Source organism: Psychroserpens sp., from assembly GCF_034670085.1.
Taxonomy (GTDB): domain Bacteria; phylum Bacteroidota; class Bacteroidia; order Flavobacteriales; family Flavobacteriaceae; genus Psychroserpens.
In genome coordinates this window covers 1-57,671 of the sequence record NZ_JAXMOD010000010.1, presented here as the reverse complement: position 1 = coordinate 57,671, position 57,671 = coordinate 1, and the positions used below count along the sequence as shown (strand labels likewise).

The 57,671-nt window shown below is 32.4% G+C and carries 41 protein-coding genes (1 of these 41 running past the window's edge); 7 read left to right on the top strand and 34 right to left on the bottom strand.

The window, feature by feature from the left end; all coding sequences use genetic code 11:
* From VOI25_RS15000 to mnmE, 31 genes are all read right to left on the bottom strand, one after another.
* Positions 1 to 111, bottom strand: partial view of a hypothetical protein gene (locus VOI25_RS15000; protein WP_323789906.1) — the start only. 3,357 nt of this gene lie to the left of the window's left edge; only the first 111 of its 3,468 coding nucleotides appear in the window; its start codon is at positions 109 to 111; its stop codon lies off the left edge, out of view.
* Between the two features lie 169 nt (positions 112 to 280).
* Positions 281 to 1,966 (bottom strand): glycoside hydrolase family 16 protein, encoded by a 1,686-nt coding sequence (locus VOI25_RS14995; RefSeq protein WP_323789905.1) that lies wholly within the window; start codon positions 1,964 to 1,966, stop codon positions 281 to 283.
* Positions 1,967 to 1,979: 13 nt separating this feature from the next.
* Entirely contained in the window at positions 1,980 to 4,067 is a 2,088-nt protein-coding gene (locus VOI25_RS14990; protein WP_323789904.1) for a hypothetical protein, read from the bottom strand.
* Between the two features lie 18 nt (positions 4,068 to 4,085).
* Positions 4,086 to 5,543: a RagB/SusD family nutrient uptake outer membrane protein gene (locus VOI25_RS14985; protein WP_323789903.1), complete on the bottom strand. Its 1,458-nt coding sequence runs from the start codon at positions 5,541 to 5,543 to the stop codon at positions 4,086 to 4,088.
* 10 nt (positions 5,544 to 5,553) lie between these two features.
* Positions 5,554 to 8,754 (bottom strand): TonB-dependent receptor, encoded by a 3,201-nt coding sequence (locus VOI25_RS14980; protein WP_323789902.1) that lies wholly within the window; start codon positions 8,752 to 8,754, stop codon positions 5,554 to 5,556.
* Between the two features lie 235 nt (positions 8,755 to 8,989).
* A complete protein-coding gene (locus tag VOI25_RS14975; protein WP_323789901.1) occupies positions 8,990 to 11,797 on the bottom strand; it encodes a triple tyrosine motif-containing protein in 2,808 nt (935 codons plus the stop codon).
* Positions 11,798 to 11,990: 193 nt separating this feature from the next.
* Positions 11,991 to 13,025 carry an endonuclease gene (locus VOI25_RS14970; protein WP_323789900.1) on the bottom strand — a complete coding sequence of 345 codons (1,035 nt, stop codon included), beginning with the start codon at positions 13,023 to 13,025 and terminating at the stop codon, positions 11,991 to 11,993.
* Positions 13,022 to 14,083 (bottom strand): hypothetical protein, encoded by a 1,062-nt coding sequence (locus tag VOI25_RS14965; RefSeq protein ID WP_323789899.1) that lies wholly within the window; start codon positions 14,081 to 14,083, stop codon positions 13,022 to 13,024. The genes VOI25_RS14970 and VOI25_RS14965 overlap by 4 nt, the downstream gene beginning before the upstream one ends.
* 164 nt (positions 14,084 to 14,247) lie before the next feature.
* Positions 14,248 to 15,594, bottom strand: coding sequence for a hypothetical protein (locus VOI25_RS14960; RefSeq protein ID WP_323789898.1), 1,347 nt, complete (start codon positions 15,592 to 15,594; stop codon positions 14,248 to 14,250).
* Between the two features lie 66 nt (positions 15,595 to 15,660).
* Entirely contained in the window at positions 15,661 to 17,460 is a 1,800-nt protein-coding gene (locus tag VOI25_RS14955; RefSeq protein ID WP_323789897.1) for a DUF4157 domain-containing protein, read from the bottom strand.
* On the bottom strand, positions 17,457 to 18,275 hold the full coding sequence (locus tag VOI25_RS14950) for a glycoside hydrolase family 25 protein (protein WP_323789896.1): 819 nt from the start codon (positions 18,273 to 18,275) through the stop codon (positions 17,457 to 17,459). The genes VOI25_RS14955 and VOI25_RS14950 overlap by 4 nt, the downstream gene beginning before the upstream one ends.
* Before the next feature lie 29 nt (positions 18,276 to 18,304).
* Entirely contained in the window at positions 18,305 to 19,105 is an 801-nt protein-coding gene (locus VOI25_RS14945; RefSeq protein ID WP_323789895.1) for a hypothetical protein, read from the bottom strand.
* 12 nt (positions 19,106 to 19,117) lie between these two features.
* On the bottom strand, positions 19,118 to 20,473 hold the full coding sequence (locus VOI25_RS14940; RefSeq protein WP_323789894.1) for an ATP-binding protein: 1,356 nt from the start codon (positions 20,471 to 20,473) through the stop codon (positions 19,118 to 19,120).
* 3 nt (positions 20,474 to 20,476) lie between these two features.
* A complete protein-coding gene (locus VOI25_RS14935; RefSeq protein ID WP_323789893.1) occupies positions 20,477 to 21,382 on the bottom strand; it encodes a hypothetical protein in 906 nt (301 codons plus the stop codon).
* 61 nt (positions 21,383 to 21,443) lie between these two features.
* Complete coding sequence (locus VOI25_RS14930; RefSeq protein ID WP_323789892.1) at positions 21,444 to 22,256, bottom strand: hypothetical protein; 813 nt, start codon at positions 22,254 to 22,256, stop codon at positions 21,444 to 21,446.
* Positions 22,257 to 22,274: 18 nt separating this feature from the next.
* Positions 22,275 to 24,755: a hypothetical protein gene (locus tag VOI25_RS14925; protein ID WP_323789891.1), complete on the bottom strand. Its 2,481-nt coding sequence runs from the start codon at positions 24,753 to 24,755 to the stop codon at positions 22,275 to 22,277.
* Between the two features lie 107 nt (positions 24,756 to 24,862).
* Positions 24,863 to 29,380 carry a contractile injection system tape measure protein gene (locus tag VOI25_RS14920; protein ID WP_323789890.1) on the bottom strand — a complete coding sequence of 1,506 codons (4,518 nt, stop codon included), beginning with the start codon at positions 29,378 to 29,380 and terminating at the stop codon, positions 24,863 to 24,865.
* Positions 29,377 to 32,127 (bottom strand): hypothetical protein, encoded by a 2,751-nt coding sequence (locus VOI25_RS14915; RefSeq protein WP_323789889.1) that lies wholly within the window; start codon positions 32,125 to 32,127, stop codon positions 29,377 to 29,379. The genes VOI25_RS14920 and VOI25_RS14915 overlap by 4 nt, the downstream gene beginning before the upstream one ends.
* Positions 32,124 to 36,026, bottom strand: a complete 3,903-nt coding sequence (locus VOI25_RS14910; protein WP_323789888.1) for a hypothetical protein — start codon at positions 36,024 to 36,026, stop codon at positions 32,124 to 32,126. Before VOI25_RS14910 ends, VOI25_RS14915 begins: the two co-directional genes overlap by 4 nt.
* 9 nt (positions 36,027 to 36,035) lie before the next feature.
* The gene (locus VOI25_RS14905; protein ID WP_323789887.1) at positions 36,036 to 36,461 is read right to left on the bottom strand and encodes a GPW/gp25 family protein; all 426 of its coding nucleotides are present in this window, start codon (positions 36,459 to 36,461) and stop codon (positions 36,036 to 36,038) included.
* Positions 36,454 to 36,753: a PAAR domain-containing protein gene (locus VOI25_RS14900; RefSeq protein WP_323789886.1), complete on the bottom strand. Its 300-nt coding sequence runs from the start codon at positions 36,751 to 36,753 to the stop codon at positions 36,454 to 36,456. Before VOI25_RS14900 ends, VOI25_RS14905 begins: the two co-directional genes overlap by 8 nt.
* 5 nt (positions 36,754 to 36,758) lie before the next feature.
* A complete protein-coding gene (gene vgrG / locus VOI25_RS14895) occupies positions 36,759 to 38,558 on the bottom strand; it encodes a type VI secretion system tip protein VgrG (RefSeq protein WP_323789885.1) in 1,800 nt (599 codons plus the stop codon).
* On the bottom strand, positions 38,559 to 39,236 hold the full coding sequence (locus VOI25_RS14890; RefSeq protein WP_323789884.1) for a hypothetical protein: 678 nt from the start codon (positions 39,234 to 39,236) through the stop codon (positions 38,559 to 38,561). It abuts the gene before it with no gap.
* 6 nt (positions 39,237 to 39,242) lie between these two features.
* Complete coding sequence (locus VOI25_RS14885) at positions 39,243 to 39,413, bottom strand: DUF5908 family protein (protein WP_323789883.1); 171 nt, start codon at positions 39,411 to 39,413, stop codon at positions 39,243 to 39,245.
* 4 nt (positions 39,414 to 39,417) lie between these two features.
* Complete coding sequence (locus VOI25_RS14880; protein ID WP_323789882.1) at positions 39,418 to 39,888, bottom strand: phage tail protein; 471 nt, start codon at positions 39,886 to 39,888, stop codon at positions 39,418 to 39,420.
* Positions 39,872 to 40,342 carry a phage tail protein gene (locus tag VOI25_RS14875; protein ID WP_323789881.1) on the bottom strand — a complete coding sequence of 157 codons (471 nt, stop codon included), beginning with the start codon at positions 40,340 to 40,342 and terminating at the stop codon, positions 39,872 to 39,874. The genes VOI25_RS14880 and VOI25_RS14875 overlap by 17 nt, the downstream gene beginning before the upstream one ends.
* Positions 40,343 to 40,383: 41 nt before the next feature.
* The gene (locus tag VOI25_RS14870) at positions 40,384 to 41,964 is read right to left on the bottom strand and encodes a phage tail sheath family protein (protein WP_323789880.1); all 1,581 of its coding nucleotides are present in this window, start codon (positions 41,962 to 41,964) and stop codon (positions 40,384 to 40,386) included.
* A gap of 21 nt (positions 41,965 to 41,985) precedes the next feature.
* Positions 41,986 to 42,717, bottom strand: a complete 732-nt coding sequence (locus VOI25_RS14865; RefSeq protein WP_323789879.1) for a hypothetical protein — start codon at positions 42,715 to 42,717, stop codon at positions 41,986 to 41,988.
* A gap of 110 nt (positions 42,718 to 42,827) precedes the next feature.
* Positions 42,828 to 43,394 (bottom strand): DUF4255 domain-containing protein, encoded by a 567-nt coding sequence (locus VOI25_RS14860; RefSeq protein WP_323789878.1) that lies wholly within the window; start codon positions 43,392 to 43,394, stop codon positions 42,828 to 42,830.
* 245 nt (positions 43,395 to 43,639) lie between these two features.
* On the bottom strand, positions 43,640 to 44,506 hold the full coding sequence (locus VOI25_RS14855) for a hypothetical protein (RefSeq protein ID WP_323789877.1): 867 nt from the start codon (positions 44,504 to 44,506) through the stop codon (positions 43,640 to 43,642).
* 174 nt (positions 44,507 to 44,680) lie between these two features.
* Positions 44,681 to 46,072, bottom strand: a complete 1,392-nt coding sequence (mnmE, locus tag VOI25_RS14850; protein WP_323789876.1) for a tRNA uridine-5-carboxymethylaminomethyl(34) synthesis GTPase MnmE — start codon at positions 46,070 to 46,072, stop codon at positions 44,681 to 44,683.
* A 123-nt stretch (positions 46,073 to 46,195) separates the two neighbouring features.
* Here mnmE and VOI25_RS14845 point away from each other — a divergent pair, with 123 nt between their 5' ends.
* Together VOI25_RS14845 and VOI25_RS14840 are read left to right on the top strand one after the other, a co-directional pair.
* Positions 46,196 to 47,359, top strand: a complete 1,164-nt coding sequence (locus VOI25_RS14845) for a TlpA disulfide reductase family protein (RefSeq protein ID WP_323789875.1) — start codon at positions 46,196 to 46,198, stop codon at positions 47,357 to 47,359.
* A 5-nt stretch (positions 47,360 to 47,364) separates the two neighbouring features.
* Positions 47,365 to 48,531, top strand: coding sequence for a TlpA disulfide reductase family protein (locus VOI25_RS14840; protein ID WP_323789874.1), 1,167 nt, complete (start codon positions 47,365 to 47,367; stop codon positions 48,529 to 48,531).
* 11 nt (positions 48,532 to 48,542) lie between these two features.
* On the opposite strand, the gene VOI25_RS14835 is transcribed toward VOI25_RS14840, so the two are convergent.
* Positions 48,543 to 49,193: a rhomboid family intramembrane serine protease gene (locus VOI25_RS14835; protein ID WP_323789873.1), complete on the bottom strand. Its 651-nt coding sequence runs from the start codon at positions 49,191 to 49,193 to the stop codon at positions 48,543 to 48,545.
* A 56-nt stretch (positions 49,194 to 49,249) separates the two neighbouring features.
* On the opposite strand from VOI25_RS14835, the gene VOI25_RS14830 reads away from it, so the two are divergent.
* The gene (locus VOI25_RS14830; RefSeq protein ID WP_323789872.1) at positions 49,250 to 50,140 is read left to right on the top strand and encodes a lysophospholipid acyltransferase family protein; all 891 of its coding nucleotides are present in this window, start codon (positions 49,250 to 49,252) and stop codon (positions 50,138 to 50,140) included.
* A gap of 102 nt (positions 50,141 to 50,242) precedes the next feature.
* On the opposite strand, the gene VOI25_RS14825 is transcribed toward VOI25_RS14830, so the two are convergent.
* The gene (locus VOI25_RS14825; protein ID WP_323789871.1) at positions 50,243 to 51,748 is read right to left on the bottom strand and encodes an aminotransferase class V-fold PLP-dependent enzyme; all 1,506 of its coding nucleotides are present in this window, start codon (positions 51,746 to 51,748) and stop codon (positions 50,243 to 50,245) included.
* Between the two features lie 24 nt (positions 51,749 to 51,772).
* Positions 51,773 to 53,161: a phosphoglucosamine mutase gene (gene glmM, locus VOI25_RS14820; protein WP_323789870.1), complete on the bottom strand. Its 1,389-nt coding sequence runs from the start codon at positions 53,159 to 53,161 to the stop codon at positions 51,773 to 51,775.
* A gap of 74 nt (positions 53,162 to 53,235) precedes the next feature.
* On the opposite strand from glmM, the gene VOI25_RS14815 reads away from it, so the two are divergent.
* Genes VOI25_RS14815 through VOI25_RS14800 form a run of 4 tightly spaced genes read left to right on the top strand, consistent with a single transcriptional unit; the run spans position 53,236 to position 57,423 of the window.
* A complete protein-coding gene (locus tag VOI25_RS14815; RefSeq protein ID WP_323789869.1) occupies positions 53,236 to 53,838 on the top strand; it encodes an acyl carrier protein phosphodiesterase in 603 nt (200 codons plus the stop codon).
* Positions 53,835 to 55,523 (top strand): gamma-glutamyltransferase, encoded by a 1,689-nt coding sequence (gene ggt, locus VOI25_RS14810; RefSeq protein WP_323789868.1) that lies wholly within the window; start codon positions 53,835 to 53,837, stop codon positions 55,521 to 55,523. The genes VOI25_RS14815 and ggt overlap by 4 nt, the downstream gene beginning before the upstream one ends.
* 31 nt (positions 55,524 to 55,554) lie before the next feature.
* Positions 55,555 to 56,730, top strand: coding sequence for a tyrosine-type recombinase/integrase (locus tag VOI25_RS14805; protein WP_323789867.1), 1,176 nt, complete (start codon positions 55,555 to 55,557; stop codon positions 56,728 to 56,730).
* A gap of 60 nt (positions 56,731 to 56,790) precedes the next feature.
* Positions 56,791 to 57,423, top strand: a complete 633-nt coding sequence (locus tag VOI25_RS14800) for a hypothetical protein (protein ID WP_323789866.1) — start codon at positions 56,791 to 56,793, stop codon at positions 57,421 to 57,423.
* Positions 57,424 to 57,671 lie beyond the last annotated feature (248 nt).

The following is a 57,671-nucleotide window of genomic DNA, read 5'->3' as shown; positions in this document are numbered from 1 at the left end:
GTTAGAAATCTTATAATACACTTCACCATCAATGGTTACTAAATCTCCTTTGACTTCGTTATCATGGAATGAAGCAGGTTTATTTCCTATATATATTGGGTTTATACTCATTCTTTTTATTACTGGTTGGGCTCTTCTATTTTGAGTTTACTATTGTTTTATAAAATTCAATTTAATTTGAAAAGGTCAAGCTGTTAACTCAACCTTATTCAAATAATTACTTAATTTAGACAACTCATTAATTTTGTTAAATCAAATATTTATACTTGTGAATACATAATTATTGATAGACTCTTACGTAATCAATTTCCATTGTGTCTTCAGTAAATGCTGGATCTATATCTCCTCCAAGACTTCCTCCCATCGCAATATTCAATATTAAAAAGAAATCACTTTCAAAAGGTAAATCTGGTGTGTTTGCAACCGTGTGAAATACTGTATCATCAACTAAGAATATAATCGTATCTGGTCTCCATTCTACAGTATAGTTATGAAACTCAGAAGTTGACGTTGTTAAAAACAGACTATCACTATCTCCTTCTCCTGGCGATACTGCAGGATGATGAACAGTAGCTAGTACTCTATTTTTATCTTGTCCTGTTTGTTCCATGATGTCAATTTCTCCACATCCAGGCCAAGTATTTGTTTCATAATCTTCACCTAACATCCAAATTGCAGGCCATGTACCTTGCGACATAGGCAATTTCGCTCTAACTTCAACTCTTCCATAAGTGAATTCATATATATTTTCAGATTTTAATCGAGTAGAAGAATAGTTGTCACCTCCAGTTGAAATCGCAGTAATTTTAAGCAATCCATCTTCAACAATTACATTATCTGAATTATTGGTATAAGTTTGCAATTCTTGATTTCCCCAACCACCTGCACCAAGGTCGTATGTCCATTTAGAAGCATCAGGAGCTCCATTAGTATCAAACTCATCAGACCAAGCTAAATTATCATAAACTGTATTAAATTCTTGACCTGGAAGTGTCGTTGTAAACATTTGATACCAAACTATAACTGGATTAATAGCATCCTGAAACCTTACATAGAGAAAGTCATTTTCAACATGTAAAATCTCATACGATGAAGCACCTGCATAGTAACCCATGAAAGCATCATTAGTAAAATTCATAACAGTTCCTCTTGGTTCTGGAAAAGCTGGATCAGCAATTTGAGACCAATCTGTTGAGGAAGGCGCAAGTGTTACCTCACTAACACCAGAGGTATCAAACTCCCAACATGTATCTGAAAATTCTCCAAACGTTTGTCCAACTACAGCTCCATGAGCCCAATTAAAGAATGTATTTCCATTATTTTGTTGAGAAAAAGTTAAATCACTATCTGCACTTAATTCAAATGTTAAATTGAAATCACAAAAGCAGTCTGAGTCTGCGCTTCCACATTTTCCAAAGGCAGAAGTAGAATCATATTGAGGAAACCAATGTCCATTTAGATTGCCATCATCACCAAGATCTTGTTCTAATGTTGGTCCAACTCCTAAGTGACCATCCTGGTCTAATTTTGGATACCAAGTTTTTGAAGAACCAATACCTCCACTTAAAAATATTTTTGCCTCTAAATCGTCAAATGAGCTAAATACTTGAATTTCGATCGTACCAGTAGTAGAAACTCCACCAGTTCCCGTTGCGCTAACAACAACAGTATACGTATTTATACCACTAATGGAGTAACGATGTGTATGTACTCCAGATGGCACAACTTCATTTTGTCCATCACCAAACATAATATTATAGTTTAATGCATTATCTGCTGACGCTGTGAATTTAACAAACCCACTTCCATCACCAAATGGATTATCGACATCAACTCCTACAACCTCTGCAGTTATTACTAAATTAGTTGGTGTAATTATATCTCCTACTTCTGCTTCTTCCTCCTGGCAATTGACAAAAAATGCCATAGTAAGAATCAAAGTTGTTATTTTAATAAAATTTTTCATATCAATTTTTCTTTTATTGTTTTACAAGTTTATATTGCCAGAACACGCCTGAACCAGATTCAATATATACGTTTATTGTATTTGCATCTGCAAAAGTAACGTTGTATGTAATTGAACTCGGAACGGCTACTGATGGTAACTCTCCTTCATTATTTGCTTTTGCAAGTCCTAAAAATGCTCCCACACCATTAAGCGTTATTGTACCAGCACCTTCGTCATAAACATAAGTTGCAGGATTAGAACCATCATGAGGTGCTACTGGAGTTCCACATGAATCTCCTCCACCTTGCCATCCTTCAGTCCAACTCTGAGCACCTAAATTATTAGTAAAAGAACCATCAGATCCAAATACATATGTGTCGTCGAAGTAGCAATCTCTTAAAGTAACACAATCGGCATCACATGAGAACCAGCTAATATCTCCTACTGAAGGTCCAACACCAAGTGATCCAGCTTCAGGTGCCATAACCCAAGTTCCTTCTATTGGACTAGAACTTACGGCGTCTCTAACCATTTTATATTGCCAAAATACACCTGCTCCTGATTCCACATAAACATCAATAGAATTAGCCCCTGTGAATGTCACATTATATGTTATAGAGCTAGGAACTGCAACAGCTGGAAGTTCTCCTGCATTGTTGGCTTTCGCAAGCCCTAAAAAGGCTCCTTCTCCATTTAAAGTAACAGTGCCACCAGCCTCATCGTAAATATAAGTAGCAGGATTTGAACCATCATGAGGTGCTACAGGAGTTCCACATGAATCTCCTCCACCTTGCCATCCTTCAGTCCAACTTTGAGCACCTAAATCGTTAGTAAAAGAACCATCAGACCCAAATATATATGTATCGTCAAAGTAGCAATCTCTTAAAGTAACACAATCGGCATCACATGAGAACCAGCTAATATCTCCTACTGAAGGTCCAACACCTAAAGCGCCTGCAACTGGAGCCATTCTCCAAGTCCCTTCTAAACCTTCTGCCGCTGTGGTTGCCTCTCTATAGAAATACACATTATCGATAAAGAAATCGAAAGTACCTGTAGGTAAGCCCGAGAAAATTAATTGTTGAATAGAATTAATTGATGCCATTCCTGCATCTGTAAAATCACTCATTGGGATATCTATTGACACCCATTCATTTTGAGGTAGATCTTCAAAAACAAGTTCTGCTTCCGTAGCTGTACCACCTAAGTCTACTAATTTAATTCTGAAAGTTGTAGCATTGACACTCCAAAAATCTAAATGAAATGCATCCATTTGACTAGCGTCAACTGCATCAGCACCATAGAATTCTACACCAACAAAATCAGCATCAGCATAAAATTTTGTATCATTTCCTTCAATTTGAAGATCGGTTAATGTACTTGTACTCCAATCTGATCTCCAAGAACTTACATTTACGTCAAGTGTATACGCATTACTAAACATTGAAATCACATCAGAATCTTGTCTAAATGGTGGTATTGGAGCTGCAACTAAAGGTTGAAGTATTTCAGTAACTTCAAATTCTTCAGTATACGATGTAGTTTCTACTGCAGCACTCATTGCAGTTACAGTAATCGTATAAGTGCCTGCATTTTCATAAATAAAAGATGTAGGATCATCAATATTAGTCATGATTACTGTATTTGCTGGATCTCCAAAATCTACTTCATAAGAAATTGCAAAATCAGCAGACGCAGTAACATTTACTTGCTTTGAAACAGCCGCATCATTTTCTATAGTTACCATTAAGTTTTCAGGAGCTTGAAACGACACTACAATGGTTTGAGCAACAGTAGTTGTTAAGCCGTTTAATCCAACTGCAGTAATTGTAGCTTCATATGTACCTTCTTCATACGTGTGAGTTACACTATTCCCTGGATTAATTCCTTCTTCAGGTTCTGATTGATCACCAAAACCAATACTAAAGTTAGTCACGCCTTCACCTAATGGTGTAATTGTAACTAAACCAGTATTATCTTGTGTCACAACAACATTTGCAGACACATTTGTTGGAGCAGTAATGCTATCAACAAAATCGTTATTATCATCGTCTTGCGAGCAACTATAAATTGTTATTGCTACAAGACAAATACTAAATACATACTTTACTATTTTCATTTTTCCAATTTTTATTTTTTAATATCCTGTATTTTGTTCCCAATTATTTCCTGCTAATTCAATTTCTATTCTAGGAATAGGAAATAAAACATTTTTTGCAGTAAAATTTGGTATAGAGTTGGTTTGACCAGTTCTTACTTGGTCAAAAAAGCGATGTCCTTCGCCTGCCAATTCTAATCGTCTTTCATTAAAAATATCTTGAGTTAAATTACTTCCAGAAGTTTGAATGTCATCTAAACCTGCTCTATTTCTAACTAAATTGACATAATTTTTTGCTTTCGTATCATCAAGTCCGCCTCTATTAAAAGCTTCAGCAGCCATTAATAAAACATCTGAATATCTAATAGCACGATAATTATTACTATGTGTTAGGTTTGGATCATTCTCTTGTGATTCTGCATAAGGAATATATTTTTTATTATAATAACCTGTATAATCAATTGGGTTACCAATACCAAAAGTGACATCTGGTCTTTCCATAACAAATGCTTCCATATTTAATATTGTAGCATCTCGTCTAACATCATCTGCAGTATAGGCATTGTAAATTTCTTCGGTTGGAGGATTGAAACTAAACCCTTTAGTAAATGGAGCAAAATTACCTCCAATAAATCTTGGCCCCATAAATCCGACAGCTATATTTCCTTCAACACATTGAAAACAATCGAAACTTCCTCCTTCACCACTGAAATATTGTACCTCAAAAACAGATTCAATATTGTTTTCATTAGAATTTAAAAATATAGTTGCAAAATTTTCTACCAATTGATATTGACCAGAATTAATAACCTGATCTAAAGCAATCGCTGCTTCTTGGAATTTCTCTTGATATAAATATATTTTTCCTAGTAATGCCAAAGCAGCTCCTTTGGTTGCTCTTCCACTTTGGGCTTGTTGCCAAGGAAGACTATTAATTGCTACTAATAAATCTGCTTCAATTTGAGCATACACTTCAGCTTTAGGCGATCTATCAATTGATTGTGACTCTTCTATTGTAAGTCGACCATCAACATATAATGGTACATCTCCAAAAAACTTAACCAATTCGAAATAATAATACGATCTTAAGAATAGGTTTTCAGCAAGCAATTCATCTTTACCTTCAAAATCTATTTTATCTTGAAATTCAACAATATAATTGGCACGACTAATTCCTGCGTACATCCACTGAAATATACTACGCAACGCTCCATTGTCTGGTGTATGGGTCATATCATCTATTTGTTGCCAGTCTAGTACATCTGTTGGTGATTCTCCACCACACAAACTATTATCTGACGCGATTTCACCTAAGATATTATTAAGAAAGGTTGTAGATAGCAAATCATAAACACCTACTAATGCATCTTCATAATCTGATTTTGAATTGAAGAAATTTTCAGTATTCTCTTGTCCTTCTGGTAATATTTCTAAATAATCTTCACATGCCATACATGTTAAGATTAATACTATAGCTGTTATTTTTTTAATATTCATGTGTCTTGATTTAAAATGAAACATTGATACCTGTTGTAAACGTTCTTGCTTGTGGATATTGTCCTAAATCAACACCAGCACCTAATGGACTAGCATTTGAAACATCTGGATTGTATCCTCTATATTTAGTAAATGTGTACAGATTGTTTACTGATACATAAATTCTAAATTTGTCTAGATTTAATTTCTCTGAGACCGACCTTGGAAGAGAATAGCCTAACTGCACATTTTGTATTCTTAAGTAAGAACCATCTTCTACAAAATAGTCTGAAAACAAATAATTATTAGAAGCAGTATTGGAAGCTCTAGGAACTGTATTTGATGTTCCTTCTCCTGTCCATCTATTTAGATAAAAATTTGGTTTATTGCTATAGGTTAAAAATCGTTCGTAACTACGAGCAATATCATTACCTATTGAAGCATATAATGAGGTTCCAAAATCAAAATCCTTATAGTTTACATTTAAATTGAAACCCATTGTATAATCTGGAATAGGATTTCCAATTACCTTTTGATCATCACTACTACCATATTCTACAACACCATCGCCATCTACATCGACATATCTTATATCACCTGGACTTGCACCAGATTGATAAGGTGCATCTAAGTTATTTATAACTCCATCGTTATTAGTATCTGTATTTAATGCATCAATCTCAGCTTGGTTTTGATAGATTCCGTCCGTTTGTAATCCATAAAAGACACCTATTGGCAATCCTGTTTGGAATCGAGATGTTGTTTGGTTTAATCCAAAAAGACCTCCAGGAATGAAACCTGCTGCATTATTAACTTTTAGCGCTTTGTTCTTAATACTTGTAAGTGTGTAGCCAACACTAACATTTAAGTTGTCATTAAAGTCATACTTATAGTTAATACCTAAATCAATTCCTTTATTTTCGATTGTTCCTGCATTTACAAAAGGTGCTGAACTACCACCTGCAGTTGAACCTAAAAGTCCCGAAACTTCTGGTACTAACAGTAAATCTTCAGTTGTCTTTTTATAATAGTCAACAGTTATGTTCAAGTTATTGTTGAACATGCTTAAATCAACACCGATATTCACCTGTTCATTAGTTTCCCATCTTAAATCTGGATTAGCCAATGCACCAACGGCGTTTCCAAATGTCAATAAATCATCAAATGGATAGGTAGCTTCACCAGTTGTTCCTTGTAAAAGACCTAACCATCTGTAATTACCAATTTTATCATTACCTGTAATTCCCCAACTTCCTCTAATTTTAAGTTTGTTAATGATGTCAACTTTGAAAAAATCTTCGTTAGAAGCAACCCAACCACCAGAAATAGATGGGAAGTTACCTACTCTATTATTAGGTCCGAATTTTGTAGAGGCATCACGTCTTACCATTGCTGATAAAACATACTTACCTTGATAATCATATTGGATTCGACCGAAGAATGAATACCATCTATTTTCATTTCTACCATCAGAAGATGTTACTAAATTTGAGGTTACTTCATCATCAACAACTTGTATAATAGAATTTGAGTTACCTAGATAGGCATTATTCCAAGTGTCTGGTCCACTATTTAAGGGGCCAGAACCAAAAAATCCTTTATAAACTTCACTTCTAATAGATGCTCCTAATAAGACATTAAAATTATGTTTATCATTAAAAGACTTACTATAATCAACAAAATTCTCCCAAGTATAATCGAAGGCATGTTGTGTGTTTTCAGCAACAGTACCATATAAATCTCTTGAGCCATCATCATTTCTATCTGTTAAAAAAGCTTCAGGATTATCAGGATCTAACTGTACGTTATTTACTACTTTTCCAGGACCATAATATTGAAGCGGGAAATAAGATCTGCCTCCAAAGTTTGAATAATTAAAATTAAGCCTAGATGTCGCTTTCATATTTTCTACAACATTATATTCTAATTCTAATTTACCAGTGAAACGATCTGCATAGCCTTCATTAAAAGTATTATTAATAAGCGCTAGTGGATTTATAATTTCTATTCCTTGCTCTTGTCCTATGTATGCATAACCTCCTGAAATATTTGAAGGTGTAGACGCATCAAAAACTGGAGTTAATGGAGACGCATTTAACGCATAGTACAATGCAGAACCTCTTCCACCTTCAGGAATGCCTTTACTTCTAATATTTGTATATAATAAAAATGTATTCAGTTTCAATTTTTCAGAAATATCGAAACCTAAATTATTTTTGATAGTCCATCTTTGATAATTAGATTTATCACTTGCAATGATACCATCTTGAGCAAAATAACTCGCACTAAATCCGTAAGACGTCGTTTCAGATCCACCAGTAATACTTAGGTTATGGTTAAACATTGGTGCTCTACTAAATAGTTCATCCTGCCAATCTGTATTGGTATCTAAGGCCGATAAATTTGGATAAGGTAATGGATTACCATCTGCAGCTTCAGTTTCATTAACATAAGTGGCATACTCATAATTGTTAAGTAAATCTATTTGATTATCTGCTTCTTGAATGGTGTAATATGAATTATACGAGAATTTTGTTTTACGGTTTTTCTTTCCAGTTTTGGTTGTAATAAGTATTACTCCATTGGCACCTTGTACACCATAAATTGCAGAACTGGCATCTTTAATGATATCCATTTTCTCAATATCATTAGGATCAATGATACTTAAATCATTTCCAATATTTACACCATCGACTATTACTAACGGTGAATTATCACCATTTGTAGTAATTCCTCTAATTCGTATATTAAGAGCTGCACCAGGAGATCCCGAATTTGCATTTACTTGGACACCAGCAGCACTACCTTTTAAAGCTTCTTCGATTCTCGTTGGATTAGTTTCAACAATACTCTCAGAATCTAAACTAGAATAAGCTCCTGTGACTAATTCTTTACGTTGTGAACCATAACCAATAACCACGACTTCGTCTAACGACTCAGCGTCTTCTATTAATATTACGGTTAGTGGCTCATCATTTTTAACAATGATCTCTTGATCTTTAAAACCAACATAAGTGAAAACTAAAACCGAATTGATAGGTACATTTTTAATTTCAAAATTACCATCAAAATCTGTTGAAGCTCCTCTAGATGTGTTTTTTACAAGTACATTTACTCCGGGTAAAGGATCCCCAGAAACTTGATCAGTTACTGTTCCTCTTATGTCGACCTCTTGACTTATTGCCAAAGAAGTAAATAATAAAAAGACTAAGGATAAAATTTTTGTCGTCATATTGATTTGTTTGTTATGTAGTAAAATTATCACTTGTGTATGTGAAATCAATAAAAAATGCCTGTACAAAAAACATACATAGCAATAAAAAGCACTAAATTTTAAGAAACCCTCAAAAAACTACTGTTTGCAAGGGGTTTATTGTATTATAAATATACGTAATTGCAATTCGAAATAGTTATTAGACACATATTGTAGTGTTAATGTATAGGCAAAATCGGCATTCGTATAGTTGCTATATTTCAAGAATATAATTTGTTAAGCTAGACTCATGTGGTAAATTCATCTTTTTTCTTAAACGATAGCGTTTTACCTCGACACTTTTAGTGGAGATATTTAGTAATGGAGCAATCTCTTTAGAAGACAAATTAAGCCTTAAATACGCGCAAAGTTTTAGATCATTTGGCGTTAAAGACGAATGTTTAGCCTTGATTTTTTTCAAGAAATCTTTATCAGCATTGTTGAATGCTTCTTCAAAGAATTTCCAATCATCTGTATTGTTTAGGTTTTTATCAATTATTTTAATAACTGGGTTGATACCTTCTGTTTTATTTACACTTTTAAGTTCATCTTTAATGCTGTTTAAAAACTCATTCTTTTTAATCAAACTCATTGTAGATATTGCTAACTCACGGTTTTTATTATCGATATCTAATCTTAATTGGTTATTCTTTAAAGCCATTAACTCTTGAGCATTTTCTAATTCTTTAACTTCAAGCTCTCGCTTTGACTGCTCTATTACTTTTCGTTGTTGGTTTCTGTAATATTTGCGATAATAATAATGTATAATTAACAGCAATATAATTGTTGAAAGCACATATAAAGCAATAGCCAAATTAGATAGCAATACTGGTCGTTTTATAGTAAAAGTATACGAGGCTACATTAGTAGTTAATACATTACCTGCTTTTCCTCGAACATTAAATGTATAGGTTCCGAAAGGAAGGTTTTCAAATTTGTGTGATGAATTCTCTGACCATTCAGACCAATTATTAGATAAGCCTTCTAACTGATACTGGTACTTATTGTCAATAATCTCTCCATAATTCGCAAAACTATAATCGAAACTTATATTGTTTCTTTTGTTAGGAAAAGTAGCTTTAACTGACGGATCTAAGACCTCTTTTGGCTGATCTAGTTCATTAACTTCTAGATTATTTATTACGATCTCAAATTCCTTTTTAGGAGGCTCAATATTATCATTTATAATCAGGTAGCCATTATACTTACCAACCAAATACTCATTACTACTTATTTTAGTAACATTTTCAAAGCCAGCAACAACATTTTTGATAGAACTAGATACTGGGAACAATCTCAAATTTGGTTTATCACTCATTCCTCCATAAGATATAAATGCTATATTATCATCTGCATAGCGCCATAACATATCTTTCTCGCTATTTATTTTCATCATTGTCGTTACATTTTTAAATGGTTTAAACAATGATGTAAATGACGAGTCTAATTCAAATTTCTGATTTTTATTTTGCTTAAATGCGCCTTCGGAAGACACATAAATCAATTCTCCATTATAATTAAAGGCATTAGAACCAACACCTTTATAAATATTTTCAATTTTCTTTAACTGCTCTACTTTTTTAAAGTCACTATCAATTTTTAATTCAAAAAGTCCTTTCAATTCATGATTTACATAAAGTCTATCATTTGCAAATTCAAAAAATCGACTAGAAATATCAATTCCTTCTATTTTATTTCTATAAACCCAACGATTATAGACCTTTGCCAAAACATTAAGTCCTTTATAATTACCCTGTAAAATTAAATTGGGATGATTTGGAATGGTCTTAAAACCCCAAGTTCCAATAGCGTACTCTAAGGTATTAATTATGATATCATCTTCAATAATTATGGTGCCTTTATTATGACCACAAAATATTTTACCATCTATATTCGCTAAAGCCCAAACTTGACCATTAGTACCTTCCATAAAACGAAACGCCTCAAGAGAACTTCTTTTCTTATAAAACAAACCTTGATTCGTTCCTAAATAGAGCTTGTCATCTATAGCTAAGGATGCATATACGGTTCCTAACTTACCACTATCATCCTTATATATATTATAAGGAGAAGTCACATCAATAAAGCTAATACCATTATCGAGACCTAACCATATATTATGATTTATATCTTGGAAAATAGATAAAACTGTATTATTAATTAATCCGTAATCCTGGTTTATTGTATAACTAACTTCACCCTCTGGAGACATAAAAATGACACCATTAGAAATGGTACCCAATGCAAAAGAGTCATCCTTCAATTTAAGACTACTAAATACATTTGACTTCAATAAGATCTCATTAGCTGAAATATCCCATTGTTTTAAGGCCTTAGAATCTAAAATAAAGAAACCTTTCTCCTGTGTTTGAATTATGAATTTATCAAAATGACGAAATGCATTTATGACTTTATTAGATTTTAAAATAGGATCATCAGAAACAATTTCAGATTTACCATTCATAATTTTAAATAAACCAATACCTTTTTTCTGAAAATAAAAAACATCATCAGAAACAATCATATTTGATAGTTCAGTTTCGGAATCTATAAATTTCAGGGACAGTGTTGATGTATCAACAATATAAATTCTATTTAAAGACTGAAAAAGCACCCAACCTTCAGAAGAAATGATTTTCCAAATTTGTTCGTCTTCTACTAGATTGATTTTAAGTTTTTGTGATAAGGATGTGTATTCGAGAATACCTAGATTATTGCGCTCCCAATACCCAAATTCCATATAACCACCTGAATAAATTCGATCGTTAACAACCTCTAAAGACCTAAGAACAGTTTTATTAGGTGACTCATATAATTTCCATTTTGCGCCATTATATTCTAATAGTCCTAAATTATTTGCAACGTAAATATGATTGTCATTTCCTTGAGAGATAGCCCAATTTTGATTTTCTGCATTATAGATTTGAGTTGTAAAACTTTGTATAGGAGGTAATTCTTGAGCGAATAGCATACAAGAACACAGAAAAATAATAAATGATTGGATTAACTTATTGGTGGTCATAGTGAAACAAATATAGTTCTTATATAACATACTTTGTCATTCAATGTTATACAAAAAACCATACTTTACCTATACAGGAAGGTAATTAATGCTTGGAAAACACCTTTTTTAACTGAATTTGTTATGAATTTATAACCATACGAGTTAAAATTTTAATAATTTGAATTTAGGTGGTTTAATGAAATCTAACCATTTAATTAAACATTCTTTGTGCCAAAGAACTATCTAATACAAAAGGATTACTATTTCCTTGATAGGATTCAATTTTCGTATTTCTCTCAAGTTCTAATTGATCAACAGGATCGTTGATATGCCAAGTTAATAATGTAGATTTCATATAATTAAAAAAGTCCTCATTGGCATAAGACACATAAGAATTTACATTGGTAGCGTTATATATGGTGTAAAAATAAAAAACAACTCTTGCAATGTCGCCCTTCTTACTTTCTTGAGGTTCTAATGAACATTGTTGTGTGGGTGTAAGCAATGGGTATGATGCATCCTGATCAGTTTCTGTATAAAAATCAATGTTTGAAGTAGGTATAATATTTAATTGCTGATTTAAATAAAACCAAGATTCAGTATCATTATCTACAATGTCATTAAAAGGACAGTTTCCTCTAGCAGAATTCACCTCTATTCTCGATGGAAACAGATTAAACATATCACTTCTTGCAGGTTCATCACCAGCACCCATACTCTGAGGATAAATATGTTCAGCATTAATTCCTAAATTAAAAGCATGTATTGAAGGATCTGGATCGGTTGAATAATCCATTAAAATTGTAAAATTAGAATAAACGCCTTTTAATTCTTGAGTAGATAAATCAATATCTACAGCACTATATAAAACATCTCTAGCAACGCTATATCCCAAAGTTTGACTTGGCGAATAATTAGTTTGTAAACAGGTTAGGAATTCATTCAATGTGACAGCCGTATTGCAAATCTGTTCAGTTGGAGAATCAACAATAGCGTGCCAAGTCACACCATCAAAAATATTGAGCACATTCGAGTCTGTATTAAAAATAATGAGTCCTTTAGAGGTATTCGAAACATTTATAGCATCTCGCTGAGCTGAATTCATTCGAGGTGGCAAAAATCCTAATGTCGTACTTTCTACTTCCAGAGCTGATGAATTATCAGGTGTGTCTGTACCCACACCCACTTGAGAAAAAATCGAGTTAGATATGAAAAATGCTAGTATTAGAAAGCTAATAGTTCTCATAGACTGTTTTCAGCACCTTTAGTATTTGCATTTGCACTAACACTCCAAGCACCAGCTTGGGATCGCTCTATAGCAGCATTTGTATTTGTTGTACTCGTTTCAAAAACGCCCACATTAATACTTAGTACGCCATTGGCAATGCCGTTACTTGCTGTAAACGTTCCTTCATAACTTAAGAATTCTATAAGTCCTGAAGGACCACTTATTGCTATACCATCTGGACCACCATTTTGTATCGCGATCGATTCCCAAACATAATAGCAATTTGAGGCATCACAAGTTTGTATTAGATTGTCTAAAGTTTCCGTTAAATAAGAAGTCTGATCTGATCCATTGTATAATGCCACTGTGTATTGAGATAAATTGGAAGGTTGACTTCCTAAATTTCCTGTTATTCTAATTTCAACAAACTCATTAACATCTGTGCCTGCATTATCGTAATGAAATTCATTAATTCTTACAGCATTAGAGTTTACAACTCCTACTGCACCAACATAATTACTTTTCACCTCCAAACCTGTTAATGCTCCTGAAGACGCAATAGGTGTTATTCCAAAGCTTAAATATTTACCATCATCACTAGCCGAAATGGAATAATTTGTAGATGTCGCACCTGTTATAGCAATTTCATTTGTGCCTGAAGCATCATCTGCACGATACCATTGATATAAGGACACATCCTCAATATCAGATTCTGCATCTTGATAGATATAAGTTCCAGTTATAACTTCACTAACATTAAGAGTACCACTTATAAAAACATTTGTTGCCGTTGGAACTTCATTTGCTGTTGGACAATAAATATTTTCCCAACTCGTGCCATTATAAACTTGTAAACATTGTTGAGTACCGTCAATAAGATAAATAAGTAATCCAATAGCTGGGTTTGAAATAGCATCACGTTGCACCTCATTCATTCGAGGTAAAAGAAATCCACCTGTTGTAGATGACACATCCAATATTGCGGATTGATCTGGTGTTGCAGTACCTATACCTACTTGTGAGAAGGCATTAATTGAACACACCATCAAAATAAAAAGAAATAGGGATTTCTTCAAAGTATCTGTTACTAATTAAGTTTCCAAATATAACGCTTAGAAGATATTTGATATAGTAATAATTCTATGCTATTTTAAATTATAGTACACCCATTTTATAAAACAGAAAGAGTTATTTTATTGTTTTGTGAATTAAGGCTAAATAAATTTATATTAACAATAAATTACAAATCGACTCCTCTATGTAATTTACGCTTCCCTAAATTATGCTCTTGACGGATTTTGTTTTCAGTTTTCGTTATCACATGATGCTCTTCATAATTGTGCCATGTTGCTCCTGCTTGAGTTGCATGATAAGGGCTAGTCAACCTTACAGTACTTTCCCCATGTTGTTGCCTTATAGCATGACCTAATTCATGGCCTAATACCAAAAAGGACGGCATAAGTTCTTTTGATCCAGTATCAGTAACTGGGTCCCAGTCATGACCTAAAGCATAATAATCACCCATTGCTGGCGCATCTCTAAAAGGAATCCTAGAGCCACTACCAGGTCCAGGAAGTGTGGTTTTTAATTGTTGCTTTGTAAGTTCAACTTGCGTAGTTGGATCAAGTGTTTGGCCTCGTCTTGCATTACCAATAGGCAGGCGTTTATGAGATGCACGATTATCATATGGTTTAGCAGCTGGCTCGCCACCAATTAGAGGATTAATAGTAATAACATGACCAGGATGGGTTGTTTTACCCGTTGTAGCTTTTGTTAATAAGCTTCTTCCATATGATCCAGACATTAACTGTAAATAATGAGCATGAATCTCTGCTTTTTGCTGAGCGCTACTAGCTGGAGCAACTCGTAATTTGCCTGCGTTTGTTGTGAGATTTGTCCAAAGTGCTTGAACTCTCTGCTGCTCTGCATGTCCCATTGAATTAATTCCTGGTACCCAAATTTCACCTCCATGATGTACAGTTAGTCGAACGACATCTCTCCTTTCGGTTTGAACATCATTTAAAAAAGCCATAATAACATTATGATAAGGACTATGATTTGTACCATGCATTGTAGCCACAGCTTTATTCTGAGCATACCAATCATAGGCTTCTTGCTCCATACGATGTAGAAGAGAAAGTTTGCTTTTTCTAGCATTATTGCCTACTACTGCTGCACTAGCATGATAAGCATTTAACAACTTAATAATTGATCTAAAATTTAGGTTATCATAATAGACTTGTTTTTCAAAGAAAATATGAGCAAATTTTTGACCATAACCATGACCACCTGCATCATAAATTTGTTCAATATTTTGCCTAAAAGTAGTTGTAGTCCAAAGAGGTTGAAGAACGTCACTAGAAATCGAATGTGGAGACTTAGCAATTGATTCAACTTGTTGCTCTTTTTGTTTTTCAGAAACTCCTCTTAAAAAGTTGAAAGAATCCTTTAATTTTGATTGTTTAATAGAGACAGGACGATTGTCCTTAAATTGAAAAACAGACGCTTTTGAACTTTGATTCAAATTTGAAGCTGCCAATATTGATTGGTTATCTTTTTTACTTATTTTATTGGCAAAAGTGTACATTATTGTTTGCTAAATGTGATTTGATATAAATGTCTTATCATACCACTAAATTTTTAAGACATTAAATTAAATACTAGTATTCATATTGAAAACCCCTCTACTCCTCGCATCAGCTTGAGCCACAGCTTGAGCAGCAGTCTGAGCAGCATGTGGATTGTTTGCTGCATTAAAAGCATCACGTGCTAAAATATGAGCATCACGTGCTGAAGCATAATTACCAGCTGCAGCATAAGCATTACCAGCATTTGTGTGAGAATGACCAGCAGAATTTACGGCAGCAACAGCAGCATTATGATCCTGAATATTTATGGAGTGTAGCCAATTTGCCCTATAAGAATGTGCAGAAGAAGTAGCAGAAAGGGCTACAGAATTAGCAAAAGATTGGTCGTCACCAGCAGCTTTATAATTATTTGCCGCTGAAACATGAAATTTACTAGCTTCACTGTGTGCTATAAAGGAATTGAGGTGATCTCCAATGGCGTTATAATAATCTGCTCTTATATTATGAGAATTAGCAATAGAAGAATAGAAATTACCACGAGCAATTGAGCGATGTGTAAGAAGCACATCAGGAATATTTTTTGTTTTGTCATTAAAGTCTTTACCAGCTTTATCAACATACTTATTGAAGCCCTCTTTCCCTTGTGAAGCAGCAATTTGAAAAGTAGGAGCATCACTATGAGAAACATGAGGGCGAATTTCATCAATAATTTTCCCATTTTCTATTGAACATGAAAAAATTGGAGGTTCTCCTTCTATTTGAACAATTAAGGAGAATTTTGGTAGAGGTTTACCTGAATGAGTACTTACTAAACCTTTATTAAATTTACTTACACCCTTTTCTTTATAATAGAAGCCTATTAAATTACTTGTTAACTTTTGGATCCAGTTCAACGGATTCCCGTCACTTTGTCTTATCCAATCTGCCGCACCACTATGTTCTTTAATCGTAATTATGGCAGTCGCTGAGTTTCTTATATTTTTTGCTCTATCTTTTCTAACCAATTGCTCAAACGCAGTATTAATATTTGTATTTACCTGATCTTGACCTCCAGACACAAATTTATGCTCTACCGCATGATGAATAGCTTGTGGTTGAAAAAGACCTACATTTGACTTAGCAGAAAAAACATCTGGTTCAGTCGTCTTGTCAGCACCAAAACTAGCTGCTAGGTTTTTTGTTAAAAGATGTTTTACCCCATGCCATTCACTTAGTTCTCTCGCTTCTACTATTGCTGCATTTTCTGTCCATTTATCAAGGTTTCCAGGTGGAGCTCCCAATGGATTATAATTCAAATATTCATTGTGATATCTATTGTATACATTTAAAATTTTTGCCCAATCATGATGAGGATCAGTTAACCTCTGAATTGTTGGATTTCCATCTATAGAATTAATAGGTTTTCTCTCAATACTTTTACCAGAAATAAAGCTAATTGATCGTAAAGCCTTTGCTCCCATTACATCGGCTTCTTTTTCTAATCCATAATCATCATTAACATTGACTTTTCCTTTCAGTTGCATGGTCGGTTTTACTCTTCCTTGTTTTTGCTGAACGACATGCCAAGCTTCATGTGGTAAATGCTTTTCTTGACCTGAAGCCAAATGAATATCTGTGCCTTGTGCATAGGCATGCGCATTAAGTTGGGCTGGTTTACTTGAATTGTAATGAACTTTTGTATCACTCATGTCGATACCTGAGAGGTTTTCAATACCGGATTTTAATTGATCGGGCAAGCCTGTAGTATTAACTTTTCTTTGAATACTTGTAAAATTTCTATTATCAACAAGAGTCACACTTTTGGAGGATACCTTCTTTTGTATTACGGATGTTTTAGTTTTACTTTTATTGCTATAAGTTTTCATGGCACATTGTGATTTACAAGTTGTTTTAATTCACTCAGGTTTCCTTTAAATCGATTAAGATCAACTTTATCATTTATAAAAGGGACTACCGCATCTAATTTATTTTGCCAAAAGACCCAATTTGAAGCTCCTGGTTGTTCTTTAGAATCTGGATCGGCAATCCAAACAGGATAATCCTTTAACTTTCCTGATGCTAATATTTTTTTATAATAATATCTATTAGTATAAATTATAGGTTGTTTTCCAAACGCTTTTTCTACTAAACCAAGCCATATTAATAGATTATCTTCAAGTTGATCTCTATGAACATTGGAAAAGTCTATCTTTTCAATATCAAGAGCTGGTGGCAAATCTGTTGGTTTGTGGACCGTTAAAACACTATCAATAAAGTTTTTTGCTTGTTTTTCAGGTGTATCTTCAAGTCTATCTGTTACGTAATAAAAATAGGCACCACGAAGAATGGTGGTCTTTGCAACATTTGTCCATTGATTAATAAAAACCGGGTGGTTTTGTGGAAAATAGATACCTTCGGTTGCTTTAATATAGACAAATGAAATGCCAGCTTTTTCAACTTCTTTCCAGTTTATTTCATTATTTGTTTCGTGAATATCAATACCTGTTAAAAATCCCTTTTTAGAATTAGAATTTACATAATCACTTAAGCTTGTCGCTTGAGCAGTATTACTATTTGAAGAATTTGTACCATTCTTTTTCTTGTCGCAACCTAGCAATTTACTTAAAAGACCTTTTAACAACCATTTAGTTGCAGTCTTAATTCGATTCCAAATGCCTTTAAACAATTTGTTTTTAGTCATAAACTTCAATATTAATTGCATCCAATATATCATAGAGTTCTTGTCTCTTGGTATTTAAATAGTTCCTTATGTCTTTTCCAAAATGATTTCTTTCTTAGTTTTACTATCACAGCACTACCAACTAAGGCATCATCTCTTTTACGTTGATGGATCATTTCTTCTGACATTTTAAAAGCATTATAATCTAAAACAGAGCTAAATTCATAATTCTGTATTATGTCCTCCATTTTAGCCGTTTGCGAATCATAATAGCTGATTTTTGGTTTTCTACCCGTTAATAATCTCACAAGACTTTCATTATATAACGGATACATCTCAAATAAAACACCAAACACAAATTTTTTTACTTTATAATCATCATCATGTGACCTATTGTGATTAGTTTCTATTTTAATATGATAATGTTCAATCTCTAAGCTTAAATTTTTTTCTAACGACTCAAGCTTATTTTCTATTTTTGAAGGATTACATCCTAGGATTAGAAATACTCTTTTAGACGTAATTAAATAACCATAAATATTAAACTTCTTATCCTTCACCGACGTATTTAGGGCATTAGCAATAATTATTCGTCTATAATAATGTGGGATTTGTTTTCTCCAATTACCAATAACTAAGGTTGTATAAAACAGTCTACGGTTTCCATATTCAAGGTTATTATTATCTCCATGCAACTTATCGTGATTTTTATGCAAAGATCTATGTTTGGCTTCTTCTTTTCTTTTTACCTTTTTTTTATGCTTTTCCAAATCTTCATCTTCTTGATGATGAGATGAGTCATGAGAATGGTTTCCTTTTTTTTTATGATCTGTTTTATGATTTTCTTTCATTAGACAAAAGGATTAATAAGTTGTACTTAAGGTTTTATTTTCCTTTTTAAACTCTCTTCTAATACCATTAATCAACTCTGTCATATCAACGATGTTATCATTTCTTCTAACGACAGATAAAGCACAATATCTTAAAACATTAATAATAGAACCTCCAGTTAATTCATAATCGGTTGCTATTTTCTTTAAATCTATTTTCTCGTCCAGACTACAAACTCCAGAAAACGCATTTTTCCATAGTTGGTAGCGTTCCTTTGGACTAGGCATAGTAAAATGAATCATAGCTTGAAACCTTCGTGTAAAGGCTTCATCCATATTAGCTTTAAGGTTTGAGGCAAGAATAATAGTTCCAGGAAATGATTCAATTCTCTGTAATAGATATGATGTTTGCTGATTTGCATGTCTGTCGTTTGACGAATTTGCTGTTGTTCTTCTTCCAAATAAGGCATCAGCTTCATCAAAAAACAAAATCCAATCTTTATGCTGTGCTGCGTCAAATACTCTCGCTAAATTTTTCTCAGTTTCACCAATATATTTTGATACAATCATTGATAAATCTATCCTATAAACATCTCTATTAGTTGCTTTACCCAAAAGCGTTGCTGTTAACGTTTTTCCTGTTCCTGGTGGACCATAAAAAAGGGCACGATAACCTGGTTTAATAATTTTTTCTAAACCCCATTCATGCATAAGTTTCTCATTATAAAATAACCATGAGTTAATTTCATCAATTCCACTCCTAGTAACATTATTTAAAACAACATCTTCCCACTCCATCTTTGTTGTTATTTTCTGAGCTGGAAAGTGGGTACTATGTTCAATTTTCAACTCTTCTCCAGTAAGAAAATAATGAAACCACCTATCATTCATACTAAGTATTCCATTGAGATTTGGAATGTGAGCTTCTGTGTCAGACAACTCAATAACCTGCTCTTTAATTAGTAGACTTTCTTTCCCAATAATATCAAATAAGGCTTCTCTATATTCTGGGTTATTTGCTGTAATTAAAAATGTTAAAGTTTGTCCTGTAGGCAAAAAACCACTATGATTTGTATCCAAGATGCCTCCAAATTCAGTAAACCCACGATCATACATTTTATTTCTTCCAAAAAACACGTCTAAAGCCTGAGGCAATAGATGAGGTGCCATTGTAAGTGCTAATGCTAAACGATCAAATGTATTTAAATTCCATTTTTTTATTGAATTAGCATATGCATTATCAACTTTTGTTAAATCTGGTAAAGGAATATCTAACCAATGTTTTTCGTGTCCATCATGCATTAGGTAACTACCAATAACCTGATTTATAACTTGGCTAAGCCAATTTATTTCAGTTATTAATGTCGTTATTGAATAGTTCGATTTCATCTTTTAAAAGAATTTTTCTATATCATTAAGATCAGCGTTAGTCCATTTAAAATAGGATAATGCTGTATTAGGGTTAAGTTGATTTGCTTGAAGAAGGTCTAATAAATTGAGTTTATTGTGATTAGATAATCTAGGCATGGTAACTGTATCATCGTTTCTTAGTTCGTAATCAAAAAAGCTATTTGCCCAAAGGCTATCGTTATCACGTTTAGAAATAAAATCACTAATAAAAGCTTCACTTTGTTCTTCTCTTACTGTTAATCGCTGTGCCTTAAAAAACATTGGTTTACGCTTAGTTTCTTGATTATAGAATTCAATGTTTTTAGATTTAATAGTCTTAGAAGACGGATGTCCAAAAAAATCGACTAACCCAAAATTCTCGCTGTCTGTTGCGATCTGTAATTTTCCTTTTTTTGAACTGGCTATTGCAATTGCACATTCCGAAGTTGTTGCTGTTTCTGTAACTACATACACTTCTCTAAAGGAATATAAGACTTGGGTTAATTTTATAATTAGTGCGTCTTGAATAGCATCCCAGTTTGCTATTTTTATGGATTTGGGGTTATTTCCTTTAAATAAATAACTTCCATTTGAATTGAATTTTAGAGTTTGTTTACTAAATTCAAACTCACCCTCTACTATATCTGTTCCCGTTCCTCTTGCCGAATAAGGTTTAGTTACACCATCATTAAAACTCCAATTTAAACTACTATGAGCTATATCTTTTTTTATGCAATCGTCAACAATATCTACAATTCTATCGTTATAAATATTTCCAAGCACTAGCATTTGACCATTATGAATTTGAAAAAAATCTCCTGGATAAACTTTTAATTGCAATGGTGAAGTTGGAATATATCCAGTATTAGCATAGAATCCTCTATAAAATTTTTTATATGTAACGTCCATAATTATTATTGTTTAGATAATCCATTGCCTTTAATAAAAAGCAATGGATTGATTAGTAATACTATGATGCTAAAGCTGCAGCAATCGCAGCTTGGTTACCTGCAACTAAAGAACTTAGTTTAATCTCTGCTTTGTTTAACATGATAGTAGCTTTGCCTAATTCAGAAATGGCATCATTATTAGCTTTTTTTGCTTTTGCATAATCTAATTGAGCATTATTATAAGCTTGATTTAATTGGTATTCAATTGAAGATTCGTGGTCTTCAGTTTTACTACCATTAAACTTCCGACCTGTTAATACACCAAGAAGTTTATATGACTTTGGATACTGTAATGATGCAGCAGCTTCAGATTGTATATTGCTAGCTTGAGCTGTAAATGTAGATTCTAAAGCAACTAATGATACTGCAACAGCATTATTAGCATCTTTTCCAGCGGTACCAATCATACTAATAAGTTCATCTGATATTAATTCATTTTGTGCTTTCTTACGAATCACCGTTGTCGCTAGTTTATTGATAATTTCTGCCGAATATATAAGTTCATCTATAACTGTTTTAAAATGTGATGCAACAGCTTCCATTTTCGTATCGGCAGCTACTATTTCATCATACGCAATCGTAGAGTTTTGTGCTAAATTTCTTGCGTTTTGGATGACTTCATCTACTAATTTTTTATTATTCAAAGCTGTTTCTCTGTTAGTTGTAGCAGCAGCATAGAATTGTTCAAACATTTCTGACTTTTCTGTGAGTGAGGTCACAATAGCTTCAAATTGTTCTACTTTATGTTGTGCATTTAATACCTTAATTTTTAAAGCATCCAGTTCTGATTTTTTCTTTTCAGTAATTCCGTATCTTTTTAAATCTGTTTTCATAATTTATATATTTAAATGTTATTGTTTTTTAGTAAATCTACCATAGGTAAATGAAGGTGTATCCATAATATTTGAAATGCTACTAGTGTACATAATAGATTTGCTTTCTGGCAATTTTGACACAGCAAACACAACCGGAACATAATCATTATGCAAAATCAAAGGTGTCCCGTAATTATCTGTCGTATCTGGCTTAATCTTAACCTGAAATGACCTCTTATTATTACCATTCTCTTCATCAATATCTCCTGAAATAGTTAGTCCCGTAAAAACTGGTTTAGCAATCGAATAATTACCTGCTGATACTTGTTCAGCTAGAACTTCATTAAAGAAAATACCACCTTGATCATTGTCTACATTAAAGCTAATATTAGCAATAGTTTCAATCTCTTTGGAAATTACTTCATTCATTTCTTTCTCTTTTTCTGGAATTTTCTTCGACTGAAGATCTACAATAATCATATAATGATTAGCTATTTGTTCTACCAATTCATTAATTTTCTTTTGCAATTTTGTTTTATTTGTAGCAGATGTTTTAGAATCGTTAATTGATGCTTCAAGTTTTTCAACCTCCTCTTTCTTAGAGATTATCTGTGTTTTATACATTTCTATTTCAGATTCAAAACCAGCAATTTCGTTTTCAAATGGCTTAATTTTGTTATTGAATTCTGATTGCATTGTTTTGATCAGAGTTGCTGACTTTTCAACATTTATAAGTCCTTCAGTATTAATTAAGTCATTGATGAGTGTTTTGTCATTGGGCAGAAACATACATCTATATTCAACTCCGTCTTGAGAATTATTGCTTGACGTTAGCATTGAAAATGAGAATGTAGCATCCTCTAATAGACTCGCTTCAGGAATTGAAATTGGATCCTGAGGTTTAACAGAGCAACCATCGTAGGACGTCATGATTTTTAAATCAGGCGTAGTAAGTTTATCCTTTGCAGTCTTAATTTTTGCTTCCTGTGGACTAATCTTACCAATAATTCCGTTCAAGTTCGTTTCTAGTGATTCCGTCAGCTTAATTCTAGCCGCGATTCTATCTTTTATTTCCTTTTTCTTTTTGTTATCTGCTGGTAGAGTTTCTGTTTCGGTTAAATATTTATTTTTTTGTTTAAGAGCTCTAATTTCTGATTGTATACTATTTCTTTGCTCTTCTAAGTTTAATAATTTCGCTTCTTCAATTTTAATTTCAGTATTTATGGCACTTATGTTTTTTACATCATAGGTTTCAGTATAACAAAAACTCTCACAATTTGGACTTTCTAATTCATGAGTTAAAGTAAAAGGCAATGACGCTGCAGAAATATAATCTTCAAAATTATTTAGCGCCTTTTTATATTTTGGATCAAATTCAGCCACAATAAAAATCACATAATTAAATCCAAGTTTAACTTTCTCTTTGTCTGTATCATATAAATTATCAAGACTAATGGTGCATGAAATTGTGTCTTCATTTCTAGTAACTGGAGCTTCTACAGGAAGTTTTATTGGAAAAAACCTTTTTTCTTTATTAGGTTCATATGGAAAATCATCTTGATAAATATGCTCAGCAAATGCCAATGAAACAGTTGATTTTTTCTCCTCTTTAACAAGTATAACATAGTATCCAGTTACAGGATTATCCATTGGTGGGTTTACTAATTCAAAAAATGTACTTGACAGTTTTTCTGTACTAGCTGGCTTTTTGAAAGATGACTTTATTAGATCAAAATTCACGTTATAACCTGTTGGTGTTAACTTATCAACAGTAAGATTTAAATTAAGTTCATCATTTGTGATTTCATAACTTTCAATTGTTGCTTCATAATCAACAAACGTGTCTTCTAACTTTCCTTCGGCACTTTTCTCTTTTGTATTAGAGGTCGCTAATGTTTCATTATCTGCAGCGACAGTTTGAGATACCAAATCAAATTGAGATGATGCTGTTTTCAATAGATCCTTTACTGAAGCATCTGTTACAGTTGCAATAGAATTTACTGCATTAGATGATATGCTTGCAGTCAACTCTGAGGCTTCCATAGCTAGTTGTGAGGCATACTCTGCGTTATATGCCGTTGTACTTATGAGTTTAAATACATCGTGATAAGGATTGCTGATTTCTGTTTTATAATCGGCAACATTAGCAATACTATTAATACTTGCAATATCACTTGCTAAGCGAACTATTGCTGTAGTTGCCACTTGAATATTAGCGGCACAAACTGCAGCATTGCTAACCGATTTTTCTACATAAGTTTTTTCTTGATTCGCAGCCATTAAAACGTTTGTAGAAATATTATTATTCTTCACTGCTTGCTCTTTAACCATGGCCTTTTGCTCTAATACGTCTTTTGCTATCTCCAATTTTTCAGCAGCTTTAACTCTAGCGCCTTGAGCATAGTATAAATTGAACATAGACGCATTATATTGCGACTTCATTTTTTTTGTTTGGAGTTCCTGGCTATCCAATGATTCAACTACACTGGCCCGAAGATTGTCATTATAAGTATTCATATTATTTGTTTTTTATAATTAATATTTACTATTCATTTCACTTTTTGAAGTGATCTAACTACTATCCATTTTTGGAATATTTTGTTGTGTTTTCATTATTTATGTTTTTAATATTGCCATTCGACGTATAAAGGTTTGTTCATCCATTTATGATTTATAATTGAGAATGAAAAAGGAGATGTATTTATCAAAATATCATAAGCCTTTTTTTCTATTTTCAGTTTCCAACGATCATCTTCTTCTAATAACATACCATCTCTTATCAACCAATTACCCATAAAACCCTCTACAGAACTACTACCTATTGTAGGCCAATGACCAATTATTGCTTTTATCATTTCAGAGATCAATTTGACTTGTGAATCTGAAATATCTATTCCGTCTAAAACTGGTTCTGTTGGATGGAAACCACATAAGATTTTATTTAATGTTAAATAAGATTCTTCTGTTTGACTGGCTCCTGTTGCTACATATTGCAAAAAATGCACAGCATCTAATTGTTTGTCAATGGTTAAAAACTCATCGTTTTCAGTAAGCCCTAAATGCTCAAATAGATGTGGTAGGTAATTATTAATTAGAACAAGTCCAGCATTATTAATTTTAATACCATGTTCAATTTTTGTTGGGACTTCTGTATGCTTTCGTAGTAATTTGTGTAGAACTCTTTCTTCTATTCTTACATCTTCAACTGATAACTTGCCTTCATCAGAGATTAAATTCAGTGCCAATTGAAAAGTGGCTGGTAATTGCATTCTTTTACTTTGAAGTTCAATTATGATATCCTTCTTGGCTCTTTTAGAATTTTTACATAAAGACCACATCACCTGGTTTAAAATTGATTCTGGCTCTATTAGTTTCCAATTAGCAGTTGTCCATGCATTTAAAATTATGTTCAAAAAAGCATGTTGCAATTCATAAGGAAACTGCTTTTTAATGTTAATTGAATCTAATATTTCATAAAAAGTTATGGCATGCTTTAATGATTGACGTTTGCTTAAGTTTAGTTTGGATATAATTTTTACCAACTCAGACAATCCAATCATTTGATTCAACTGAATAAGTTGAGTTGCAGTCTGTTTTTTAAACGTTAATACTTTTAATAAAATGAGCGGATAAAATTCTACAACGTCTTTAAGCAGTTGTTTTGGTGATAAATTATGAGGATTATCATACCAATTTGGAATTTTGTTTTGTGTGAAAATGGTATAACAGAGTTCTTCAATGCAATTATTCTCATAAGAATAAACCATTTCAGTTGTTGGCCTATTTTGAAGGTTATAGGCGTTTAATATTTTAAAATATGGACTTTGCTTTACGAAACTTTCTTTTAAAATAGGTGACATCGGTAATTCTTCTTCTTCAAGCACTTTTATAACATCATTAGATTCTATTTCATAATCTTGAGATAGCTTTTGAAGGATTGTTCCAGTAAGGATTTCAAGGTTTTTAATAGGATGTGCTTGATGCGTTAGACTTAAAATTGCCAAAGTCCAAATTTCAGATTCTAGAGACGTTTTCATAAAATCAGGACTAAGCTTAGCTATCATACGATAGAGTGTATTTAAGCTAAGTAAAATGTCTTTAGGCTCTCCATATAAATTCTGGCTCATTGATGCCACAAATTCTTCAAAAGTCAAAGTATCACTTAGAGTCGCAATTTTAGATTCTTTAAGTTGTCCTGTTCGTAATACGTTTCTAATTGTGTCTGGTGAAATTAGCAGACCCATTTTCAAAAGAGCACTAAATTTATTCTTTTGAGCCTCTGATTTTAGTTGTGTTCGAGGAGTTTGAAATGCTAACTGGATGCTATCAAATATTTCATTAGCTTTTAATTTCTCACCATCAATTACAAAGCTTTCATTTCCATTAAAATACGTTTGGTTTTTATCTTGATTCCTTTTATTTCTTGATTTTGATTTCTTTAAAACATCTATGTGATAGGCAGCTATGTTATTAAACTCTTCAATAATTTTTTGCTTATCACCTAAATGAGATTTATAATCAAGTAAAATTTTAAGAAAAGTCGTTTTGAGTTTTTCTCCAAGATTATTAGATTCTTCCTTTAAAAATTTAGTTACTTTTTTATCTAAAATTAACTTCACACTCTTAGCAACATAAGCTTCAGCATTTGGAAAGAAAGCATCTAAATTAGAATCGCTAAACAATTTATAATAGCTAATCTCATCATGTAAGGATAAGGATTGTAATATTTTTGATATTAAAAGACAATCCTTTTTTATTACAATTGTTTTTAATGACAATAGTGATTTGTAATCCTGTTTAGCTTTTAGAATTTCCTTTTGTTTATCATGTATAAATGCTTTCGAAATCTTTAATTTATGTATTTCTGAATGCTCAAAAAATTCAGTGAAAAAATCATGAAACGTTTTATAATCATACTTATAATATGATGATAACACACTATCTATTAATTCTTCAGTATTATTAGTTGAGAATGATGGATTATTAAGTAACCGATCAAAACACTCGTAAACGATTTCATTAAATAAGGTTTGAGATAGCCTGGAGCTTATTTCTAACTTCTCGTTTTCAATAGAATCAAGCAGTTTATTAAATTTCAATATGATTTGATATAACTCTGGGTTAACCGTTTGTATCATTAACGATATGCTATGCACATCCAATAGCTTAACAAACTGATTCTGTGTAAACCTATTTTTAAGTCGATAAGATGAAAAAACGTCAAAAGCCTTTAATGGTTGCATAGCTACCATTTTTACCAAAATTTCATATGAAGTCAACCATTTTTCGGTTATTCCCTTTAGGTTGTTATCAATGTTTTTTGATAATAGGTTTTTCAATAATTTGGAAACAAGATTATCATACGACTTTGGTGTAATTAATAGTTCTGAAATTATAAATTGATCAAAATCTCTACGGAAGTCAATCTCTTCAATGCCATTAATAAAATTGGTTTCATTTGCATGAATTAAGCTTTCAATTAGATAACGATTATTAGTTTTTGATTTGGTAGCAATCTCTTCCAAACAATATTTTAAAACATCAATATGATTGTGATTTGCTTCTTTCTTACTTAACAAAAATTGAATACTTATACTATAGAGTTGTTGCTTATTTAACACATCATCTTGAAATGAATTCACCGAGTTCAGAAAGTAAATAGTATCAATAATTTGTTTGTGATAAGATGGAGAAACTGCCTTAAAAACTACGCTAATGGCATTATTATCAAGTTGCTTTAAAATGTCGTTCCAAACCTGAGGTGATTTATCTGTGTCCCATATAATCTGCTTGAATCTTTTTGGATCACTTGAATATAGCTTTGTTACAAGTTCATTAATATCATTCTTGCCTAATTTTTGAAGTTTAGAAAGTGGATTCAATAGCACATTTCGCAATGCTGCCCAATTATCTGGTTCTAGAATTTCATAATTAATTAAGGCATTTTCTAATAGATCGTCGGAAGCATTGTTAAGCAGGTTTAAGATCTCACTCCAGACTTGATCTGATTTATTATTTTCTTCAATTATTTTTTTAAATCTTTCTGGATCTTTTGCATATAATTTTAAAATAAGTGTATTAAAATTATCCTTGTTCGATTTTATAATTTCAAAAACTGGATTTAAAAGTATATTTTGAAAGACGATCCAATTATCTTGATCCAACTTATTATGGTTAATCAAATTCTGTTCTAATTTTTCTACTGAACTATTTTCTAATTCCTTTATATTGGTATTAAATAACTCAAGGGTTTTAATATTATCTTTTGCTTCAATTAAGCTTTTAATATCCTTTATAAAATCTGTTATAATAGATGTCTTTTGGTACTTTTTTAAAACACAAGTATTGTTAATGGTATTTAGTATTATTGAAATTTCTGAATCAAAATGATTAGCAAAAAGGGCAATCATACTTTTTATGAAATTTGCAGAATTAAATAAACTATGATTATTGGAAAATATATAATTAAATGTCCAAAACCATAAATGTCTTTTAAAGCTATTTCTTGTCATTGTGGACTTGAAAACATCTGATTGAATATCAATTAAAATGTCCAAATACCCTTTTATTAATTCATGCTTATATGGCTCAAGTAATTTTAAGATTGATTTTAGATCCTGCTCACTGGTTTGCCAGGCTAATCGTTGTCTTGATTGTTCATTTTTGCCAATAAGATTTAATGTACGCTTAAGCTTTTCACTATTATGTTTAATTTGATAAGATAAAATATCTTGGATGGTTATATCATCAATCTCATGGTTCCATTCTATAAAGCCATGTATGAGATAATGCTCTAAAACACTAAGTTGTGCATTTTCTAATGTATCAATTTCAACTTTATTGGTTGTGTTTGAATTTAATATGAGGTCTATTAATTTTTCATTTATTTGTTTTGAAAATTCTCTTGATAAAGATGAACCAAGATCTTCGTAATAAATAATTCCTAAATCGAGGTTTAATTGATCTATTTTCCAGACTTGATCTTTAGGACATAGTTTTTCAAAGACATCATAAGCTTCAATATGCAGTCTATTAGTAGTCCACTGACTAATCTCATCCTGCAGTTGAGACACACTATCTTTATCATCAAAAGAAGTATCCCAATGACAACGAGAAATAATATGGTTAGTTCTCTCTATCATAGTATCGAATCTTTTAATTTATAGATTTGAGCTGTCAATTTTAAAGCCGCATCTTCTATTTGTTTTTGTTTATTTTCATCATCGTTACTATGTCTCAATGAGTTATGCCAAGACGTAAACAGTTGAATTAATTCCATTAAATCATTAGCAGGTAATATGTAGAGCTTTGGACACATCTCAATGGGTAACTCATTTTCAAAAAATACTTCTGTACGACTCTTAAATGCAGGAGATGTGAACTTATGTCCATTTATTGATGGAGGTGAAAACTGCGGAATAAAATCTGGAAAGAAAACATGCAACGTATTCTTAAAAAAGTCACTATTGACATTTACAGATTTTCCATTTTTCCAGATAATTTTAAAACTAATTTCTAAAACAGGATCCATCGGTTTCATCGAGGACAAAAACTCTACATCACAATATTTTAATTCTGTTTTTAAAACATCATATTTCACATCATTAATAAGTAACCATCCTTCATCCAAATTTTTTAACAAACTCGCATGATTAATCGTATTTAAATCATTAATAATGCCGTTGACATCTCCACAAGCCATTGAATTTAAGGATGTCCATTGCCGATTACCAAACTTCTCTTCAATTATAAAATGGCAAGTGGCATCTTTAAGAAGTAAATCTGTCTCAATGCAGATAATCCCCTTTCGCTGCTGAATCATCCATGCAGACATTTCCAATTCAAGAAAAGTGTTGAAACTTGTTGAGTTATTAAAGTTTTCTACAATAAAATCACCGTACTGCACACTAAGACCAAATAGCATGCTATATTTCAATTCTATTGCAGAATAATCTATAAAGTTATGGCGTTGAAGCTTCTGTGTTTCATCTTCAATTGTAGAATCAAAAATAAAATCTGTACTGTACCCGTTTTGAAGTTGTTTGTGTAATTCGAAAAGTGAATTACTTGGTTTCCATTGAAAAGGAATGGTGATTACAATTAAATCTATTAAAATTGGTTCAACAAAAGCTGCTTTCAAGTAATCATAAGCTTTGCCTCTATAATAAGATAACAGTTCTAAATTTTGCAAATACAGGCTTTTATAGATTAATTTGTCCTGAATAGGATTGGCTGTATACTTAGAACCATTAATATAAGTATCTAACAAAAGTGGTGATTCTCCATGTCTTGCGAGCAAGTGATCCAAAATTTCGTTACGTCTGGTGAAATTTATAGTATCATCTTCCATGAACTGTTTAAGTCCGTAGATATATCTATTATAAGGATCCTTTTTAAATGATTTCCACCCTTTTTCTTCAGTAATATGCTTAGGTTCAATTTCAAGATCAAATTCTAAAGCATTATTATCTTTGAGGAGTGGTTTTATATGCGGAATATCATATAGTGATTGATAAAAATAAGTTGGCGAAAATGTAAGATATGGCGCTGGATATTTGGAGCTGTCTTCATTTAAAACATCTTGTTGAGCTATATAATTTTCAAGGTCTGATGGACAAGCAGTAATAGCATTTTTAAAAGAAAATAAGCGACTAATATTTGCTAATTGTGAGAACTGATTCGCCAATATCTGGTCAAATAAAGTTAAATACCCTTTGAGTTGAAGTGATTGTGCAATTTTATAATCTGAAGCATTATTGGTTATTGAATTTGGACCTACTGGAAAGATCTCAGGAAATGTATTTTGTATTGAATAATAAGAATTAATATCTCTATAGTTTCCTTTAGGTAAATCAGGAACGCGATTAATAGTACTAACAGATTGCTTCTTAGTCTTACTGTTTTTTATAGGTGCTATTGAATTGAAAATGGTAGTTATCTTTTGGTTCGAAATAGTTTGACCATGAGCAGAAATAGTTAAAGAATTTTCTGGATTAGTTAATGAATCAATGATGTCAATTACAATCAATTCATCTGGTTTAGCAACTACATTGGTTTTAAATTGAAGAGCTGGTATTCCAACTACACCAGGAATAGTTGCCATGAGATTATTTAAATCTGCTGAAGATATAGAGTCCCTTTTAGTATTTAAATCTTCATCCTCTATCCAACCGCCTTTGAGGTTTGGACCATTAAAGATGGTATTTGTGGATTGGCCTTTATCAATTAGGTTATTATACCCAAACTGTTTTGCTTTTGGAAAAATATAATGACGAAGTGCTCTCTGAATCTCAATGAGAACCTTTGCTAATAATTTTTCGTCAGTAATACCTATCTCACCATGAATTTTATACTTTTTTTCTATCAGCTGAGTTGGTGGCAAAAATAGTTCGCCTAAACTCCTATTCTCGTTGAGAAGCCTATAGGTCTTATTTTTAATTAATGCAATGTCCTCCTCAACTGTTATATTATGATCTATATGTAAAAAAACATAATAAACAGCATTAAGAAAAGACAAATCAGATGTGGTTTTTATGATAACTGCATTATCAACACCATCAATGCAATCAAGAATTAATTTGATATAATCATTGAATGTTACAGGTGCTGTCGTGAGTATTTCATCTGATAAATAAAATTGATTATCAAAATCAATATTTCCTGCTTTATCTGTAAGAATATCTTCAACTGGAAAATCATTACAATACCCTAATTCAGTTAAAGCATAACACAATTGATCAAGTATTGTTACTCCTGGATCACTTGGATTTAAATTTGTCCATTCATTTCCACTTACTTTTTGAATGTAAGAGAGCCCTTTGTCCTTAAGCAAATTGAAATCTTGATTTGCTGGAATTACAGTATCTACTATGTGATAAGCTTCTTTCATTTATTAAGATTACATGTTATATTATGTTTTTTAGTTGAAATTATTAGTGTTGATTTATTTGGCGGATAGATCACTTGATTATTAGCTTCTAATTCATCAATTACCACTAATCCACATTCTGAAGCGCGTTTTACGGATAGCATTTCTATGGTTAAAACTTCGTCGAAACTTTTAATGAATTTTGTGATTTGCGCTTTGCTTATTGGAGAATCTACTGGTATTTGCTCTTGATTACATTCAATCCAAGGCGACAGAAATAATTTGATGCCATTATTTATTTTCTGTTCAACCTCAAGTAAATTACTACCGTTTTTTAGTATTAAATTGGCTCGAACGCATATTGGCATCATCTCAAAATTAGAAACACTAAACGTGGAAACGTTAGACGCTCTTTTTTGTAGGTATTCTTGAATTTCTATAGTGCTACAAGAGTTTAATAATGGTGTAAATGCATTTACATCTGTTTGATTATTATAGGATCTAAGCACATAAGTTTTAATAGTCTTTTCTAACCCATTGTAAATAGTCTTACAGTAAAAAACTGAAGGAAAAGCTTGTTTAACAATGCCATAAACATCAGCAGCAGTTATCACTCTATCTTTTGTTTTTAATCGTGTGCTAATTCTAGAATTGGCAGTTTCTGTTAATTCTGCTGCTTTCCCTCCAAAAGAAGGAAACACTTGTTGTACTTTAGCTATTTGAGGTATCGCGTTAATTGGTTTTTTAATACTATTACCTTCTATTCTTGGTGCAGAAGTGTCTGTCAAATATGTTGTACTCGATCGTTCAACTTCAATTCCATTGGTTGCCAAAAGCATCGTTTTAGCATAGGATTTAGTAGAATTGTTAACCGAAATTGATAACCAATAAGTTCCGTTTGGCATTGTGGTAGAAACATCTGTTATATCATCAGGTAATTCAATTTTTAATATTCCTGAACAATTAAACTTTTTAGTCCCATCAGATTTAACTTCTAATGTTTTCCAACCCGATTCACTCATATAAGAATAAACCACATCTTCATTACTTATATTAGGAGAAGAGCTATAATCTTGAGCTAGTTCAAAATATAGATTAACAACACTGGGTTTTGTTTTTTTCTGTAATCCAAGAAATAATGCACCATTAGACTTAAAAATTGGCCATAAGGGGATGCCTGTAGTGCTTTCATCTGATTGTTCATTCAAAACCGGATTAATATTACTAACAAAAGAAGATGCTTCTAGTAAATTATCATAGGTTTTATAATTCAAAAAAGGTGAATAGCAGAACCATTGAATAGGATAACAACCCTTACTAGCATCTAGTGTATACTTTTGTGATGCTCTGTAACTTGCTGTAAAGCTTTTTACAGTTGGAATAAATGGAGGGTTTGGAGCCTTTATAAGACTTATATTACCTTTACTAGTATTTGTAATTTGAGCTGCATTAACTAAAGCTATCGCTGATATAACTTGCGGATAAATAGCCGAACCAAAACCTTCTATTGGGTTTTTCAGACTCATTTTAATAAACCCTGAATTAGTTTCAGTACCGTATTTTAAAGGTGTGAGTTGTATTGTAGGATCACACAAATCACATAGATTTGTAAGATGAGTCAAATGAGTTAACTTTTCAAAACCTTCATCTTTTACATAACTAAAATTGCTACTGAAACTTAATTTTCCTAAATTTTCTGGAGGTTGTAGTTTTCCATTATAGCTAATTGCAGTTGTTTTAATACTATCAAAAAGTAGTGTTTCGCCTGGAGGAGGATTAATTTTCTCTTCATTTAAATCTTCATTTAAATCTTCTTCCTGATCCAAAGACATTTCAAAATCATTCCAATCACCACCTTGAAGTGTCATAAATTCTACCCAAAACAATTCATTAGAAATTTTGATATTTGGTGGTATAGGTTTATCAGAATTACTACTATTAAGCCAATCACATAATATATCGAATGCAGATTTAGGCTTTGTAACCTTTGCCATAGTTGAATGATTTACACTTACCGAATTATAATCACCACGCATATAAGCATTATATGCATCATAGTAAATTGCAAAATCCCTACTTGGAGGAAGATTATTCCAAACTATATTAAAGTCCAAACTCGAAATAGGCTTGCTAAAAATCTCAGAATTTCCTATATAAAAACTACTTTCATAGCTTGGTGCCACACCAAATAAAGGAAATGGTTTTTTTGCATTTACTGGTCCTTTGGTATTCGAAAGCTTAAATGTTTTTACATCTAAAACATGAACATCAATTTCTAATTCGGTTATTATTGGAGCACTTTCTAAACCACCAATAAATTGATTAAAGATTACTTTGAACATAGGCCATTCAGAATCCACACCATCTGGATTCTTTTTAAATGCTTCAATTGCTGGAACTGTAGAATCTAAAACAAAGTATAAAATGGTTTGATATTTAGTTTTTACTTTAATAATGGGCTCTGAAGATTGTGTTATTTTGTGCCAACCTTTCTGTGTACTAAAAAAGAAACTTGCCGTTTTGTTATTGAATCTATTTATTGTTTGCTCTTCATTAAAGGTTAAGGTAATAGTAACATGTCTAGTGCCTTCTCTTAAAAATAATAAGGGAGAAGCAAATGCAAACCCCATTTCTGAAGGAATTAATGGTTCTAGACTATCATTACCGAAAGTCTCCCATCCTATTACATCATTAGCATCATCTCTTTGTAAAGTAGTTGTGTTCTGAATTTGGTTGAGATTAAGGACTGTTGTAGAAGTATTTACAGCATCAATAGTTTTTGTATTGCCATATATATTGATAAAATCTGAATCGGATTTTGAAAGTGTATAAACATCAGTTATTACTGTAGATTCTAGGACAACTGGTTTAATAGATTTAAATAAAATTGGTTTTGAATTAGCATTTATTCCTCCATTAAATTCTGTACCCTTTTCTAACTGATATGTTTCTATCTGCTTAGACAAATCAAAGTATACAAAAGCTCTATCAGGAAAGGCCTGTTTTTTTTGTTGTTTTAAAATAGCATAATAATAAAGATTGAGATGTTTTTGTGCTATTGTATTTAATTGGTCCTGATGGATTTGAATTAAGTTTAGAAAAGTTCGAATTAATGTGGTATCTGGAAAGTTCGATTTTTGTGTCTTTAGGGTTTCAAATTCACTGTTTGCGTAATCAATAACTTGTTTAAGAAAAGAAAATAAGAGATCTCCAACTTTAGTTATTGCATCTAATATTTTCAAGTTATCATTAACTAATTGAATTGTTTTTTTACCTCCTGAAGCTTTAGTAGTAGAAAGATTAAGTATGTCCCAAAATGGACCTTTATTTTTTCCTTCCTGCCATAAATCACTTTTGAAGTAGGTGTATTTTTTGAAATCTAATGTTTGAAAAGAGGTGATTTTTTCTTCCAAAATTAAATGGTTTCTCATTGTTACTAAGGCCCAAAAAAATGTACTTAGCTCCTCCTTTATTTCTCTTTTTATAAAATCCTCAAGACTATAGCTATATCGAGATTTATCCATGTAATATGTCCATCTCTCAATTTGTTTAAAAATTTCTATTACTTGATGAAGGATTTGACCTAAAGCGTCGGGTATACTCTCATCAAAATTTACATGATCTATTGCTACATGATGAATAAGCTGTTTTATTCTTAAACATCTCGTTAAGTATAAGGATTGCCATTGCTCGTATTTGGTTTTAGAAATAAAAGCTAACAAAAACACAGGATCTTTTAGTAAGATAGGTTCCCAATTGCCATTTATCTTATTTGAATCATCGTATAAATTAAGTATAGAAGCAAATTCTGCAAGAAAATGCATTAGATCTTGCTCATTTCTTCCATCGATCTTTAGGGTAGAAGAATTAAGCGCATTCTCTAATGATAGAAATACATTATTTTGACTAACTATACTCATCGTTTTTATTTACAAATTGGTTCCTTCTTTCAAGTGAAAAGGAAATACATAATTGTGACGTGTATTCGTCTTATTATAGACATATACTATATTAATATTAATTATACCTTGTACTAAATCAGCAAACTGAACATCAATCTTTTTGACTGTTATTCTAGGTTCATTATTTAAGAGAGAAACCTCTACTGCATCACGTATTTCTCCTTTTAATGTTTCATCCATTTTTCTAAAAAAGAATTGTTGTAACCCAGAACCAAAATCCGGTTGTAAACTTCTTTCTCCTCTTATTGTTTGCAATATGATATCAATAGAATCATTTATATTATCCTCCGATTTCGTAACCTTCACTTGTCCATTAGCTACAGAAAATGAAACAGGGAAAGCCCATCCAGATCCTAGAAAAGTACTTTTACTATGTATTGATTCGTTATCCACCTATTTCAACTGTTGGTATACCTAAAACTATTTCACCTCCATGTGCAGTTTCGTCGCCCATTCTTGCTGCTGGACATCCTCCAACTAAAACTGTAGCTGATCCCATAACAATGGAATCTGGTGGACCAACGCAAACTAACATATCACCTACTCTCGCTGCTGGCAATCCACCAATCAAAACTGTCGGTTCTCCAGGTCCGACTATTGGACCTCCTACATGTGGTATGGGCACAACAGCAGGTGTTTGCATTGGGCATTCATGAAAATCTGTTAATCGAGCAGCTGGTGGCATATGTTTTAATTTATCATTATCATTCCGCTATTAAGTGACAATTCGGCACTACTATTAATCTCTGCAATTTCACCTCCATTTACTGAATACTGTGCTTCTGCAGTCACCTTTACATTTAGTCCACTAATGTCAACATCTCCTGCTGAGGACTCAATGACTACGCCTTGATCTCCTTGAAGTGTTAGCTTTTCAGTAGCTTTTACTGTAATATCTTTTTCGCTAGTAATTTTTATACCATCTTCAGACATGACGATACTATTTTGATTTTCATCTTGAATAGTAATTTGCTTTTCTTTATCACTAAAAATTGCTGTATTCTTATTAGGAGTGGTAATCGTAAATATTTCATTTTCATCATCAAAACTTATAGAAATTCCCGATTTTGAAACTATAGCTTTCATCGTATTCTTTTCGTTAGGCTCAAGTCCTTCAAAAGGTTTCATCTTGTCACTACTATAGAGACTTCCCAAAATAATTGGAAATCGAGGATCTTCATTTAAACAGCCTAGAATTACTTCATCACCAACTTCAGGTAAGAAAAATGCGCCTGCTCCACTTGTAGAGTAAAAATTACTTAATCTAGCCCAAACACCTTCACCATTAGCGTCATATAAGGGTACATCAACTAAAATTCTAAATTGATTTTCTGGATCTTCAAACATTTTTTTTACGGTCCCATTAAATAATCCTCTTATACCAGGTAAAAGCCCTGAAGTTGGCTGAGACATTACATCTGGCTCTTCAGAAAACCAAATTGGAGATAAACCTATTGATGCTTCTGTTACCCAATTTCCTTCTGATATATTGTGAGTAATTCCGGATACTAAATGTGCACCACTAAATCGGCTACCAATACCTTTTAAAGTGATATAGTTTGATGGGCTAACCAGTCCAGTGCCTTGAAATTTAACTTCACCCTGAATTTTTGAGTATTCACTTTTAATTAAAGAAGATTTCGTCCAATTAGTTAAATCTGCTTCTGTTAAGTTTGCCGATGTTTGTAACTGATAGTTTTTTACATCTAAAACTTCAGAGAGCCTATCTGATGTTAAGTCTCCTGGACCAGAATATGCACCTGTAGATTCACCAGAAATCACTTCTTGTGTTTTATAATCCCAAGTGATAGCCTTCGCAGATTTTAACTGAGTGATTGCATTTAAATCTGCGTTAAATTCTATAAGATTATTACCATATTCAATAGTCAGTACTGAATCAGTATCTTCATTAGGCTTTTTTACAGTTAATTTTCCATTTGATGCTGTTACAATTAAACCATTTGCTTCTGCTCTGGTTAATATGAAATCCCAGTCGGTAGCATAGTATTGTACTTGCTCAGGCCACTCTGTGGTGGTTGAGCTTACCGACGCACTTACACCAGAATAATTACTAATAATTGAGGAGATAATATCGCTATCAGTTTTTTTTGAAAAGGTGAGACTTTTTCTACCAACAATCATTTTTACAGCTTCATCTTTACACTCTACTATTAAAGCAGAACCCAATACCGGATCGATACGAATTGATTGACCAGTTATAATTCCTGAAAAAATTATTTTGTTTTTTGAGTCATAACCTGCTTCTATTGTTAATTTAGATCCTGGAAGGAACGTATCTGAAGAGCTAGCCCTAAAAGTTCCCTTATTTGCTTCTCCATCAAGAATTACAATTTTAGCTTTTGGAATACTATTTATTGCAGATTCAACAAGGATTGACATAACTCTGGTTTCATCAGGTATGGTAGTACCATTAACTTTTATACTAAAAGTTGTATTTCCTCCAGACGGTATATTAATTACTCCACTCATTTAAATCTGTTGAATTATAGGTGGAAAAATCAATCTAGATCCACCTTTTAAATGTCTAAACTTGTTTAATCCATTAAACTTTGCAGCTTGTATATAATAAGATTGATCACTCCATATTTTTCCACATAATTGAGGTAATGTTTCACCTTCAATGACATCAACAATATGACTAACATCAGGTGACTCCTCCATATCCTGTTTTTTAACAGTAGACGCAGATACATACTTACCAAAACTTAGCGATAACTTCGCTCTTAAAGGACTTCCGTCAGGTTTAAAAAGCGTATAAGTGGTATCAAATGATTTCAAAACACTTTTAAAAGTTATGTTTTTCCCCCATTGTATCTTAACAAAATTAGGTCGATGTATTTTACCATTATATGTAAATATTATTTTTTCTAATGCCTCAATCTCTTTGGCCATTTCTGTTCTATTAGAATCTACAACTCCTGTACAATCAATAACAATATCGAAACTAAGTTGATCACATGGTGTACTTTTATATCGCTGAGAAGGTGAGCTTGAATCTGGCGACTGTTGTTCATTATATTCAATGTTCCTTTGCCATTTTATGGATTCAGGATTTATCATAACACTATAAGGTTTCCCTCCAAGTGCATTTTGAAATTCCTCATCGGTATAACCTGTTATCTTCAACAACTCTAAACTAGCTCCCATAAATTATTATCGTTTATAAATTTTACGTTTTGTGGTTTCCAACAGCATTCTTTTGCATTCCTCTAATAATTCCTTTTTAACAGAATCCATATCACCTTGAGAACGTCTATATTGTTCTTTAGAGTTAGATGTTCTAATCTCCGTTTTTATAATTACCTCTCTTATTTCTATAGCCATAATTTCAATCAAATAAATTTGAGATGGATAGGTCTGGAGTAATTTCAAAATAATTGTATGCCAATTCAATACTTTCAAATGCTAGTCCGTTTTCATTAGATTTTAAATCTGAAATTGCATACTTTACAGGATATGCATTAAAGAAGGTCCACATCACACAAACAGTCCCATCTGCGTCCAAAAGACTAACAGAAACATCATGAGTTTCAATTGAATTTGCCAAACCTTCATCCAGACTACTTGCGCACCAATCAACTAATTCAGAACCTTCAGGAATTAATGCTCTCTTTAAAACTAGATTTCTGCTAGTAGCTGTGGTTGGCAATCGGTATTTAAACCTATTCTCTCCTCCACAAACTACTTCCTCAATACTTACTTCTTTTGATATTCCAGAAACCTCTTGAAAGGCAGCATCTACGCCTTTAAATGATAATTCAAAATAAAAACTTACAGGATAATTAGCTCGCTTTGCCATTTGTGATTACTAATTGTTCGTGAGCAATTTCAATTGTATCTACAGCAACTTCATTGCCATCCGATTTAAGATCTGTACTTGTGATTTTTGTCGGCCAGGCATTGTTTAGTTGCCATTGCATAGTTACTTTGCCCTTTTCATCTAAAAGCTTTATTAATACGGTTCTTCTCTTAATTGTATTCATGGATACTTCTGCATGCCAGTTCCAAAATGTATTGTCATTTACAAACACACCTCTTTTCATTGTAATGTTTCCATATTTGACGATTCCAGGCATTTTCTCTGTTGAAAATAACTTGCTATTACTTTTTCGATACTCAATAATTTGGTTTTCAACGTCCATTCCTGAGACTTCCTGAAAAGCAACTCCTTTTAACTCTGTGCCAAGATCTACTTCAAATCTGAATTTTGGCATTGGCCAAGTCGAATTTTCTTTACTTCCATCTATTGCCATAATTTTATAGTTTTATATTAATTTTAAAATTGATTTTTTGTTTAGCTTGATGTTGCCATTTCTTGTTCGAAGGTTAGAATTATAAATTCTGCTGGACGCGTTACGGCTACTTTTACAGAGACTCGCATAATGCCTTTTAATTGATCTAAACCTGTCATTGTAGATCCTAATCCACATTCTACTTGAAACGCGTTGGCTGCAACTGCTCCTTCAAGACCTCCTTGTTTCCAAATACCAGTTAAAAAGCCACCTATCATTGCTTTAACACCTTCCCAAGTATTTTTGTCATTTGGTTGAAAAACATAAGCTCTTGTTGCTAATTTACAGGATTGCTCAATGAATATTAGAGTTCTTCTAACTGATAAATATTGCCAATCAAGGCTGTTACCATCTAAAGTTCTTGCTCCCCAAATTAGAAAGCCCAGTCCATTAAATTTCCTTATGGCATTAACAGATTTACCAGAGACTGCATCTACATTTAAATCTCTTTGCTGAGATTCAGATAAATTAATTGGTAATTTTGCAGTACCAACTATTGAAGTGTTTGCAGGTGCTTGCCATGGACCAACTTGATTATCAATAGTGGTGATAACTCCTGCCATTCCACCACTAGGAGGCAAAGTATTAGCATCGCTCAAAACATGCTTAATGATGTTAGTGTAAGTTTTGCTTGCTGTTAAAAGTGCATTATTACCTTGCTTGATACTTAAGGCAGTTCCAGAAGGGTTTTCAATTTTGGCTAATATAGAAGCTACACTTTGATTTGGGCTATCAGCAGGATTAATGATTGGAGCCAACTGTTTTAAATCACCACCAAATAAATTGGTATAATCAATATCTGTATTTTGCATCAATGATGTTTCAATAAAAGGATAATAAGCTGTTCCGTAGTTCAATCCCTCTGCACCTGTACTGTTTCTAAAGGTTTCTATATCATTTGTATAAAGAATTGGGTCTGGATCATTGCCTCCAATAATATCAAAAATGCTAATTGCAGTTTGCATCTGAGTGTTTTGTAAAAGCATCTCTTGCATTAAGTTTGCATTATTTGCTACAGTGAGCAATGTTGCTTCTGGACATATATACATCGTTGGTTCATCTTCATTCTTTAAGATGGCTAAACCTTTTAATAAATCATTCAATTCCACATTGGTATTTACAATTTGAGTACCTGGTGTCATTGGCTTTTTTGTTGGCGCTCCATAAGTTCCAACTGAAACTATATAAGCATCTCCTCCTCCATTTTCGTAAAAAAGTCGTACACTGTTATACAAATAATATATTGTATTTGGATCTGGAACTATAGAGTAATAACTGCCATCTATTTGTACATAATCACCTTTATCTGGTTGACTTTTTTGTTTGACCAAATAATACTCTGGACTGTATTGCTTTACTGGGTTTGCAGGAGCTTGTGGCTCTGGATAACAGTAAAATGCTTGAAATTCTGCGAATGATGTGATTTTTTGTGCAACATTCGTATACGATTTCCCTTCGTATAATGCTTGTGGTGTGTACCCAATAAATGCTGGAATTGCTGTAGCTACTGGAACTACAGAATTCGGAAAACCATTCACCTCATTGATATAAACTCCTGGAGATTGAATATTAGCTAAATTCATAAATTTATTTTTTATTAATTATTAAACATATATGTATATTGGTGAACTCACCGTTTTTTTTCCTTTGAAATCAATTATGTCGATTTGACTTAATGATGGGTTTGGCAATCCTTCAACTATAGTATTTATTTCAGATCTTACATTAATTCCGTTGCCATTAGGCCGCCTATCAAGATTAACAAGATTAAATTTGTACATTGGATATTGAGAAAATGCGATTCCACGATTTGAAGTTAGTTTCACCGCTGTTTCACCATTAAAAAGCCTTACGTTTTTGTGTTTTATAAACTGAATATCAGGAGCTCCTACAATAGTTATATCCTCTCCAGTTATTGATGTTCTATCAATTATGTAATATTCCCAGATACTGGCTCTTGATTTAAAATTGAGATTGAATACTGGTGCTACTTTTTTAGAATTATACAAGTTGATGACTGTGTCAAAGTGAATTTTAATATTGGCAAAAAAGCCTAAATTGTTTATGACTGATAATTCTGGCTTAAGTGTAATGTTATTGGTTTCAGTTAGGTTCTTTTGAGATTGACTATCATAAAATAGTGTTCCGCTCCAATCTAATGGCAAGTCTGTATAATTGAAAAAATTACTGTCAGTTAGGTTTACATGAAAATCAAAATAATGTTCATCTGTTCCCTTTTTTATGTACGTAAGTAATTCTACTAAATTAGTTTGCTTATTGGTGTAAAAACCAAACCCATCATCTAAAAGGTCAAGTATGAAGCCATATCTTTGCATTAGAATTTTCGAATTCTCAGCTTGACTAAATTTAAAAGTGTTGCATTTATTATTTTTGAAAAACGAATGAGTAGCTTTCAAAACAAATAATTTATTATAGTTTAAAACATTCATTGACCAATCATATTTGAAGTTTCTATAATTTCTGGAATGAATCCTCTAGTTTGATTAGGGTCTAATGTGAGTAATCTCATTTTATAGATTACTGAAGGTTGGTATTTTGCTCCCATAGCATTCCAAAGGCTATGCATTTGATGATAACTTATGGTTTCTAATTCAAATTCTAATTTTTCAATACCTGTAGGTATATTAGAATTCGTTTCAGAACTTATAGAAGCGTTTATTTGAAAAAATAATATAGCTTCATTTAAAAACTTAAGTGACTCAGAATAGTCATCAAAATTAGATGACACTAATACATCAAGGTTATATTTTTCGGGTGGAACTGTATTTGAATAACCTGTATCTAATCTTTTATTTCTATAACTAAAAGGCTTAGAGGTTTCTCGTACAATATTAATAAGACTAAGAATCACTTTATTCTTTGTCGACTTTGTCAACGAGCCATCAGGTTGAATAACAGAATTTACAGCAACGAAACTTTCATGTAAGGACATCTTATTTTTTAGATATTGCTCAAATGCTTGTTTCGTAAATTGTATTGCTTTCTCTATCATCTAAATTGAAGTTCATGTTTATACTGAAATTGTATTCAATATTCACATTGTAAAATTAGAGACAGAGCTTTTATATTTTTAGGAAATGATCGTGACTAAACGTTTACATTTTTTGATCATTAGTTAAAACCGTAGACAAAAAGTAGACAAAAGCAAATACATAGTAATTATTAGGTATAATTAATAATTTGATACGTGATTATAATGTGTCAGACAAAAAGTAATATGGAGTTGTAATTTTACGGTTAGGCTTGTTGTTTTTCAAACGATCTTGTATATGTTCTTAAATCTTGCTCTTTAGATAACGCAAGCTTCTTTTTTAGCCTAAATTTATGTGTTCGAACACTTTCCTTATTAATCCCTAATATATGTCTTATATCATCGTTAGACATATTCATTTTAAGGTAACAGCAATATTTAATATCCTTTGAAGTTAGACTTGGGTGCTTTTTACTTATTTTTTTTACAAATCCAGGGTTTATATTTTCAAAATAAATTTTAAAATCATCCCAATGTTTTTTGTCACCTGTCGAGGATTTAATAGAATTGACAATTGAAATTAATTTTGATTTAATAGGTGCATCGACTTCTCCATAGAGTCTTAATAGATTATCTTTTATTTTTTTTAGAGCCACCTTTTTTTGATCTAATTCCATAACATATCTAGTCAGACTTTTATTATGATAAACAAATTTAGTCCTTGCTTCATGTTTAATAAATGGCTGATTCAAATTTCTTTTTGATATATGCTTCTTTAGATTCAGAATTGAACCTATGCCTTGCTTAAGTGCTTTTTGTTCTATAGCATAGGAGAAAGGTAATGTAAATACAATATGATTATTTTCCCAATAAAGTACATTATTATCATTTGTTAAACAGATGATTGGTGTTTTTTGGGTTTTCAAAAAAGCAATAATATCATTTAATGCCAGTTGATTATTTCTGAAATTCAATATAATTAAAGATGGTTCTATTGATTTTAATATATTAACTAGATCGGAAATTCGAATAGCAGAAATATAATTATTATTTGACGTTCCTTTTAGGCACTGCAAAATCAGTGACAATTTTGAAGTGTCATCACAACCTAATAAAATGGTTTTATCATGCATTATACAAAGTTCTGACCTCAGTAATATGAGGTCAAAATAATTAAAAGGTTAGCTGTCAACAGACCTTAATTTCTTGAGTTACTTCGTATTTTTATTTTAGGGAATAATGTTTTGAACAAACATAGGGACAAACAAGATATGAAAATAAATACTAATTTATGCCACTTTAAAAAGTTATTTTCCAATACAAAAGTTAGCAAAAATATTACCTAACAGATCATCATTGGTAATCTCTCCTGTAATCTCACCAAAGTGATACAAGGCTTGTCGAATATCTATGGCTAATAAATCACCTGAAAGCCCAGTTTCTAATCCGTTTTTAACCTTCTGAATCTCTTCAAAGGCTTTCAATAAGGCATCATAATGACGGGAATTCGTCACTATAGTTTCATTATTTCTTAATGCACCAGTATTTATTAACTCTAGTAGCGAATTGGTCAACTGCTCTACGCCAAAGCCCGTTTTTGCTGATAATAGTTTTATATCTGGAATTTCAGATTGTATTTTCGAGATTAGTATATCATCGACCTTATCTATCTTATTAGCAATTACAAGAAGTGGTTTTTGTGGGTATTTATTCTTGATTTTCTCTAATTCAACTTTTAAAATAGAACTCTGATCTTTAAAATCATGGGCATCAAATAGGTAAATAACGACTTGAGCTTGATCAATTTTTTCAAATGTTTTTTTAATACCTATCGTTTCAACAACATCTTTTGTTTCTCTAATTCCTGCAGTATCAATAAATCGAAATCCTATTCCTCCTATTGAAATTTCATCTTCAATAGTATCTCTTGTTGTTCCCGCAATTTCAGAAACTATGGCACGTTCTTCATTTAATAAGGCATTTAATAATGTCGATTTTCCAACATTAGGTTCGCCTACAATGGCCACAGGAATTCCGTTTTTAATAACGTTCCCTACTGCAAAGGAATCAATTAAGCGCTTAAGAACAAACGTGATTCTCTCGACCAATGCTTTAAATTGTGATCGATCAGCGAACTCTACATCTTCTTCAGCAAAATCCAATTCAAGTTCAATTAATGAGGCAAAATTGAGAAGTTCTTCTCTAAGTTTTGCTATTTCCGAAGAAAAACCACCACGCATTTGTTGCATGGCTATTTGATGTGATGCTTCATTATCACTTGCTATTAAATCTGCAACAGCTTCAGCCTGCGATAAATCTAATTTTCCATTTAAAAATGCTCGTAAGGTAAATTCTCCTGCATTCGCCATACGACAACCTTCTCTTAGAAATAGTTGTATAATTTCTTGCTGAATATAATTGGAACCATGACATGATATTTCTATAACATCTTCACCTGTATAAGAATTTGGATTCTTAAATACTGAAACTAAAACTTCATCAATAACTCTTGATTTATCTACGATATGTCCCAAATGTATGGTATGGGTTGGTTGATTTAAAAGTGCTTTTTGATTTGTTACCGATTTAAAATGTGCATCAACACTAGTAATCGCCTTATCTCCAGAAAGTCTAATCACTGCAATAGCACCGCTTCCAGCGGCAGTAGCTAAGGCAACAATTGTATCTTGATGAATCATTATAGAATACTTTTTTTACAAAAGTATTGCAATTTTAATTTTATAAAGCATTTTATAAAAGTTCTTTAAGTTTTTATTATCAATGGACTTATTATATTTGTAGTAGTCTAAAAAATAAAAATCATGAAACATATTATTTCAATTCTAGTATTATGTTTACTAGTTACGTCTTGTAAAACAGAAGAAAAACAAACCGTTAAAAGAGATGGGTATTATATTACAGGAACTGCTCCTGGTGTGTACAATGGCATTAGAGCATATCTAGAAACGACTGATGAACGAGGACGGAAAATTGCAATGGATACAGCTATTGTTATGAATGAAAAATTTGTATTTGAAGGCAAAATTGAACAACCTAAAATGCTGAACCTAACTATCAACAGCGTAAAAGGATCTATTCCTTTAATTCTTGAGAATGGTGACATAAATGTAACCATTGATAAAGACAATTTAAACAGCTCAAAAATTAGTGGCACTAAGGCTAATACTGCCCTAAATTTATATAACGAAAAGTCTAAAGAATTAACTGCGAAACGTTATCAAATTACTGGACAATTACGTGCTATTAAACAAAAAGACATGGCCACAAATGCAAATGACCTGCAGTCTAAGTTGAAAGATATAACGCAACAATCAGATAATTTACCTTATGAATTCATTAATAAAAATAAAGACAATGTTTTTTCTATAGTTCTTCTTCAACAATTAGCTGAAGCTAAAACGGCAGATTATGATAAAATCGAATCTACATTAGATGGTTTAAGTGATGAGTTACAAAATTCTGTTGCAGCAAATTCTCTTAAAACGCTAGTGAATATAAAAAAGTTAGAAAAGGCAGCAGTTGGTGCTACAGAAATTGGACAAATTGCGCCTTCATTTAAAGCACCAACTCCAGATGGAAAGACACTTGCTTTAGAGGATGTAAAAGGAAGATTAACCCTTATCGATTTTTGGGCATCATGGTGTAAGCCTTGCAGAATGGAAAACCCAAATGTGGTAAAGGTTTATGAGAAATATCATAAGAAGGGTCTTGAGATCATAAGTGTTTCTCTTGATGGAAGTAGAAATCAGAAAGATCCAAAAGCCGCATGGATGAAAGCTATTGAAGACGACAAACTAACTTGGAGTCATGTGTCTAACCTAAATTATTTTAATGATCCTGTTGCTAAAGCTTATAATATACGTTCTATTCCAGCAACATTCTTATTGGATGAAAATGGTAAAATTGTTGCTAAAAACCTTAGAGGTCCTGCACTTGAACAAAAAGTTGCAGAATACCTAAACTAAAAAAAATGAAGACACCAATTTATTGCGTTCTAATTTGCTTAATCATCTTTTCGTGTAAAGAGGAAACTAAATCAGAACCTATTCAAACAACAACTGATGGTTATGTGATTTCTGGAACAGCTCCTGGTATGTTTAATGGTTTAAGAACTTATCTAAAATCTACCAACGACAAAGGATTTTTAAAAGTTAGAGATACAGCCATTATTATGAATGAGGTTTTTCGTTTCGAGGGCAAAATTGATAGTACTGAAGCTTGGTTTCTTGAGGTTGATAGTTTAGATGATTCGTTTCCATTTGTAATTGCTAATGCCAACTTAACCATAGTCGTTAATAAAGACGATATTAAGCAATCAAAAATTGAAGGTACTGATTACAATAATGCAATCTCAGCATTCAATAAACAATTACAAGCCTTAAATGATTCTCTTAATAAGACTAGTGAACGTTATAGACAGATGATTATTAATAAAGAAAGTGTTGTTGGCATGTCTGATAAGGTTAGTCACTTAAAGGACCTCATAGCACAGTTTCCTCATGAGTTTATTCAAAACAATACAGATAACCCTTATGGTCTAGTGTTACTAAATACAATGATTAGAAGAAACACATCCGACAAAGGTCTGATTGTTTCATCTTTTGATGCCATTAATGAAGATCTTAAAAACTCAAACTTGGGTAAACGTGTTGCTAAAAGTATTCCTGAAATTAGAAAGCAATATGAAATTATAGCAGCTACTCATGTTGGACGAATAGCACCTAATTTTTCGGCTCCTAGTCCTAATGGAAAAACGATTGAACTAAACAAGATTAAAGGAAAGGTCACCCTTGTTCATTTCTGGTCATCTTGGTATAAAGCGTCTAGACGTGATAATAAACGATTAGTAGCTATTTATGAAAAATATCATGATAAAGGTTTGGAGATGATAGGTGTATCTTTAGATGGAAATACGAAACAGACGCATCCAAAATCAGATTGGAAAAAAGCAATAAAAGACGATCAACTTATTTGGAATCAAGTTTCTAACCTTAATTACTTTAACGATACCATTTCAAAAGCTTATAGTATAAGATCTCTTCCTGCTTCCTTTTTGCTTGATAGTGAAGGTATTATTGTTGCTAAAAACCTTTCTGGAATTTCTTTAGAAGAGAAATTAAAAGAGTTGCTCGATTAGCTTAACCTAAACTATATTTTTCCCATTTTGTGCATGACAAACAAAATGAGTATTGGAATACAAAGAAGACCAATCATTAGCAAATCGGTTCGAAAAAGTGTTGGCACTAAAATTAATGTCACAACCAATCCACCAATAGCACCTCCAAAATGGGCATCATGACCAATATTACCTACTCTATTTTTCATTCCATAAATAGAATATAACAAGTAACCTATTCCGAATACGTAAGCTGGAATAGGAATTGGAATAAAAAACATATACAGGCTCATACTCGGATCTAACAGAATGGCAGCATATAAAACACCAGTGACTGCTCCACTTGCTCCTATGGCACTATATTGATATTCATTTTGATGAAAATATAAGGAGAGTAAACTTCCTAGTAACAAGCTAATCACATAAATCACCACAAAATTAAATTCACCTACTGAAAAAATCACGCCATCTGCAAAGAAATAAAGTGTCAGCATATTCATGAACAAATGTGATGTATCTGCATGCAAAAACCCAGAACTAAACATTCTAAATTGTTCACCTCTTCTCACGCTACCGACATTAAATTTATAGCGTTCAAAAAAACCATAATCATTAAAACCTTTATAAGATATTAATACATTGGCTGCAATTATTACAATGGTGACCAAACTTAAGTTACCCATAGACTTTAAACATTAAATTATACATATATTTGCTTCTGCAAATCTAAGGTATATAAATGCAATTTCTAGTTTACATTATAATTTATCCTTTTTTATGGATCGTTTCTATATTACCATTCAGACTTTTATACGCTGTTTCTGATGGACTTTACTTTTTGTTGTATTACATAGTAGGCTATAGAAAGAAAGTCGTTAGAAACAATTTAAATCTTGTTTTTCCTGAAAAAACTGAAGAGGAAATCAAAGCCATTACAAAAACGTTTTACCATCATTTAAGTGATATGGTTGTCGAATCGATTAAATCATTAACCATTTCTGAAGCCGAAATGAAAAAGCGATTTACATTCACCAATATAGAAGAGATTCATAAAATAGAAGACACCAACAAAAGTATCGTTTTAATGTGCGCGCATTATGGAAGTTGGGAATGGATTTTCATTTTACAAACGCATATAAAATCTAAAGGTTATGCTGTTTATAAGCGCATTGAAAACAAATATTTTGACAGATTAGTTAAACGGATTAGAGCAAAATATAACAGTTTTCTTATTACCACTAAAGAAACAGTACCAATTTTGGTAGAAGCTAAAAGAAAGGGCGAATTAACCATCAACGGATTCATATCAGATCAATCACCAAGACGTCGTAAAGCGTTTCATTGGAATGAATTCATGAATATTAAAGTTCCTGTTCATACTGGTGCAGAAATGCTTGCCAAAAAACTAGATATGGCTGTGGTCTTTTTTAGAGTTAAGAAAGTTGGAAGAGGGTATTATGAAACCACATTTGAAACCATCACGACAACACCAAATGAATTCAAAGACTACGAGATAACAGATATCTTTTTAAAACTTGTAGAAAAGCAAATTTATGAAGCTCCAGAATACTACTTGTGGACACACAAACGTTGGAAATACAGAAACGACGTTCCTCCAGAATTTCAATAACATTTGTCATTCCTAAGGTTTATACTGAATTTTCCGTTTGGCAAAATAAATTCCACTTTACACTTCGACTGCGCTCAGTGTGACATTTTGGAATGACAAGGTTTACAAATTAAACCAAGATTTAACGGTAGCATCTTGAGTCACGTCATTTTTAACAGCATGATGTACAAATTCATTATTTGAGCCAATATACTCATAATCTTTAGCCCATTCTTTATGATGTTTGGCCAATGATTTAATGCTTTTACAAACAAAATTCATTTCTTCATTTGTGGTTGTTGGATGAATTGACATGCGTATCCAACCTGGTTTTCTAATCAAATCTCCAATAGAAATTTCACTAGTGAGTTCATGACTTGTTTTTTGATCTACGTGTAACAAAAAATGTCCATAGGTTCCAGCACAACTGCAACCTCCACGTGTTTGAATTCCGAAGCGATCATTTAAAAGCTTCACACCTAAATTAAAGTGTAACTCATCAATATAAAATGAGATAACACCTAATCGATCCTGATGCTGACCTGCAAGTATTTTGATGTTTTCGATATCAGATAGTTCTTTGAAAATAATCTCTGTAAGTTCATGCTCACGCTTCAAGATATTCTCAACTCCCATAGCCTCCTTAAGCTTCACAGCAAGTGCTGTTTTAATGGTTTGAAGGAAACCTGGAGTTCCACCATCTTCACGGTCTTCTATATTATCAATATACTTGTGTTCTCCCCAAGGATTAGTCCAACTAACAGTTCCTCCTCCTGGACAATCAGGAATCATATTGTGATACAATTTCTTATTAAACACCAAAACACCAGAAGTTCCTGGTCCGCCTAAAAATTTATGAGGTGAAAAGAAAATAGCATCTAATGCTTGATCTTCATTTTCGGGATGCATATCAATATGCACATAAGGTGCAGAGCATGCAAAATCAACAAAACAAACACCTCCATGTTTATGCATTAACTCGGCAACTTTATGATGTGGTGTCTGAATTCCAGTGACATTAGAGCCTCCAACAATTGAAGCAATTTTCAAAGTACAGTCTTTATATTTTTCTAAAAGTCCTTCAAGATTTTTCAAGCAGAATAATCCGTCATTATCTGGAGGAATTACTTCTACTTTAGCAATCGTTTCTAACCATGAGGTTTGATTAGAATGATGTTCCATATGTGAAATAAAAACTACTGGTCGAATTTCATTCGGAATGTCTGTATACTTCTTCAAATTTTCAGGAACCTTAAGTCCGAGAATACGCTGAAACTTATTTACGACACCAGTCATTCCGTTTCCAGAAACAATTAAAACATCATCTTCATTACAATTAACATGCTTTTTAATGATGTGTTTCGCTTCATGATAGGCTTTGGTCATTGCAGTACCAGAAACGGTTGTTTCGGTATGTGTGTTAGCCACAAATGGTCCGAACTCATTACATATTTTTTCTTCAATTGGTCTGTATAAACGACCTGAAGCAGTCCAATCTGTATATATAATTTTTTTTCTACCGAAAGGTGATACAAACTCTTGATCTATACCAATAATGTGCTTCCTAAAATTCTGAAAATGTTCTTCAAGGTTAGAAGCTGTATGGACTTTAGTTTCGACAGTCATCATAATTGGTTTATTCGTTTAAAGATACTAAATATTTGCAATCCCTTTAATTTCAGAAATAATTCGGTCAGCAAGCGTATCTGCTTGATTTTGAGAAGGCGCTTCCGTATAAATACGAATAATTGGTTCTGTATTACTTTTTCTTAGGTGAACCCAAGAATCAGCAAAATCAATTTTCACTCCATCAATTGTCGTTAAGTTTTCGTGAGCATAATTAGCTTCCATCGTTTTCAAAATTCCATCAACATCTAAACCAGGTGTTAGTTGAATTTTCTTCTTACTCATAAAATAATTTGGATACGACGCCCTCAAATCGCTCACATTCATTTTCTTTTCAGCCAACAGACTTAAAAATAGAGCCACACCAACTAAAGCGTCACGACCATAATGCGATTCAGGATAGATAATTCCACCATTCCCTTCACCTCCAATGACAGCGTTATTCTTTTTCATGAGTGCAACCACGTTGACTTCTCCAACAGCACTCGCTTCATAAGTTCCACCATGTTTTTCAGTAACATCTCTTAACGCTCTAGTAGAACTCATATTACTTACAGTATTTCCTTTTGTTTTGCTCAAAACATAATCTGCACAAGCCACTAACGTATACTCTTCACCAAACATCTCGCCTTTTTCGTCCATAAAAGCCAAACGATCAACATCAGGATCTACTACGATACCGAAATCGGCATGTTCCTTTACAACCGCTTTTGACAAGTCGGTTAAATGCTCTTTTAAAGGTTCTGGATTATGTGGAAAATGTCCGTTAGGTTCACAAAACAATTTTACAGGATGAACACCTAAACGTTCTAATAATAACGGAATAGCGATTCCACCAGTTGAATTCACACCATCGACAACCACTTTAAACTTTGCTTTCTTAATGGCATCAACATTCACTAAATCCATATCTAAAACTTCATCAATATGCATATCGATATAGGCGTCATTGATCGTTATTTTTCCTAAGCTATCTACATCAGCGAAACTCATATCAGTACTTTCGGCAATTTTCAAAATTTTCGCTCCTTCTTCGCCATTCAAAAATTCGCCTTTAGCATCTAACAATTTTAAGGCATTCCATTGTTTCGGATTGTGACTAGCCGTTAAAATAATACCACCATCAGCATGTTCCATTGGCACAGCAATTTCAACCGTTGGTGTTGTAGAAAGGCCTAAATCGACCACATGAATTCCTAAACCAACTAAAGTGTTCATGACTAAATTCTGAATCATTTCTCCAGAAATTCGAGCATCACGACCAACCACAACTTTGTAATTCTCTTTATCACGTTGTTGCATGATCCATGTACCATAGGCAGACGCAAATTTTACAGCATCGATAGGTGTTAAATTATCGCCTACATTGCCTCCAATGGTTCCTCTAATTCCTGAAATTGATTTTATAAGTGTCATATATTGTTAATATTTTCAGCAAATATACTATTTCAAATCCGTAAATCTTAACTCACAATTCGTAAATTACACCTATGAATTTTCTAGCCCATATTTACCTTTCAGGAGAAAACGAGATGATTACTATTGGCAATTTTGTTGCAGATGCTATAAGAGGTAACAAATACAAATTGCTATCGCCCGAATTTCAAGTCGGTGTAAAATTACATCGTCACATTGATACCTTTACTGATGCACATCCAATTGTAAGACAAAGTACCAAGCGTTTACATAAGAATTATAGCCATTACAGTGGTGTAATTGTAGATATTTTATACGATCATTTTTTAGCCAAAAACTGGCATAAATATTCAGATATGCCTTTAGAACAATATATTGATAATTTTTATGATAGTTTGAAAGCACATTTCGACATTTTACCTGAACGTTTTCAGAAATTAATGCCTTTTATGATTGCTGACAATTGGTTGTTAAGCTATGCTGAAGTTGAAGGCATTCAACGTGTTTTAAACGGAATGAATAGACGTACAAAACATAAGTCTGGAATGAATTTAGCAACCAATGAACTCAAGGAGTTTTATGCTGAATTTGAGGATGAATTTACTCGATTTTTTGAAGAGCTTATAGCGACTTCAAATGCTAAACGGACTGAACTTACTAAAGCCTATAACTTATGAGAAAGCACTTTGTTTTACTACTAATGATTCTGTTTGTCTTAGCTTGTAAAGATCAAAAAACAGTAACAAAAAGAGGTGTTATTTCAGAGCATGCAATGGTTGTTACTGCAAGAAAAGAAGCCTCACAAATAGGAAGTGATATCTTAAAAAAAGGAGGAAATGCTTTTGATGCTATGTTTGCAACAGAAATGGCATTGGCAGTAGTATATCCTTATGCTGGAAATTTAGGAGGAGGCGGATTTATGGTTTACAGACTCGCAGATGGTGAAACTGGAGCTTTAGATTATAGAGAAAAAGCACCTTTAGCTTCTCATAAAGACATGTATTTAGACGAAAATGGGAATGTCATTAAAGGTAAGAGTGCAGTTGGTGTGCATTCGGTTGGAGTTCCAGGAACTATTGCTGGTATCTTTGCTGCTCATGAACGATTTGGAACGTTACCAATAAAAGACTTGATGCAACCTGTCATTGAATTGGCACAAAAAGGGTTTGCAGTCACTGAAAAGCAACATGCAAAACTCGAGCATTACGATAGTATAATTAGAGTTGTCAACGGAAAAGACATTTTGTTTACCAGAAATATAAAGGCTCACGATACGATTAAAAACATTCAACTAGCAGAAACCTTGAAGCGCATAGTCAAAAACGGTAAAGACGAGTTCTATAAAGGTGAAACAGCTAAGCAAATAATTATGTTTTTAAATGAAAAAGAAAGCATTTTGACGCTTGAAGATTTAGAACGTTATGAAGCCAAATGGCGAGATCCTGTTGAATTTAAATATAAAGATTTGAATGTGATTTCTATGTCACCTCCTTCAAGTGGTGGACTTTGCTTGGCTCAAATTATGAAAATGATGGAACCATTCGATTTGAGATCCTATGGACATAATTCGGTTAAAAGTATTCAGGTCATGGTAGAAGCAGAACGACGTGCTTTTGCAGATAGAAGTTATTTCTTAGGTGATCCAGACTTTGTAGACATTCCAACAACAGAATTATTAAGCGATGCGTATTTAAGTCGACGTATGGCAAGCTTTTCGTTTGATCATCCAACGCCTTCAGCATCGATTAGTTATGGTGAGATTTTGGGTTATGAAAGTGAAGAAACAACCCACTACTCTATTGTTGATCCATTTGGAAATGCAGTTTCGGTAACCACAACCTTAAATAGCGGATATGGTTCTAAATTGTATATCGATAATTTAGGTTTCTTTTTGAATAATGAAATGGACGATTTCAGCAGTAAACCTGGAACTCCAAATATTTACGGTTTAGTTGGAGGAAAAGCAAATAGTATTGCTCCAGAAAAGAGGATGCTAAGCGCAATGACACCAACCATAGTTGAAAAAAATGGTGCGCTTTATATGGTTTTGGGAACACCAGGAGGTTCAACCATTATAACTTCCGTTTTACAAACTATTTTAAATGTTGTAGAATTTGATATGACCATGCAAGAAGCGGTTGATGCGCCTCGTTTACATCATCAATGGTTACCAGATCGCATAAGAATGGAAGTCGATTTGTTTTCCGAAGAGTTAAAACAACAATTGGAAGCTAAAGGTTACGATATTAATGAAGCTTCAGCGCCAATTACGGCAAGAGTTGAAGCTATTTTGGTTTTAGAAGACGGAACGCTAGAAGGAGGTGCCGATTATAGAGCAGACGATACTGCCATTGGATTTTGATATGTAGATTATTTTCTCTAATTTGGATTTTATGAAAACACAACCTGAAATACATTTAATAAAATTCTATTATAAGGAAAAGTTTAAAATTGGCATAAAATTCAATTATAATAAGCATTTAGTTGATATAGTTAAATCAATTCCAGAATCTAAATGGAGTGACGTATTAAAGCTCTGGTATCTTCCCTATTCATTACAAAAACTGGAAACAATTCGATATTATTTGAAAGGTCACGCCATTTTAAATGAAAGCGAACTTGAATTGAAAGTTAAGAAAACAAAAGTTGTATATAAAACCGAAAGAGAATTAAACAACACACAAAAAACACTACTCAATAACTTTTACAAATATTTAAGAGGAAAGCGCTACAGTGATAGCACTGTAAAGAATTACACATTTCAGATCGCTGATTTTATAGATTACCATAGAGAGAAAGCTATTCAAGATTTAAGCAATAGAGAAGTTGAATTGTTTATTGAAGATGTTTTTATAAAAAGGAAGCTCAGCATCAGTGTTCAGCGGCAATTTATAAGTGCATTAAAACTGTTTATTGTATTTGAAAAATCGACACAAATTGTAGATATAGATTTAGTTCGACCTAAACGAGACAAGATTCTTCCTGTGGTTTTATCACAGAATGAGGTCATAGAATTAATTGCGAAAACTAAAAATTTAAAACATAGGACGATTATAGCACTCTTGTATTCGGCTGGTTTACGAATAAGTGAACTCATCAATTTAAAACTTGATGATATCAATATAAACAGAAAGCAGTTTATCATTAAAAATGCAAAAGGCAGGAAAGACAGATATGCACCATTAGCAGAACATTTATTACCATTATTAAACAATTATATGCATACTTATGCACCGGAAACATATCTCATAGAAGGGAAACCAGGATTTCCTTATAGTTCGAGTAGCGTTAGTAAATTTTTACACAAATCAGCTTCACAATGTGGACTAAAAGTTCGAGTAACACCACATACTTTGCGACATAGTTACGCAACCCATTTATTAGAAAACGGAGTTGGGATTAGGCATATACAATCGCTTTTGGGACATGCAAAACCTGAGACGACGATGATTTATACGCATGTAGCTAGAAAAGATTTACTAGATATTCGCAGTCCGTTAGACCTTGCTGTAGAGCAGTATAAAAAAGCTGATAGTTTGGAACAAAAGTTCAAGATATCGGGAAGATAATATTGGATAAATTGTATCTTTATCAAGATATAACGAGTTGGCAAACATTAAAAGGAAAAAATGAAAATAATTAATTTCATAGTAATATTATTGATTTCTATTAAAGTTTTTGGACAAACAAAACCCATAATTTTCTACAATGAAAACAGTGAACAAATAACTAAACAAAAGTTTCTAGACACGAAAGATTACAAAAAAAACTTGGACTTATATTTTGAAAATGACACTACTCAAATAGGAATTCTAATTACTAGACAAAAATTCGGTCAACTAGATAAAAAAACTTTCAATATTTTAAAATCATATTTGAATGAATTGAGTGGAAAACAAATTGATTCGACAAAAAATCTTGTTATAAATTATTTAACTGCATTTCCAAAAAAATCAGAAAACACCAAATACAGGTCTACTTGGAATGTTTTAGATAAAGACTTTTTAAAAAATCTTCATAAAATAGTTGATATTAATCAATTCTGGATTAACTCACCTGAATCTGATAATCTTAAATATTATCATCAAAATAAGATCAATTGGATATCTGATAAAGATAATTTATTTAAGAAGTTATTTTTCCCTTATGAGGTAAGGTATGGAAATTATATTCTGATTAAACCAGATGGTAAATTCTATTATTATTTAGGCGAACATAGTAAATATGAAATTTGGGAAAAATCAAAAAAGTTCTTTAAATAATTATAACGATTTGCCAACAACGTGTATAACCAATTGCTTGGTTTGTGTGTACTCGGAAAATCCTGCGGATTTTCCTACTGGTTAGTTTTCTTTTATTAACTTAGTTCTCGCCAACGCAACTAGCCATACACGAACACGTTGTGTGTAATGCTGACCAAGATTATGGGAATATTTGACTTTTTAAAATTTGGAGATAACTCAAAACCTTCGAGAAAGCATATTTCGTTTTCAAATTCGGCAATGGAAAT

Coding starts and splice junctions, on each gene's coding strand:
- VOI25_RS14995 (WP_323789905.1), bottom strand. CDS start 1,966: ATGAAAAATTTTATTAAAATAACAACTTTGATTCTTACTATGGCATTT.
- VOI25_RS14990 (WP_323789904.1), bottom strand. CDS start 4,067: ATGAAAATAGTAAAGTATGTATTTAGTATTTGTCTTGTAGCAATAACA.
- VOI25_RS14985 (WP_323789903.1), bottom strand. CDS start 5,543: ATGAATATTAAAAAAATAACAGCTATAGTATTAATCTTAACATGTATG.
- VOI25_RS14980 (WP_323789902.1), bottom strand. CDS start 8,754: ATGACGACAAAAATTTTATCCTTAGTCTTTTTATTATTTACTTCTTTG.
- VOI25_RS14975 (WP_323789901.1), bottom strand. CDS start 11,797: ATGACCACCAATAAGTTAATCCAATCATTTATTATTTTTCTGTGTTCT.
- VOI25_RS14970 (WP_323789900.1), bottom strand. CDS start 13,025: ATGAGAACTATTAGCTTTCTAATACTAGCATTTTTCATATCTAACTCG.
- VOI25_RS14960 (WP_323789898.1), bottom strand. CDS start 15,594: ATGTACACTTTTGCCAATAAAATAAGTAAAAAAGATAACCAATCAATA.
- VOI25_RS14955 (WP_323789897.1), bottom strand. CDS start 17,460: ATGAAAACTTATAGCAATAAAAGTAAAACTAAAACATCCGTAATACAA.
- VOI25_RS14950 (WP_323789896.1), bottom strand. CDS start 18,275: ATGACTAAAAACAAATTGTTTAAAGGCATTTGGAATCGAATTAAGACT.
- VOI25_RS14945 (WP_323789895.1), bottom strand. CDS start 19,105: ATGAAAGAAAATCATAAAACAGATCATAAAAAAAAAGGAAACCATTCT.
- VOI25_RS14940 (WP_323789894.1), bottom strand. CDS start 20,473: ATGAAATCGAACTATTCAATAACGACATTAATAACTGAAATAAATTGG.
- VOI25_RS14935 (WP_323789893.1), bottom strand. CDS start 21,382: ATGGACGTTACATATAAAAAATTTTATAGAGGATTCTATGCTAATACT.
- VOI25_RS14930 (WP_323789892.1), bottom strand. CDS start 22,256: ATGAAAACAGATTTAAAAAGATACGGAATTACTGAAAAGAAAAAATCA.
- VOI25_RS14925 (WP_323789891.1), bottom strand. CDS start 24,755: ATGAATACTTATAATGACAATCTTCGGGCCAGTGTAGTTGAATCATTG.
- VOI25_RS14920 (WP_323789890.1), bottom strand. CDS start 29,380: ATGATAGAGAGAACTAACCATATTATTTCTCGTTGTCATTGGGATACT.
- VOI25_RS14915 (WP_323789889.1), bottom strand. CDS start 32,127: ATGAAAGAAGCTTATCACATAGTAGATACTGTAATTCCAGCAAATCAA.
- VOI25_RS14910 (WP_323789888.1), bottom strand. CDS start 36,026: ATGAGTATAGTTAGTCAAAATAATGTATTTCTATCATTAGAGAATGCG.
- VOI25_RS14900 (WP_323789886.1), bottom strand. CDS start 36,753: ATGCCACCAGCTGCTCGATTAACAGATTTTCATGAATGCCCAATGCAA.
- vgrG (WP_323789885.1), bottom strand. CDS start 38,558: ATGAGTGGAGTAATTAATATACCGTCTGGAGGAAATACAACTTTTAGT.
- VOI25_RS14890 (WP_323789884.1), bottom strand. CDS start 39,236: ATGGGAGCTAGTTTAGAGTTGTTGAAGATAACAGGTTATACCGATGAG.
- VOI25_RS14885 (WP_323789883.1), bottom strand. CDS start 39,413: ATGGCTATAGAAATAAGAGAGGTAATTATAAAAACGGAGATTAGAACA.
- VOI25_RS14880 (WP_323789882.1), bottom strand. CDS start 39,888: ATGGCAAAGCGAGCTAATTATCCTGTAAGTTTTTATTTTGAATTATCA.
- VOI25_RS14875 (WP_323789881.1), bottom strand. CDS start 40,342: ATGGCAATAGATGGAAGTAAAGAAAATTCGACTTGGCCAATGCCAAAA.
- VOI25_RS14870 (WP_323789880.1), bottom strand. CDS start 41,964: ATGAATTTAGCTAATATTCAATCTCCAGGAGTTTATATCAATGAGGTG.
- VOI25_RS14865 (WP_323789879.1), bottom strand. CDS start 42,717: ATGCAAAGATATGGCTTCATACTTGACCTTTTAGATGATGGGTTTGGT.
- VOI25_RS14860 (WP_323789878.1), bottom strand. CDS start 43,394: ATGATAGAGAAAGCAATACAATTTACGAAACAAGCATTTGAGCAATAT.
- VOI25_RS14855 (WP_323789877.1), bottom strand. CDS start 44,506: ATGCATGATAAAACCATTTTATTAGGTTGTGATGACACTTCAAAATTG.
- mnmE (WP_323789876.1), bottom strand. CDS start 46,072: ATGATTCATCAAGATACAATTGTTGCCTTAGCTACTGCCGCTGGAAGC.
- VOI25_RS14845 (WP_323789875.1), top strand. CDS start 46,196: ATGAAACATATTATTTCAATTCTAGTATTATGTTTACTAGTTACGTCT.
- VOI25_RS14840 (WP_323789874.1), top strand. CDS start 47,365: ATGAAGACACCAATTTATTGCGTTCTAATTTGCTTAATCATCTTTTCG.
- VOI25_RS14835 (WP_323789873.1), bottom strand. CDS start 49,193: ATGGGTAACTTAAGTTTGGTCACCATTGTAATAATTGCAGCCAATGTA.
- VOI25_RS14830 (WP_323789872.1), top strand. CDS start 49,250: ATGCAATTTCTAGTTTACATTATAATTTATCCTTTTTTATGGATCGTT.
- VOI25_RS14825 (WP_323789871.1), bottom strand. CDS start 51,748: ATGATGACTGTCGAAACTAAAGTCCATACAGCTTCTAACCTTGAAGAA.
- glmM (WP_323789870.1), bottom strand. CDS start 53,161: ATGACACTTATAAAATCAATTTCAGGAATTAGAGGAACCATTGGAGGC.
- VOI25_RS14815 (WP_323789869.1), top strand. CDS start 53,236: ATGAATTTTCTAGCCCATATTTACCTTTCAGGAGAAAACGAGATGATT.
- ggt (WP_323789868.1), top strand. CDS start 53,835: ATGAGAAAGCACTTTGTTTTACTACTAATGATTCTGTTTGTCTTAGCT.
- VOI25_RS14805 (WP_323789867.1), top strand. CDS start 55,555: ATGAAAACACAACCTGAAATACATTTAATAAAATTCTATTATAAGGAA.
- VOI25_RS14800 (WP_323789866.1), top strand. CDS start 56,791: ATGAAAATAATTAATTTCATAGTAATATTATTGATTTCTATTAAAGTT.